We start from the raw sequence: 44,156 nt of genomic DNA on the forward strand, positions 1-44,156 counted from the left end.
AAAAGGCTCTTTGTTTAAACAAAGAGCCTTTTTATGATCCAAGTACGCACGTATTACTCAGACGAACCTTCCGATGCCGACTTCGGGGAATCTGCACGAGCACCATCAGCGGCACTATCTATGTCATACGTTTCTGCCGAGCCAGCATCCCCGGCGCCCGCATTCTTCTGCGACTTCTGCCCCTGCTCTCTGCGAACCTGAACCAGCGGAATCTGCCCGGTGCTGAGGTCCTCAACCAATTCGTCGGTCAGAGTCGGGCCGTTCACCACTTGAGGCTGCGAAGCTGCCGCGGACTCAGCCTCCGAGGCGTCACTCGCCGCATCGTCAGGATGCTCGGTATAGAGGGGCACCGCATCCGTCGCCGGTTCAGCTTGCATAAGCACCCGACCCTTCTTGCGCTTGCGCCCAAAACGCTTCTTTTTGCCCGGTTTGAGCTCATGAAGCTGCACGTCAAGCCCGGATGTCGCAGTTGCCCCCGCACCCTTCGGCGGTTTACGTTCCAGGGTGTAGATAACGCGTGCAGGCTTCGGTTCCATGCCGATCTTGGCACGCATCCAGTTAATAATGCGATCCAGCCAGTTGTAGTCTGCGGTCGCCTCAACCACCTGGTGGTTACGCGGAATCATGCCCACATCGCTGAGCACGCGCGGGTATTCATCAATCTCTTGAATGCCCGCCATGTACATGTTCTCGCGGAACTGCTGTGCGAACTCGTGCTGCCCAATAAAGAGCAGGTCAGAGTAGGTTTTTGCGGTCAGCCGCTCGGTGTATGACTGCACGGAATCGCGGCTGCCTCGCTTGGCGCCGTAGGTGTCCCAGAAATAGAAGTACACGTTATTGGCGATAATCGCCGAACGAATCTTGTTTTGCAGATACCAGAGCACACCAACGGCGAGAAGCCCGATAATGATGATGACGAGCGAGCCAACCGGAATTGAATAGTCCACATAGTTATCGGCGCTGCGGGTTATAAACATGCGGTACAAATACGCACCGAACGAGATCAGCACCGGAATACCCAGGAAAATGGTGGCTATCGGAATCCAAATAAATGCGAAAAGCCACAGAATAAGACGATAGTAAATAATGGAGTCGCCAAACCCGATGGGGGTAGGCTTTACGGGAGAATGCGCGCGCTTCATCAGAAGATTGAACAGGCGGTTATTCTCAATACCGACCTTACGCAGCTTCGATTCGAGTGACGCACGCTTGAGGAAAACCCGGTAATTTTCAAGGATCTCGCGCTGTTCGGCGGTAATTTCATCCTCGGGCGGCAGGTCGCCAATATCAATTCCCGATTCCGCAAGCAATTTGCTCCACAGCTCTAAGCGGGCAAGTTCCGAGGGTTTGGCCTGGGTTTGTGATTGGTAGTTTTTATAGGAGATGAAAATGGTACTGGCACCGATGGCGAGCGTGACCATAGGCGCCATCCAGTCTTTAATATCCACGTGGTTATCCTCCCGGCGCGCGGCGACTGTAGCGACTGCCCTTGTGCGCATCCTAGTAACCTGAATGCGCGTATGCGGCGGCAAAGAACGCGTAAGCTGACGCGGCACCTACTCGCTGAAGCTGGTACTTCTACCGTAACATCTGAGCTTCTTTCTGCCGCGCTCATTTGGTTTCCACGTAAAATTTTATTCCCTAGATTATGCGTCTTTTGCGGTCTTTCCGGCGCCTACTTCCGCGCTAAAAGAGCCTTGATGTGAATAAAGAGTGTTTTCGCCACTTTATTCACATCAGGGCTCTTTTTAGCAGTGAAACTGGAGTTCGGTCTAGTGCTCTGCTTTCTCCAGTTCGGCGGGTACCGAGCGGAGCATCCGGTAGGTGAAGACCGACAGCACCGCCAGAAGCACGGCGCTAAAGGTCGCGGTTACCAGCACGCCCGAATCGAACGCGGCATGCGCCGAATGCAGCAGCTCAGCGCTTAGGTCCGACGGAAGCTGCCCGGCAACTGCGGTCGCGCCGCCGAGGGTTTCGCCCGCCGCATGGGCCGCATCCGCATTAAGACCGGCGGGAACCGTCACCTGTGCACGGTAAATCGCGGTCAGCATACCGCCGATCACCACGGTACCCAGCACGGTGCCGAACTCGTAGGCGGTCTCAGAAATCGCCGATGCAGCACCCGCTTTATTCGCTGGAACGCTGGAAAGAATTAGGTCATTCGAGATGGTCTGCGCCGCACCCACGCTCAACCCTAAGAACATGAAGGAAAGCATGAGCAGAAGGTCGTTGCGCGAACCGAAGAACACCACAAACAGGTACCCGAGGGCACCCAAGGCAAGCCCTGAAGACACAATCACCGCCGGGTGGAACCGCGAAACGAGCTTAGCGGCGTACAGGCCCGCAACAATGGTGCACGCCAGCCCGGGAATCAGGAACAGTCCAGCCTGCATGGGAGAGTACCCCGAAACCAGCTGCAAATGCTGCGAGACGAAGAGCAGGAACCCAACATCTACGAACATGGCGAACAGGTTCGCCAAAATCCCACCGGTGAACACGGTGTTTTTGAAGAGCCGAACATCGAGCATGGGGGTGGTTCCCGCACGCCCGCGGCGCAGCTGACGGCGCACGAAGAAGAACCCGAACACGGCACCAATAAGGGCGGTACTGAGCGCGAGCGCATCCACACCCGCTTCGGAAATATGGGTGAGACCGAAGGTTATGCCGATCATGGCGATCATAATCAGCAGGATGCTCACCATATCGAGCGGGCCGGGGTTTGGGTCTTTCGATTCGGGCACGGTCATGGGTGCGAGCACGAGGAACGGTACGAGTACGGGTACCGCCATGAGGAACACCGATCCCCACCAGAAATGGCTCAGCAGGAATCCGCCCACGACGGGACCGAGTGCTGCACCGGCGGAGAAGCCGGCCGCCCACACGGCGATTGCGGTGCGGCGTTCTTTCGGGTCACGGAAGATGTTGCGAATGAGTGAGAGCGTGGCGGGCATGAGCATGGCGCCGAAGAACCCAAGTACAGCGCGGGCGATGACAAGCAGCAGAGCGGTGGGCGCGAATGCGGCGAGTGCTGAGATAACCGCGAACCCGACGGAGCCGATTAGCAGGATTTTACGCCGCCCGATGCGGTCCCCCAGGCTTCCCATAGGCACGAGCAGCCCTGCAAGCACGAGCGAGTATGCGTCTACGATCCAGAGTTGCTCGCTGGAGGATGGTTCGAGCGCCTGCGCGATTGAGGGTACGGCGAATGCGAGCACGGTGTTATCGACCGAGACAAGCAGCACCGGCAGCATGAGCACGGTCAGGGCAATCCACCGTTTGATTTTCTGATCGGGCGCGTGAATAGGCAGCGCCTCGGTGACGGGGTATGAGTTGTTCATCGTTGTGTTCACACGCATCTGGGAGTTTTCGGCACTTGCGGCAGATGCGCCGGGCGGCAAGTGCTCATAGCCCGCAGAGGGGTTGCTGCTAGAGGCTTTGCTTGGGGTAGTAAGGATGCGCCACGCTGGCAACCACGGACACACTAACTATACCAACTAGACGGTAAAGTTTCTAATCCGTAGAATGGTGATTATGACTACCCCAGCCAGCGCATCCGAACCCCGTGCGACCCGCGCCAACAACTCGCGCGAGCAGATCTTAGACGCTTATGAACATCTGCTGGTACAGGCCGGTGAACGTGCCGCCACCCTTGATGCGGTCGCCGCCCAAGCGAAAGTTTCTAAGGGCGGGCTGCTCTATCATTTCGGCTCGAAAAAGGCACTCTTTGAGGCGCTTTTAGACCGCACCCGCACCTACGCAGACGAAGACCTTGAGAAGATGCGCGCCGCACCCGAGGGGGCCAGCGCCTATTACATCAACACCTCAACCTTTCAGGGCACCCCATTCGATATATGCCTGGTTGCCCTTTCGCGGTTGGCGCAGGATAAGAACCCGGCGGCACGCGAACTCATGGACGAGATTCAGGGGCAGTGGTATGAGCTGATTCGCGCGGAGATTGGGGACGATAAGATGGCGCGCACCGTGCTTTTGCTGGGGGACGGCATGTATTACAGTGCGGCGTTTGCGGGAGGTATGGCGAACCCGGCGGCGCGCAAACGCATCAAGGCTGATCGGGATATTCTGCTGGATGTGCTCGACATTCTCAGGCGCGCAGCACGGTAGTGTTCGTATCGGCATAACACCGCGAGCAGATAATATTTCGACGAAAAGATAGCAATCCGTTATCTGCTCGTCGAAATATTATCTGCTCGCGGGTAAGAAGCAGGCAAGAAACAGCCTCTACCCCTCGAAGGTGCGATGCAGTTTCGCCAGCGACAGCGCAATATTACGGCGGTTACGCGCGAACGCACCAAACGTACGAAATACAGGCGCAGCGGGGATAAACCCAAAAATTTTCGCTTCGGAAGCATCCCAGGTTTCACGCACGGTCACGGTGCCGTCGTGGTTATCTGCGATCTCCCAGGTCCAGTAGTGGTCGGCAGGCATGCGCCAGGAGAGGATCTGGTTCTTCTCGGCGCGCACGACCGTGGGAGACATGCGGTACGGGATGCCCAGGAACATTTTTTCGGTGAAGGTATCGCCTTCGCGCAGTTCGGGGGTGTCGCCGGATATCAGCCCGCGCACCGAACCGCCGCCGTCAAGCTCGGTATGGCGGGCGGGGTCGGCAATTAGGGCGTACACATCACTTGCCGCCGCCCGCAGAGTAGTTTCGGCGGAGATCATGGCGGGGTCCGTCTCAAGGAACTTTATCTGTGCAGTAGTCATACCTTTAACCCTACGCCCGTGAACACCCCACGACTAGCCGCGAGCAGGTGGTTTTTGGTCCGAGGAGGTTGGAAAATCCTACCTTGTCGGCGGAATCTAACCTGCTCGTGACTCCGAAGCTCTGCCCGCGCGAGCGCATCCTGTGAAAGAATAGAAGTGTTCCGTATCTTGCGTATTAGGATTCGTTATGATTTTTATTGTTGTGAAATTTCCCGTCAAGCCCGAATACGCCGAAAAATGGCTGGATTTAACCCGCGACTTCACCGAGGCAACCCGTGCCGAACCCGGCAACAAGTGGTTTGAGTGGTCGCGCAGCGTTGAGGATCCGAACGAGTTCGTGCTGGTAGAGGCGTTCGAGGACGACGGCGCGGCGGCTCATGTGAACTCCGCGCATTTCGCCCAAGCCATAGCCGATATGCGCCCGGCTCTGCGCGAGACTCCGAAGATTATCTCCCGCCAGATCGACGGTGACGGTTGGGACGCTATGGGCGAGCTGAACATCGAGAATTAGCCGCTTTACCTCAAGAGTCCAACCATGCAGCGCGTGTATCCGTCGGATGCGCGCGCCGTAAGTCGTGTAACGCCGTTTTTACCCTTAAAATGGTTATAGGGCACACAAAAATAAGTACAGGAGTCATGGATGAACTCATCACCACATTACGCAGCTGAGGTCCCCGAAGAACACGAGGCCGACCACAGTTCGGTTTCGTTAGCGGTTTCTACCGTGATTCTTGCATTACGCCACAAAAAGAATAGTGCGCGCCCAAGTCTTTGGCTGCCGCTGGTGCGCCGCTTGCGCGAACCTTATAAGGGACAGTGGGCGCTTCCCGGCGGTCCCTTGCAGTCCCAGCAGTCTCTAGAGCAGGCGGCGGGGTACACGCTCAAGCGCGCGACCGGTCTTGAGCCTGGGTACCTTGAGCAGCTGTATGCGTTCGGTGATGTTTTGCGTGCCCCGGAGGCACGTGCGGCGCGCATCAACGGCACACCGGTTCCGGCGCCTGGGGCGGACCATGAGCGCGTGGTTTCGGTGGTTTATTGGGCTTCGATCCCGGCGACTGAGGTTTCGCAGACTCGCGTGCACGAAAATATTCGCTGGTTCCCGGTAGATGAGCTTCCCGAGCTGGCTTTCGACCACAACGAGATTGTGGAGTACGCCCTGTACCGCCTGCAGAATAAGGTCGAATATTCGCGTATTGCGCACTCCTTCTTGGGCGATGAGTTCACGTTGGCGCAGCTGCGTGAGGTGTACGAGGCGATTCTCGGTCGCCCGTTGGATCCCGCGAATTTCCGCCGCCAGATTGCAGCCTCAAAGTCGATTATTGATACCGGTCGGCGTATTGAAGGTACCCGCCACCGCCCGCCGCGCCTGTACCGCTACAACACGGCGCAGGCTTATGCGGATGCCGGCCCGCTGGGCATGTACCGCGAACGCCGCGAGTCTTAGAAGAGTTCCGGGAGCGGCAAGTTGCGTCGCTCAGGGGTCGTTATTTCGATCGCGTGGAGTACTGGTGCCACGTTCAAAAACTTGGAATACTCAGACACTCTAAATCCGGGGGTGTTTTCTTCATGCGAGAGCAGTAAAGTGCTATCGCATGAAGAAAACACTCCCGTTTTTGTACTCTCCCTTGTTGTGCGTGAAGGCGGCCAAGGAAACCGGAACACAACCTATCGCGTTGCGCAATAAACACCACGTGAGGAAACAATGACAGTCAGCAGCAGGTATGGGGTGCGGGCGGCGGAATATTGTGGGGCGCTGGGGTCGCTCGATCAGATGGAACCAACTGATATTGCCCTAATCAAGTCGTGGGGCGCATCCGTGCCAGGCAGTATTCTTGATTCCGGATGCGGCCCCGGGCATTGGGCGCGCCTGCTCGCCTCCGCAGACCGATCCGTCACCGGCATAGATGTAACCCCCGAATTTATTGCCCATGCCCGCGCTGCCTCAGACGGCCCAAATCTTAGCTTCGAGGTCATGGATATGGCACACACGCCCTATACTGAAGGGTCTTTCGCGGGAATTCTCGCCTGGTATTCGCTCATTCACACGCCACCAGCTCACCTTACCGGCACACTCACCGAGTTCTCTCGGCTGTTGATTCCGGGAGGAAGCCTTCTTCTGGGGATGTTTCTGGGCGACCACGGCTTGCCCTTCGCGCACGCAGTGACAACCGCCTATTATGTGAGCGTTCCAGAGTTTTCCGCACTGTGCGAGAAGGCCGGGTTTACGGTGGAAGAAGTTCACACCCGCAGCACCGGGCGGCACCGCGACCACCTGGCGATAGTGGCGCGCAAGCCGAAAGATTAATACGCCCCATGATTGACAGGCGCTATCGCCACTCCCTACACTAGAGGTTATCCGGGTCACATTCCGGATTGTTCCTATCTATTGCACCGAGGCGCACGGAAGCGCATCGGCACACGAGGAGGCACCAGCACATGAACGGCTCCCGAGCATAGCCCGGATCAAAATACCAGGTCAGCGTGCTTTTACGCGCTCATACCACCGCCCGGGCTTACGTGTATCTACACACCATGCTCGGGTTTTTTCATACCCTCACACCTAACGCGCGCTGCGATGGCGGGGATCCGAGCACCGACTCGAAGGAACTCGGCCCATGCCACACCACATTACACTCGACCATATTTCGTATGCGCATCCGGGTGAACCCCCGCTTTTCACCGACCTCTCCGCCGTATTTTCCGCGCCGCTCACTGGGCTTATCGGCGATAACGGCACCGGAAAAACTACCCTCTTCAGGCTTATTCTTGGCGAGATAAAGCCTAGTCACGGCACAATCAGCGCCCCGCCGCGCATAGCGTATCTGCCGCAAGATTTGGGGTTGAGCGAGCATCAGCATCTTGCCGATATTTTTGGAATTACAAAAATTCTGCGAGCGCTTGATGCGCTGGAATCGGGCGACTACTCCCCCAGCCTTTATGACACCATCGACGACGCCTGGGATATTGAAGAGCGCACTCTAGCGACCCTTGCCGAGTACGGTTTTAGTCCTGCGCTCACCACGGATGCCGCCGACCCGCACGCCATTCGCGACCTTCTGGTGCGCCCCCTTAGCACCTTTTCGGGCGGTCAGACGGTCACTGCCGCCCTCGCCGCGCTTCTGCGCTCGAACCCCGAGTTTATTCTGCTGGATGAGCCCACGAATAACCTGGATTCCGCCGCGAAGAATCGGCTTTTCGCGGCACTTGAGACCCTCACCTGCCCGGCGCTCATCATCAGCCACGACCGCGATCTGCTCGCGCATATGAACGCGATCGCCGAGCTGCACGCCGACCGTGAGGGGCGGGCGCATCTGCGCATATATGAGGGAAACTACGACACCTACCGGGCGGCGTGGAAGGCCGAGGAGAGCGCCGCGCATCGCCGCGTGAGTGATGCGAAAAATGAGGCGCGCAAGGCTGAGCGCGAGCGCATCGAGAACCAGATTAAGCTCGATCGCAACGCCCGCCGAGGCCGCGATTTTGAGCGGTCGAAGCGTAAACCTGGCCTGGCGATGGGCCTGGATAAGAACAGTTCAGAGCGCTCCGCAGGGAAACTTCGCGCGGCACACGAAAGTATGGTGGCGGATGCGCGTGCGGCAGTTAGTGAAGCCCAAGAGAACCTGCGCGTGCAGGAGCGTATCTACCTGGAACTTGCTCAGGATGCACTCCCGGCAGGGCGGAAGGTGCTGGAATTACAGCAGGTGGATAAGGGATTTTACGTGTCTGCGCAACAGAGTGCCGATTTTAAGAATGCACACACCCAAAATATTGTTTCACATGAAACACAACCTTATGAAGTTGATTATCCGTCCCGCGACCAAGACTTTCCCGAAGCTCTTATCCTGACCGGACCCGAACATATGCGCATCACGGGAGCAAACGGCAGCGGCAAGACCGTGCTTCTCAAAGCAATAGCGCACGCGAATGACCCCGACTACCGCTCCCCCGTGCCGCCCGCTTACCGGGTGCTCTACCGCCTGGGCAACGCCGCGTATCTGCCGCAGCGCATCACGCTTGACCCTGAACGCACCCTCCTTGAAACCGTGCAGCGGGCGAACCCGGGGGCGAGCGAACAGCATCTTCGCGACCAACTGGCGCGGCTGCTGTTCAGGCGAGAAAGCGTGCATCAGCGTATTGGGGAGCTTTCCGGGGGTGAACGTTTTCGTGCCGCGCTGGCGACGGTTCTGCTCACCGACCCGGTGCCGCAGCTTCTTCTGTTGGATGAGCCCACGAATAACCTAGATATTTCGTCGGTGGATTGGCTAGTACAGGCGCTCGATGCCTATACCGGCGCGCTGATCATCGTTAGCCACGACGAGGATTTTTGCGAGCGCATCCGCATCGACCGCACGCTCAGCCTTTCGGCGAAAACCCTTGGGGAAATGTCATGATAAACATTCTTCGTTCCATCCCGTGGGCATTCCGTATAACTCTTCACACGGCGCCTATTCCCTTCCTTGCTGCGGTTTGTACGACCCTGCTTCTCACGTTCATGCCGAGCGCGCAGGTGGTACTGGTGAATGCTGCGGTGGGTTCGGTGGCCTCTGGCGATACTGCAGCATCGCTCACCTGGGCCGCGGTAATCGGTGTCCTCGTGGCGGCGTACCTTCTGGTACAGCGGGCAAGCATGTCGCTCTTCACCATGACGAAGGCGCGCGTGAATGCCGCCGCGCATCAAAAACTCAATACCACCCTGGCGCGGATGAATCCCGAGGTGATGAGTGAACCCGAGATGCAGAAGCATCTTCGTGCAGCCCGTGAATCTCTTACGAAGCAGGAGATTCCCACGCAGGCAAATTCCGTGGTGACTCTCATCGCCGCCGTGGCGATGGTTCTGCTGCTGTGCGCAACAATTGCAGGTACGAGCCTTCCGGCTGCGTTCTTTGTGGCGGGGTGCATGGTTCCGCTGTCCGCCGCGATGGTGCTGCTGGCGAAACGTGACTACTGTATCTATGGGCAGGTTTATGAGGACCGCCGTGAAGAGGCATACTTTCTGGATGCGCTCACCCACCCCAGCACAGCCCGGGAGATCGCAACCCTAGGGGCCGGTGGTTTCTTCGCCAACAGTGTGGCGCGGGCACGAGATCGTGCCACCGGGCGGGAATACAATCTGGAGGCGGTACGCGGCATCGTGGTGGGGTTCGCCGGGCTCATCTGCTCGGTGTTGCTGATGGGTGCACTCTACTGCCTGATTAGCTCCGGGGCGAGCGCGGGCGAGATTGCCGGTGCGCTAGTGGGCACGCTCACCTGTATCGCGGCCACGCAGGATGTTGGCTACGCCTTCGGACAGGTCTCGAACGGGGCAATGTCAATTGCTCAGTACCGCGCGTTTGTGGATAATCCGCGCTACGTGCTTGCTTCAGAGACAACGCATCATAATCCGCCCGCAACCGGTGATTCTCCGCGTGAACTCACTGTACGCAATCTAAGCGTCACCTATCCCGGGGCGGATACACCGACGCTGCACCACGTGAACCTGCATATAAAACGCGGGCAGATGGTCGCTTTGGTCGGTGCCAGTGGCGCGGGGAAAACTACGCTGGTGCGCGGAATCCTTGGGCTGACTCCCACCACCGCAGGCAGCGTGCTCTTCGACGATACTCCGGTCGACTCGCTAAGCGTGCAACAGGTTTTTAGGCACGCCACCCTGCTCAGCCAGGACTACGGGCGTTATGAGCTGACCGTGCGGGAAAACCTGCTGTTGGGCACGCACGCTCAGGGGCAGGAACCGCCCACCGATCAGCGTCTCTGGGATGCGCTCGATAAATCCCGCGCCGCCGAGTTCGTTCGCGCCCTACCCGCCGGTTTAGACACTCAATTGGGTGAGCAGTGGGGCGGGGTCGGGCTATCGGGCGGGCAATGGCAGCGGCTCGCATTGGCGCGCCTGATCCTGCGTAATACCGCCCTATGGATTCTGGACGAACCCACCAGCGCTATTGATGCTCACGCCGAGGAGCAGATTTTCGCTACCCTGCGCAAAGTTGCGGCGGATCATATGACGATTCTGGTCTCACATCGCGCCTGGACTCTCAAACACGCGGATGTCATTCATGTGGTGGATCACGGAACCATCGTCGAATCGGGAACCTACGCCGAACTATTAGACGCTGGCGAGCGGTTTGCCGAAATTTTCGCCTCACAGATAGAGGATGCGCCGGAACACACGCCGTCGGACTTGTCAGTTGCTGACGGCGCCGGATCCACGGAAAACATCGGGTCTGCGGAAGAAGGGACACCATCGTGTTAAAAACGATTAGACAAACTCTCTGGGCCCTGCGGTATGCGCTGCGGGCGCATCCTATTCTTGTACTCAGCTCGTTCACCCTTCTCACAGTGCTCTCGTTTCTGCCCAGCGTACAGATGTTCCTCATAGCCGCAATCACCGACTCGCTCAGCGCCGGGGATGCGCACACTGCACTCATGTGGGCGGGCGTAACCGGGGGCGTGCTGGCGGGTAACCTTGCCCTGCAGCAGGTGTCTAATTCGCTGGATATGTCGCTGCGGGCGGGTATGGCGCAAACAGGTATCCGGGCGATCGCCTGCAGGCTCGCTTCCCTCACCCCCGAGCAGATTTCGCGCGGCTCATTTTCGCAGCGCTCGCGTGCCGCCCAGGATGCGGTCGCCAACGGCCACCTGCACACCCAAGTAACCAGCACCGGCGTACTTCTCTTCACGTTTCTTATGGTGGGTTCGCTCTGCGTCATGGTGGCTCGCGTCAGTTCTGCGGCAGCGGTATGCCTTCTGCTCTGCCTGATTCCGGTGGCGTTCGTAGCGGGGCTGTACACACGGCGCAACGAGCAGGCCTGGGATAGCATTTATGCGCATAACCACCGGGCCTGGTACGCTACCAACCAGATAGCCTACCCGAATACCGCCGAAGAACTTTCGACCCTGAAAGCAGGCTGGTTCTTTGCGGCACGGGCTAACCGGCAACGCGGGCTGGCCGCTGACGAAGAGGTGAAACTTACCGCATATGCCCTGCGTTTGCAGGTAATATCGGGGGTAATGTGCGCGGTATTCCTGGTGGGTGCGCTAGGTTTTCTGGTGTCCTCCGGGGCGAGCGCGGGTATCATCTCTGGTGCAATAGTGGGCGCACTTTCCGCCATGATGTCGCTGGCTGCAGCGAGTCACGATATGAGCTCGCTCGGCGCCGGGGCTAACGGAATTACACGGTATCGAGAGTTCCTGGAAGGCTCCGAAAACCCGTCTCGCAAAGTGGTCACCACTCTTGATGCACCGCTTAGCCGCGTGTGCATCGAGAACCTTTCCATCACCTACCCCAACGCTGAAAAACCCGTGGTGCGCGGGGTATCCTTCGAGATTGAGCGCGGTCAAACAATCGCACTCGTGGGGGCAAACGGTGCGGGCAAGACCACGCTAATACATGGGATTCTGGGCATGCTTGCCGCTCACGAGGGGCGTGTTCTTTTCAACAACACCCCGGTGGATACTCTCGATTCCGCCGAACGGCACCGGCTGGCAACTATTCTCACCCAAGATTTTGGACGCTACGAACTGACGGTTCGGCAGAACCTCCTCATGGGGATTTCCGGGCGCTCCGCAACTGACGAGCAGCTGTGGGATGCGCTCAACAAAGCCCGCGCCGCCGAGTTCGTGCGGGCTCTGCCTGCCGGTTTAGACACACAGCTGGGTGAGCAGTGGGGCGGCGTTGGGCTATCGGGCGGGCAATGGCAGCGGCTCGCGCTGGCACGTCTGATTCTGCGCAATACCGCCCTGTGGATTCTGGACGAACCCACCAGCGCGATTGATGCCGAAACGGAGGAAGATATTTTCGCCTCTCTGCGCGAGATTGCGGCGGATCACATGACGATTCTGGTCTCGCATCGCGCCTGGACCCTCCGCCACGCCGACCATATTTATGTGATGGATGCGGGCGCAATCGTCGAATCCGGCACTTACACCGAGTTGATGGCGCGCGACTCCTATTTCGCCCGGCTTTTCGCCTCACAGACGGGGTGATTACTCGGTCGCTTCAGCCACCCCCACCAATCCGGGAACAGTTTTTTATTCGGGAGCGATGAGAATATTCCCGTTTCTACGCCTCCCGCGCACAAGGTCAAGAATCGGGTCGTTTTCCGTCCGGAACATCCGTATTCTCTAGTGTTAAGACCTTGAACTAGGAGAATCTTTGAGCATCACAGACCCGATCGAGCAAACCGTCCAGTTCGGGCGCATAGCCGCCGCTATTGAGTACCTATATGACCACGCCGCAGATCAGCCCACGCTCGCGCAGGTATCCCAAGCGGTTCATGTGAGCCCCGAATACCTGCAGCGGCAGTTCCAGCAGTGGGCGGGGGTGAGCCCCAAGAAAATGCTGCAGCATATCAGCCTTGAACGGGCGAAGGCGGCGCTCGCTGGGCAGCAGAGCACGCTCGATGCGGCCTGGTCGAGCGGGTTCAGCGGCACGGGACGCCTGCACGATGCGTTCGTCACCATTGAGGGCATGACCCCCGGCGAGTATAAGAACGGCGGGGCGAACCTGCGCATCGTCTGGCGTTACGCCGCGTCTCCTTTCGGCACGGTGCTGATCGCCGCAACGGATAAAGGCATATGTCATATGGCCTTCGCCGATAACCCGGATGCGGCTCTTACGAACCTGCGCGCCGAATACCCGAACGCTCAGCTGCATGAGGGTGAGCATCCTTTTCACGAGCAGGCGTTGAGTATTTTCGGGGGCGGTGGGAAGCGCATCGCCCTGCATTTGAAGGGTACGCCGTTTCAGGTGCAGGTGTGGCGTGCGCTTTTGAATATTCCGCAGGGTGCCGTGCAAAGTTATGGGTCTGTGGCTGAGAGTATTGGTCGCCCGCGTGCCGCGCGTGCCGTGGGAACCGCTGTGGGGCACAATCCGGTTGCCATGATTATTCCTTGCCACCGAGTGATTCGTGAGAGCGGCGTGATCGGGGATTACCGTTGGGGTCGCGGCCGCAAAATGGCACTTCTCGCACAAGAACTAGGCGCGGCTTAGCGAACATCGGTCCACCCCAGTTTTACCCGCTCCCGCTTTTACACTTGCGAAAGCATCCCGCGAGTTGTGTGCTCTTCGGAAGTCCGCAAAGTTCAAAGGGGACCCGGTTGACTCCTCGGTGAAAGTTACACAATTGCCATCGAGAGTTACATCTTTGTCACGTTCTCTCGCGTTTTTCATGCCAAAGTGACAAAAACCCATCTGAAAGTTACATTTTGTCACCCAAAATCACCAGATTTGTAACTTTCAGCCCGGTCAGACACTCATATTGTCACTCTCAGAGTTACAATATTTACATGTATACGCCTGAAGAAGTGACACAAACTCTGAATGAGCTACGCCTCCTCGGTCGGGATAGCCTGACCGTTGAGGTGAAGTCGGCGCATAACGGTTACCCATCGTCCATTGCTGAGACTATCTGTAGCTTTGCCAACCTTCCTGACGGCGGCACCATCATATGCGGCGTGGACGAATCCCAAGATTTTGCCTCCGTGGGGGTTTACGATCTTGAAGATTTACGAGCAAAAATTATTGACGCCGCGCAGAATCTCAAACCAAAAATCGCGGTAGAAACCACCGATATGGTTCTGGGCGATCATCAGGTGCTCATCGTATCTGTTCCAGGGTTACCGGTACAGGAACGCCCCTGCTTTAAAGGTAATGTGGCGTATCAACGCCTCGGAGACGGTGACTACCCGATGGATAGTTACGCGCTAAGCCTTATGTATGCCCAACGCCATAAACCACAGAATGACCTACGAAATATTCCTGGAACGTCCATCAAAGATTTAGATGAGCCGTACACTGAGGACTTTTTGCGTCAGGTTCGCCTCTCCTCAGCACGTTTGCGGCATGACTCTGACCAGGGAATTCTGCACAAACGCAATGTTCTCGCCGCCGCGCAGAACAATTTAACCTTGGCCGGATTATGTGCTCTGGGGGATTATCCGCAGCAGTTTTATTCTGGGGCAAGTATTATCGGCGTAGTGTCTATGAGCGGTACAGCCCGTAATGATGACCGTTTTCGGGGCGAAGGCCCTATTCCTGCCATGCTTGAAGATGCGCTTGCCTGGCTTGTGCGTAATCTCAAAAACCGCACCGTAACAACCCCTGACGGGGCGGGTCTGGTGGATGAGCCCGAAATTCCTCTGGTGGCTCTGCGCGAATTCGTGGCGAATGCCCTTGTGCACCGCAGTTATGAGCAGGATGCTTCGGGCAAGTTCGTGCAGATTTTTATCAAGCGTGGCCGTGTTGAGATCATCAGCCCCGGTGGTTTTTGGGGTATCTTACCTAGTCAGGTCGGTCTTGTGCACCGCCCTGCGGCTGTGAATGAGGCACTGTACGCTATCTGCCAGAATATTCGTCTCAGCGACGGTCGCCGGCTCATTGAGGGAGAAGGCGGCGGTATTTTGGCGGCACAGCAGGCCTTACGCAATGCTGGTTTGCGCGAGGCGCGCATCCTTGATGAAGGTATTCAGGTACGCGTTATCATTTACCGCTCCACGGACGATGCACAGTCCACACGGGATCGACGGGCGGCACAGTCTTCCCAGCATGTTGACGTACCGCAGGAACTATCCGCCACAGAATCACAGGTGTATTCTGCCTTAGCGCAGAAGCCCGCTACGGTCGCCGATCTCGTAGAAGATACCCAGTTAACCGCACGGCAGGTTCGGTATGCACTGCCCAAATTGGTCAAACGAGGTATAGCGGAACAGCGAGCACACTCAGGGCATCGCGGTTCTGTATACCACCTCGTCACCGTGTAGCCACTAACCCGTGAGTTCTATAGCGCAAAGCGGGTGCCCGGCGCCTTCGTTAGAAGAGGCGCCGGGCACCCGCCCGTATACGATACGCCCTGAGTGCGAGCGCATCGTTAATTCTTAAGGACTACTCGGGAAGCACCAGACCCTTGGTCTGCGACACTGCGCGTGCGAAGCGCTCAGCGACGTCTGCCCAGTTCACGATGTTCCAGAATGCCTTCACGTAGTCGCCCTTCACGTTCTGGTAGTCCAGGTAGAAGGCGTGCTCCCACATATCCAGCTGCAGAACGGGAATCAGTGCAACCGAGATGTTGCCCTGCTGGTCGTACAGCTGCTCAATGATGAGGCGCTTGCCCACGGTGTCCCAGGCGAGAATTGCCCAGCCGGAGCCCTGAATGGTGAGGGCAACGTTGGTGAAGTGCTCACGGAACTTGTCGAAGGAGCCGAAGAACTCGTCGATAGCCGCTGCGAGCTCGCCGGTGGGCTTGTCGCCGCCCTCGGGGGAAAGGTTCTTCCAGAAGATCGAGTGGTTGGTGTGACCACCCAGGTTGAAGGCAAGATCCTTGGACAGCTTGGAAACGTTGCCGTAGGAGCCGTTTGCGCGTGCTTCCTCAAGCTGCTCTAGTGCAGCGTTCGCGCCTGCAACATAGGCTGCGTGGTGCTTATCGTGGTGCAGCTCCATGATCTTTGCGGAGATGTGGGGTTCGAGCGCCGCGTAGTCGTAGGGGAGCTCGGGAAGAGTGTACTTTTCAGCCATAGTGTATGCCCTTTCAATCAGAAGATGGCGTCGTTACAAGAGTACCAGCGTTTGCCTGCGAGTTCAGTGGGTTCTGGGCATTGTGCGGGGATGCTGTGCATAGGGTGGAGAAAGTTTTCCACAGGGGTGGATAAACCCGTGGATTTTATTTCAAATTCATCACGATTTCGGAGTATTTGCCGGATTTTTGCGGGGTCCAGACCCGCAAATAACAGGTATGTAAGTTATCCACGCTGTGGATAAACTTTGTGGATAACCCATAATGATATTCTCTATCGCGCATAGATAGGGACGATTTATGACGCCAAAAGCCGAAAATTAGTGTCGTTATGTTACGTGTAATTTTTACCGTGTTCGCTGTGTTTTAGCGTCTTTTCGCCCATAAAAACTCACGTGCTAGTACCGCATATAGTTTTCACAAGCAAAATTTAGTGTGTGCATAATGCACAACCTATTCTGTGGATAATGACCGGTGGAAATTGTTCACAAAGTTTTCCACAGGTGTGGAAAGTATCTGTTTAAAACTTGTCTCGATATCCTCAAATTTCTGGATGCGTCCACCGAAAATTTTCATCTCAGAGTTTTTTCGTGTATTTGCACGGATTAACGGGCGCGTTCTAAGACACAGTGGGCGTGATGCGTGTGTGAGCCAGATTCCCTAATAACAGTCATGTAAGTTCTCCACACTGTGGAAAAGTACTGTGGATAAAGCCCTGAGAAGAGTTCATGCGGGTCATATCAGCCGCTCCCCTCCCTTAGAACACACATACGTTGCCCCTGTCGTTCCGCGTCGTGAGAGAGGTGCCTTCACCCTGTGAACGTCAGAATGCGTAGGAACGCGACACGCCGGGCGCATCCTACTCTGCTGGGGTAATTAAGGTATGGGTCTAGCGTGCTGCCCACAATCCGTATAAGCCACCATGCACCACGCCGTGCAGAAAGGCATGAAAAATCCCCCTAGACCGTGACCGTCGGGGGAAAAAATTAATAGAAAACCCCCGAAATATCGGGGGATTAGAGAGGTAGACACCGCATAATCTTTTTGATGTGCGCTTGCCCACCTATGAGGCATTCTTGCTAGTGTGGGCGGGGTGCTTAGGGTATTCTTAAAAAGAACGGCGCGGGGACCGCCCAACCACGAACAGTACCCGCACCGCACAACCGCCGGTAGAAATGCAGGTTACCTGCACACCGACGACAATCACCGATAAATAGAGAGTCGAACCCTGTCGGTTTGAGCTTCCGGTCTCGCCCCGCGGGCTTCTTTTTCGACCCCGTTATGCATACCAGTGTACACGCTTATTTATCATGTGCAAACCCAAATGGTATTTTTTCCCAAATTTTTTTAATCATTTTGTAATATTCCTGGCGAGTACTACCTAAGTAGCCTCAAAATTTTACCTTCTTTACGTGTAAAACCTTGAATTATCAAGTATTTTTTACAGGTAATCATTACAATGATTTCATTCGGGAAGCGCTATTTCCCGGGCAAATTGTCGAAGACACGCCGACAATGGTGTGACGTATTTCGGACAAATTTGTGCCGTCAGTGTGTACTTTAAGGAAAGACATACCAAGTTTTGAGCAATATCTGAGGGTTTGCTGTCTTAACAAGTACAATGAACTTTACACACCTTATATATGCGCTCAGTTTAAAAGCTGGAGGTGCGAGGAGGAACACTCATGCCCAAACAAGCAACCACCGTCTCTGGCGATCTTCCAGAGAAGGCGGAGCCCAAATGGCTAAATGAAGAAGAACGTGAGGGATGGCTGTTTATCAGCTCGATCATCTTCAACCTCACACGGCAGCTCGATAATCAGCTTCAGCAGGATGCCGATTTGAGCTATGTCGAGTACATGGTACTTGTTGGACTCTCAGAGTCAGAGGATCACGAGTTGACAATGACGCAGCTGGCACTGGTCACAAACACTCTGCCGGCGCGTCTTTCGCGCGTGGTCGCCAGACTGGAGAAAGACGGGTACGTGTCCCGGTCACTCAGCGCCGAAGACCGCCGTGTCAGCATTTGCCATCTGCTTCCTCAGGGTTTGCAGAAGCTTCAGGATGCGGCACCCGGTCACGTAGCACAGGTACGTCACGAGATTTTCGACCACCTCACGGAAGATCAGGTGCGTGCTTTAGCTAATATCGGCGAAAGCATCTTGGGCGATAAGCCTTCTAAACTTATTTCATCGTCGAGTTTGCGGCGCGGAAGTTACCCCGCCTAAGCCTGCACGAACGAATACACCCGGATTTTCCGAGGCTTGCGAGCACATCATAACGGTTCTGTTGTGGTGTGATAGACCGAGCTCAGGAACCCCTAAATAAGCCTCCAGATTAGCCTTTTCTCTCTATACAGTGCTGATTTGGCCCTCTATGATGGGTTCGACAGCGTTGCACTGTACCCTACGCGAATAGAACACACACCCTAATTTCAAGGAGAGAAAAGTTATGTCTAAGTCCTTCTACGATCTGCTCAACGAACAGATCGGTCACGAGTTTGCCGCATCCCACCAATACCTTTCAATGGCGATTTGGCTTGATGGTGAGGACCTTCCCCAGTTGGCGCGTTACTTCTACCGCCAGTCTTTGGAGGAGCGTGGGCACGCCCTCATGATGGTTCAGTACAAGCTGGATCGCGGCCACAAGGTTGAGATTCCAGCAGTTCCGAGCGTCAAGAATGATTTTAAGGATGTTCAGGAGATCGTGGATCTTTCCCTGGCGCAGGAAAAGGAAGTCACCGGTCAGATCGAGGCTCTTTTCTCTGCAGCGCGCAACGAAAACTATGCTCTGGGTGAGCAGTTCATCCTCTGGTTCCTGAAGGAACAGGTTGAGGAAGTTGCATCGATGGAAACTCTCGTCACCATCGTGAAGCGTGCAAACGGAAATCTCTTCGACATCGAAAACTATGTGGCTCGTGAGCTCGATGAGTCGCATGGCGAAGACAGCTCCGCTCCTGCCGTTGCAGGTTCCTAAAGTATCTCACACCTCATAATTGCATAATTTTTATATTCTCGCTCCGAGTCGATATTACGGCAGGGGCGAGAATATTTATATTGACCCTGAAATTTCGCTTACGTTATAGAATATATGCCCAAAAGGGCATATATTGGTTAAGTATATTTATACCTTTAGAAGCAAAAAATACCATCTCCTAGGTAGGAGCGTTAGAATAGTAAGAATTATTCCTATCCGGAGGATAACTACAGAGAATATGACCCAATCACAGACACCGAATTCAGAAAATACAGTTTTCAGCCGCGGATCCTACAGCAACTCTAAGCGAGTTGCAGATATTTTGCGCACGGAGTCCGTGGGCGGCAGCATCCTGCTGGTGGCGACCGTTCTCGCGGTAGTTCTTGCCAATACCCCACTGGCAGATATTTATTTTGGGGTGCGCGATACCGTTATAGGTCCCGAAGTTCCAGGATTTCACCACCTTCACATGAAGATAGGCACCTGGGCGGCAGACGGTCTCTTGGCAATATTCTTCTTCCTGACCGGTCTTGAACTCAAAAAAGAGTTCGCGATCGGTGACCTCAAATCACCGGCAACCGCGATCGTTCCCATCGCAGCAGCCTTTGGCGGCGTGATTACCCCCGCCATCATCTACACCGCTATCAACTTCAGCAGCCCCACCGCTATACATGGCTGGGCTATTCCCACGGCAACCGATATTGCCTTCGCGGTTGCCGTACTTGCGGGCGTGGGAACGTTCCTGCCCTCGGCAATGCGCATCTTCCTTCTTACCCTGGCAGTGGTTGATGACCTGATCGCTATCTGCATTATTGCAATCTTCTACACCGGCACCTTCCACGGCGAATACCTGCTCCTTGCGATCATCCCTATCTCACTGTTCGCCTTTATCGCCTATCGTGGCGAAAAAATGCTGCACCTCAAGCCCGCCGCGGCGTGGATTCTGCTTCTGCCCCTGGGCTTTATCACGTGGGCGCTTTTCCTTGAATCCGGTATTCACGCAACCATTGCTGGCGTGGTGCTTGGTTTCTGCGTTCCGGTTAAATTCAATAAACGTACCGAAGCTGCGGGTGCGGATGCGGGTCTCGCCGAGGTTTTCGAGCATCGTTTCCGCCCGCTTTCCACGGGTATCTGCGTGCCAGTCTTCGCCTTCTTTAGCGCCGGTGTTGCTGTGGGCGGTTTTGAGGGTCTTGGGCGAGCCCTCACCGACTCAGTCTCCCTGGGTATTGTGTTCGCCCTAGTCTGCGGCAAGACCATCGGTATTACGGGAACCACCTGGCTGGTTACCAGGTTCAGGCACGCCAACCTAGACCCGGATGTGCAGTGGATTGACGTCATAGGCCTTGCGGTTACCGGCGGTATCGGCTTTACCGTGTCGCTTCTGGTGGCAGAGCTTTCCTTCTCCGGTGGATCACCGCACGGTGAAGATGCCAAGATCGCTATTCTCTGTGGTTCGGTAACCGCCGCAATTCTGGGTGCTCTGATTCTCTCCCGCCGCAATAAGCACTACCGTTTGCTGGCGGAAAAGGAGAGCGTAGATGCCGATATGGATGGTATTCCGGATGTGTTCCAGCAGCGTAAATCACAGTCTTAGCCAGACTGTGTTTTGCGGCGGAGTATTGGTAAGTACCTTGCCCAAGCGTTAAGAATCCGGTGGTGACACCCCTAAGAATCACCACCGGATTTTTATATTCTCATTCCAGAATATAGTTGATATTTCGCAGGTTTGAGAGCTTTTTTCTAAACATCCAACCCAACACCTCTAACCATGCTGCACCCTTTCAGATATATTCTATTTTTGGAATATATCGATATCGGCGAGTCTACCGCGTATGCCATATGGCATTCAAAGCACCCCTGCACGGCAACCCCTGGCAGCGCTTTCAACCTCCACCCCAAAGGTGCGCTGTCTTACGTCTTCAGGTTCTGCGCATACACACGGTATGTCCGTAGAATGAAAAGTACCGAGTGATTGGTGGAGAACGGTTTATGGCACATCAGAAACGGGGCGCAGAAGCCCATCACACGACATCACGCTATGCGGAAATCATCGCCCGCTGGGTTATCGGTATCTACTCAATCGCGACAATTCTGACGCTTTTCACCTGGATTATTTCCCCGCTTCGCAGGGGCCACGGGTTCACCTGGTGGGAAATCACCGCGAGCCTGCTTAACATCCCATCAAGTCATACGCTGGTGAGCGCAGTCATCATGGTGGTCATGACATCCGCGCTGATTACCCGTAAACGGGCCGCCCTCTACGCCGTCATCTTCTTTCAGGTCATCGGCATCCTCATCGGGACACGAAGCGCGCTTCTGCTCTTCTTCCCCGATAACGTGATGCCAAGCGAAGAATTTTTCTCCTCCACACTCGACACCGTGGCTATTATCGTGGCGGCTATCTTCATTCCGCTTCTCATCCTGGCACGCTCTGCCTTCCCGGCGCATATAGGCCGAATTTCATGGGTATTGGCGAGCATGGTCTTCCTCGGCGGGCTAACGGTGACAACCCTGCTGGCCTGGTATTTTGGGCATCACGTGCCGGGAGTTACGGTTCCCCACCTGCTCAAGCAGGGGTTAGGGCTCGATAGTTTTCCCGAACTCAAGGGTGCAAACCCGGGTGCCACGGTGGTGGGGGCAGCATCCGTGTTCTATGGAATTTTTGCACTGATCGCGGTGTATGTGGTGGTGCGGGGGTACCGTGTCCCTAATACCTGGACCCCCGATCGGGAATTGCGCCTGCGCGAACTTTTACAGGAATATGGCGGGAACGATTCACTCTCGTACTTTGCAACACGCCGCGATAAGCAGGTGATTTTCTCGGCGGATATGCGCGCCGCTGTCACCTACAGGCAAGTGGGTTCTGTATGTTTGGCCTCCAGCGACCCGGTGGGCGATCCGGCGTCCTGGGGTTCCGCAATCGACCGGTGGATGCACCAAGTGCGCCGCTACGGGTGGATTCCTGCCGCCATCAGCGTGAGCGAAGACGGCGCCAGAGCCTTCGCACGCCGGGGACTGGGCATAATCCGCATGGGGGACGAAGCCATTCTAGAGATCTCACGTTTTAGCCTGAACAATACCTCGCTTACAGAGGTACGCCACGCCCACCAGCGGGTGCGTAAGGCCGGTTACACACTGAAAATCTGCAGGCATCGTGAGCTTTCACCCGAGCAGCTGCACGAGGTGGAAAATAACGTGAACGCTTGGCGTCACGGCAAGGTTGAGCGCGGGTTCTCGATGGCGCTCAACAGGCTCTCAGACCCCGCAGATGGTCGCAATCTGCTTGTTTCAGCGCATGATTCTGCTGGCACAATGGTTGCCCTCCTCTCATTCGTGCCGTGGGGCCGCACCGGCATATCGCTGGATGTGATGCGCCGCTCCCCCGACAGCCCCAACGGCATCGTGGAATATATGGTTGCCCAGCTTATGGAGGATGCCCCCGACTACGGCATCACGCGTGTTTCACTGAACTTTGCTATGTTCCGCCATGTGTATGAGAACGCAGATCAGTTCGGTGCCAATGCTTGGAGCAGGTTCGCCTCCCGATCGCTGGGGGTTTTAGACAGGTTCCTTCAGTTGGAGAGACTGTACCGTTTCAACCTCAAGTTCGCCCCGGAGTGGATGCCGCGCTATATGGTTGCGGAACCGACGCTGGCTTTCCTGAACGTTGCGGCGGCGGCCGGGGTTGCCGAGGGCTTCCTGCCCGATTTTTCGGCACGTAAACAGCGCCATGAAGTGCACCGCCTGACCGAAGACCAGATCGCGCGAGTGCACGAGATTGAGCGCGTGCGTCCAAGCGAGGCGCAGGCCCCCGAACACCGCTTCAGTGATCAGACCAAGCACCGTATTCGTCACCTTCAGACACTTCGGGATGCCGGTATGAACCCGTACCCGCTGGGAGTCACGTGCGAGTATTCGACGGTGCAGGTGCACGATGGGCTGAGCGGCCATACGCTTCCAAGCGGGGAGTTTACTGTATCGGGCAGGGTGCGGTTTATCCGCAACCACGGCGGGGTTATCTTCCTGACCCTGTCTGAGGAAGGCAAACAGGTACAGATTATTGCCGAGCGCAGCCTCGTAAGTGAGCGCGAGTTTCGGCTTCTCAAGTCCGCTGTCGATACGGGTGATATTCTGCTCGTGACCGGCACGGCGGGGGCTAGCCGCACCGGTACTGCATCTGTCATTGTGCACGGCTGGCAGATGGCGGCGAAGTGTCTGCACCCCATTCCGTACGGAGCGTTGAATGATCCGGAGGCGCGCATCCGCAAACGCTCGACCGACCTGTTGGTGCATCCGCAGCAGCTTGAAAACCTTCGGATGCGCTCCTCACTGATCACTGCCATCCGCCGCACGCTCGATGATGCAGGGTTCACCGAGGTTGAGACCCCGATTCTGAATACTATTCATGGCGGTGCGAGAGCGCGCCCCTTCAAAACCTTTATTAACGCCTATGGCGCGGATCTGACGCTTCGCATAGCGCCCGAGCTGTATCTTAAACGCCTGGTAGTTGGCGGTTTGGGCGCTGTTTATGAATTAGGGCGGGATTTTCGCAACGAAGGCGCGGATGCCACCCATAACCCGGAGTTCACGGTGTTGGAGGCTTATAAGCCTTACGCAGATTACACGGTCATGCGCAAGCTTACTGAAACGCTCATCAAGAACGCTGCCCGGGCCGTCTATGGTTCTGAGGTACTTCCGCTGGGCGAGAAGGGCAGTACCGAGCGTACTCTCACCGATGTCTCGGGTGAGTGGCGGGCAGTTTCGGTATGCGAGGCCCTTTCGCGTGCGCTGCGGCGCGATATTTCGAGTGAAACAGATTTTGAGACTTTGCTTGAGCTGGCGCATGAGCATCAGATTCATGTGCGTGATGACATGGGCGCGGGCGCCATTCTTGAGGAGCTTTACGGCGAGCTGGTTGAGGCGAAGACCGTGTTCCCCACGTTTTATACGGATTTTCCGGTGGAGACCTCTCCCCTGGCGGGTGCGCATCGCACCAAGCCGCATCTGGTCGAACGCTGGGATCTGGTGATTAACGGTATGGAGATGGGAACCGCCTATTCCGAGATGACGGATGCTTTAGAACAGCGCCGCCGCCTGACCGAGCAGTCTCTCAAGGCTGCCGCGGGAGACCCGGAGGCCATGCAGATTGATGAGGATTTTCTGTATGCCCTTGAGACCGGGCTTGTCCCGACGGGCGGGTTGGGCATCGGCATTGATCGCTTGGCGATGCTCATGGCGCAGACCCAGATTCGCGGGGTGCTTTCTTTCCCGTTTGTTAAACCCGTGAAGTAGCATGTAGTCAAAGATTCATTTTCTCCACTGGAGAGTGTTTTTATGTCTATTAAACGATGTTTGATATGAATTGTGGTTCAGCCATAACTTTTTGATGTTGTTGCTTGTCAAACGGAGTATCACCCGTATTCCGGCTATATTAATTATTCGTTACAAATGTGGACAAGACCCCCAATGAGATTGCCGTAAACCCTTCATCAACGGAACAATAAGTACCTGTAATTTCTAAAGGGAATTTCTTTCCCTGGCGTGCGGTCTACCCGGTTTGCACCTTCGCGCCTTCATGCCCGCATAGTTGCTATCCCTATTACGCTTCTATGCCGTGACGAAAGAGAAAACCTGTGGACTCACTTGTAAATTTTATTCAGGACATTAACGCCTCCACCGCTGGCGCCACCAGCGTGGTTGACAGCATTCAAAGCTGGATATGGGAAAACTTTCTGTTCGTTGCCTTGATTGTCGTGGGCCTGTTCTTGACGATCCGCACCCGCGCCGTACAGTGGCGTTCCCTGCCCGAGATGCTGCGCGTGCTCACCGACCCGTCCGGACACGAGGCCGATGGGAGCAAGAGCATTTCCTCGTTCCGCGCGTTCACCGTTTCGGCGGCATCCCGCGTGGGCACCGGCAATATTGCTGGCGTAGCGATCGCTATTGCAATGGGTGGTCCCGGCGCGGTGTTTTGGATGTGGATCATTGCTGCCGTGGGCGGCGCATCCGCTTTTGCCGAATCCCTGCTGGGTCAGCTGTATAAAGAACGCGGCAAGGATTCCTATATTGGCGGTCCTGCCTACTATATGCAGCGTGGCCTGAATGCACGCTGGCTGGGCCTGATTTTCGTGGGCTTTATCGTGCTCACCTATAGTTTTGTGTTCTGCGCGGTACAAACCAATGCGATCGTGGAAGCTGGTGCGAACTCCCTGAATATCGGTATTTCCGGTACCGAGAATATGGGTTTCCGCATCGTGGTAGGCCTTTTCGTTGCCGCACTGACGGCTGCGATTATCTTCGGCGGTATCCGCACCATTTCTACGGTCACCGAGTTTATGGTGCCGTTCATGGCGGTTCTGTACATGCTGCTGGGACTGTTCGTGGTTGTGCTCAATGTGGGCGAAATCCCGAACGTTCTGCTCATGATTTTCCAGGGTGCTTTCGGTCTGCGCGAGTTCGTAGTGGGCGGCACGATGGGCGCCGTTATTTGGGGCATGAAGCGCGGTCTGCTCTCGAACGAGGCCGGTATGGGTACCGCCCCGAACGCGGGTGCAACCGCAACTATTTCGCACCCCGCAAAGCAGGGCTACGTACAGGCTTTGGGCGTGTATTTCGATACGATGCTGGTCTGCTCGGTCACCGCGTTTATCGTGCTTTTGTCAAACCCAACCTATGGCAATAAGACCCGCGGTGCTGGACTGACTCAGGATGCGCTTGCCCACCAGCTCGGCACCTGGGCCACCCACTTCCTAACCATCGCGATTTTCCTCTTCGCCTTCTCCTCGGTCATCGGCAACTACTATTACGGCGAATCGAATATTCGCTTCGTGACCGAGAAGCCCGGGGCGTTGACGGTGTTCCGTCTGGTGGTGCTGGGCTTCGTATTCTTCGGGGCAATCGCATCGCTGGAGCTGGTGTGGACCACGGCTGATATGCTCAACGCGGGCATGGTGATTGTGAACCTGATTGCGGTGGTGTGGCTTTCGCCGAAGGTCGTTGCGGTGCTCAAGAATTACGAGCGGCAGCGCAAATCCGGTGTGGAGCCTATTTTCAAGGCATCCGATATGCCTGAGATTAAGAATCTTGCGGCTTGGGACGGCACCGATGAGGTGACCACCCGCGAGTTCTGGGCTGAGCGTGATGCGGCGGCTGCGGCTAAACGAGCCACAAAGGCTGCGAATGTATAACGTTTCACCTAGATAACTCTCCCCGCACAGCGCCCGAGGACATAAATTTTATGTTCTCGGGCGCTTGGCGTATCCTCTGGCATACTAAAGACGTGCTGACTTTAGGTTTTTCGGTGTTTCCTCTTGTGCTTTTTCAGAATCCGACGGCGCAGGCAATCTACCAGTACACGGTGCTTGCCCTTATTTTTATCTGGATTGCTTCGGTGCTGTACTGCATTTTTACGGTGCATCGCAGCCCCTACTTCAACGAGATTCAGAAGCTCAAGTGGCTTCTGTTCATTCTGGTGCTCCCCTATTTTGGTGCGCTGGCGTGGTTTTTGCGCGTGCATCGTGAGAAAAAGGATGCGGCCGCCGCAGATCAGACCGATACCGCCTCGAACCCTCACGAGGAAGGAAAATAACATATCCTATGACAATTTCAACCTTCGGTGAGTAAGTTCACGAATACCGAAGTGGACGGTCTGTTACGGAGCCTGTATAGTTCTATATGTTGCCTGCGGCTCTTTGAGTCGTATGACACTTGCGCGAGTGGCGGAATAGGCAGACGCGCACGGTTCAGGTCCGTGTGCCCGTGAGGGCGTGGGGGTTCAACTCCCCCCTCGCGCACCAGCAATCCCCGGTTCTGATGAGCCGGGGATTTTTTGTTGTGTCGGCAACATTTGGGGTTTTCGAGTCTATATTTTACGAGTAAAAAGTATATTATCGGCATGGTGGTCACACTATCCCCTAGAATAGAGTTGGGTGTGTGCACTCACACCTAACACAGCAAATGCACAGCTACAAAAGCTAGACTGAACCCTTCGGGTTCCCAACCACGGGATGCCAGGGGTGACATCCGGCCCGAGCCATAAAGGAGGAGGCAATGAAGTTATTTGATAAGTTGGAACGACTGGAGCAAGGCATCGGTCGTACCGTCGGCTTTTCTAAAGGCTTTGGCACCTTCGCAAAGGCTGATGTAGCTAACCGTATTCGCACGTCGATGGATGATGCCTCATATGTGGACCAGGGCGGTCATACGATGGCACCAAATATCTTCAACGTTCGCTTTTCGAGCGCCGATTTTTCGCGCGTGAGGGAGTGGGGCAACCCATTCGCGGTTGAGTTGTGCAATCTTGCTATTTCGCATGCGCGTGCGCAGGGGTATTCACTGATTGGGGCTGTACGTATTACCTTCAGTCCTATTGCCGATCTCGAAGCCGACGAGTTCGAGGTTGTGCCCAGTTTTGAGGCGTTCCAGGCCCCTCCCTCGGGTGCGACGAACTATGTTCCTCCCGCCGGTGCCGCCCACGGCGCCTCCGACTACGCCCCCGTTGCCCCGGCTCGTGATACCGGTCTGCCGACCAGAATTACAAAACCGCGGGCTACTCCGCCGCGCCGCACGGAACAGCCTCAGCAGCAGCAACAGCAGGCACCCGCCGCGTCCGCGCCGAAACCGCGTTCCCCGCAGAATCCTCCGCAGCAGCAACGTGCCGCGGCGCATCATGCTTTTGTGGATATTAACGGGCAGCGGTATGAGCTTTCTGGGGCACCTCTCGTCATCGGTCGCGGTTCCGATGCATCCGTGCGTCTGGCTGACAAGGGTATTTCGCGCCGCCACCTACAGATTTCCCGCCAGGGAGGCAACTATGTTGCCACCGACTTGGGCTCAACCAATGGAACCCGGCTGAATGGTTTTCCGCTGAAAACCCCTACCGTTCTCCAAGATGGAGCGGTGTTACAGTTGGGCGGAGCCCGAGTTCTCTTCCGCTCAATTGCCTCTGGAGGTATACGTTAATGGCATCCGAGCTAACTGTAACCATACTGCGCTTTGCGTTTTTGGGGTTGCTCTGGTTCTTTGTGTTTTTCGTGGTGGCAGCCGCCCGCCGCGATTTGGGGCTGGGCAAGAACTTCCGCTCCGTACCCGTAGAATCTGCCGCAGACTCGCAGCCACAACCGCAGCATATTGCAGCTCCTCCTGCACGTCCTTCCCGCTTGGTGATCACCAAGGGAGTGCAGGCGGGAGCTATGATGCAGTTGGGTGACTCCCCGGTTACTATCGGTCGCGCCAATGATATTGAGGTTTCGTTGCAGGACGATTACGCCTCCGGTCGCCATGCCCGTCTGTTCCCACAGGGTTCTCGCTGGTTCTTGGAGGATTTGGGCTCAACCAACGGCACATTCGTAAACAACCAAAAGCTGACCCGCGCTACCGCTATTGAGCCGGGTGTCGATTTCCGTGTGGGCGGAACGACTATGCAGCTGAGGGGGTAATCGTTGAAGATAGCCTTTCGCTTTGAAGCCCGTTCCGATACGGGCGTGAAACGCAGCAAGAATGACGACTCCGGGTACGGTGGGCGTTATCTTGCTGTTGTTGCTGACGGCATGGGCGGGCACGTCGGTGGTGACGTCGCTTCCGCTACCGCCGTTTTGAACCTGACCCCTTTGGACCACCCTGACTTTGACGGTACCGGCGGTATATACCTCGCCGATGAAATCCAAAGTGCCAACGCCATTATCAATGATCTGGCAACCAGTGATCAGCGCCTTGCGGGTATGGGTACCACCTGTACCGCTCTGTTGGTGGACGGCGAAAAGATCGAGATGGCCCATATTGGCGACTCGCGAGCCTACCGTTTACGCGCCGATGAAGACGGCGGTTTCGAGCAGATTTCGACCGATCACACCTTCGTACAGCGTCTTCTCAACGAGGGCCGCATCACTCCCGAAGAGGCGGAGAATCACCCGCACCGCAACGTGATTATGCGCGTGCTTGGCGATGTCGATGCCTCCCCCGAGCTTGAGCTGCAGACTTTAGAAGCCATTCCCGGTGAGCGCTGGGTGCTTGCTTCCGATGGTTTAGAGGCGGTGGTCTCTGATGAAGAGATCGAAGCCGTCATGCGTTCCACCGATGATCTGGGTGAGATCGCGGACGTTCTTATCCAGATGACTCTCGACGGCGGCGCACCCGATAACGTGACGGTCGTGGTTGTACAGGTTATTGACCGCGAAGAACTTCCCGCCGACGAACCTGTAGGTCCTTCTGCCCTGCCAGAGACCGGCAAGATCGATACCTCACCGACGACCTCTGAGCTTGAGGAAATCACCGAGGAAGTAAACGCCGAAGAGGGTCTGTCCGATCACGATCGCGCGCTCAAAAAGTTCCGCCGCGCCCGTGACCTCACAGATTCCTTCCCCCACGACGGCGACGCAAGCGATCAGGATGCGGTGTACTTTGCCCGCACGAATGCCGCCATTTTGCGCCACGAGCTTGGTTCTCGCCCGCATCAGCTGGTGGGCAGCGCCGCCGTGGCAACAGAAACCGGGCGTATTCCGGCGGTGACGAGCCGCACTCTGGAGCATCGGGCCTCATTGGCGCAGCGTGTGCCGATGAGCACCGAGGAACCCGCAAAGCTGCCGGACGAGCTTGAAGAGCTTCTGGCGGACCCAATTCGACGCCGTCGGCGCCCGATTCTGCTGGTGAGTGCAGCAGTAATCCTTGTACTGGCGCTCATTGCTGGTTGGAGCGGGCTGAAATGGGTTGAGGGCCGCTACTACGTTGGCGAAAATAACGGTAAGGTCGCCGTCTATAACGGCGTTCCGCAGTCGTTGGGGCCAATCCATCTCTCCCATGTGGTCGAGGAAAGCGAAGTGGAAACTTCACAGCTGCCCGAACATACCCGCACGCTTTTGAAGAATACGATTCACGCGGATAATCTTGACGATGCACGGGTTATCGTAAACCGCATGCAGGCTCAGGTGAATCTGCAGGATGACCGGAATACACAGCCTTCCGGCGCGGCTTCGTCCGGCGCGCAGACAAGTCAAAAAACTTCAGCAACGGAAGGTGGTAATCGTGGCTAGGCTATTACGTGATGCACACATACCCCGTTCGCGTCGCCTGATTGAGCTTGTTCTGCTCGTGGTTGCGGTCGGCATCGGCTCATTTTCCATGTACCTGATTGACCCCGAAACGGCGTGGGACATGGGGAAAAACCCGTGGATTCAAGGTACCGTGGTGCTGGGCGTGTGCGCGCTCATCGCGCATCTGGTGCTTCAATTCCGGGCGCGTTACGCCGATCCGTTTATTCTGCCGCTCGTTGTGGCGCTCAACGGAATCGGGCTGGCGATGATTTTCCGCATCGACAAGGATCCCGCCATGCAGAAGGCCCCAGTGGGCGAGTCGCAGCTGTTCTGGACGGGCTTCTCAATGATCCTCTGCTCCGTTGTGCTGTACTTCCTGCGGGATCACCGAGTGCTGCGTAAGATCACCTATATTTCGCTGGTGCTCTCCTTCATCCTGCTTATCATGCCGCTTATCCCCGGCCTTGGTACCGAAATCAACGGCGCACGGATTTGGATCAGGCTCGGCGGGCGTACCTTCCAGCCCGGCGAAATTGCAAAGATTACCCTGGCAATCTTCTTTGCGGGCTACCTGTCCACACACCGCGATTTGATTCTCACCGCGGGTAAGCGTCTGGGGCCCATCAATCTGCCGCGTCTGCGCGATTTGACCCCAATTTTCTTGGCCTGGATGGTCAGCATCGGTGTGTTGGTTTTCCAGAAGGATCTGGGTTCTGCAATCCTGTTCTTTGGGCTGTTCATGGCGATGCTGTACCTCTCGACCGGCAAGATTTCCTGGCTTGTAGTCGGCGGTGTCGGCGTGGTGGTTGGCGGATACTTCGCCTATAACTCCATTTCTCACGTGCACGCCCGTATCTATGGCTGGATGCACGCCTTTGATCCCGAGGTCTATATGTCCTCCAGCGGTGGTTCCGGTCAGATCCTTCAGGGTATTTTCGGTCTGTCCTACGGCGGTCTCTTTGGCCGTGGATGGGGTCAGGGCCTTACCTCTTTGGTGCCGTTCGCTAACTCGGACATGATTATTACTTCTCTCGGTGAGGAACTCGGTCTGATCGGCCTAGGCGCTATTTTGATGATGTTCCTCATCCTCATCTCGCGTGGCTACCGCGCAGCATTGGGCACTCGTGACGGTTTCGGCAAGCTCTTAGCGGCAGGCCTTTCCACGGTTATGGTGCTTCAGCTCTTCGTGGTGGTTGGCGGTGTAACCCGGTTAATTCCGCTGACAGGTTTGACCACACCGTTTATGTCTGCCGGTGGTTCATCCCTGGTGGCTAACTGGATTATCGTGGCGTTGTGGCTTTCGATTTCGCATACCGCGCGAGCGCCTCACGTCGTGGTCGGGTTCGACGTTCCCGAAAGTATCGACCACGAAGACTACAGCTATGAATCTGAGGGCGCAACCAGCGTTCTCGCCCGTATTTCAACTCAACAAGCAGGAGGTGACCGCAATGGATAGGGCAATTCGCCGCATGTGGATGGCCGCAGGTTGCGTTTTTATCCTGCTCATGGGTACGTTGAGCTATATCCAATTCTTCGACACCGAATCTCTCAAAGATAACCCGTGGAACTCGCGTTCTCTGTACGATAACTACGGTGCCAACCGTGGCTCTATCGTGGTCGATGGAACCGAAATCGCCTCGTCGGTGAAATCGGATGATGAGTATAACTATCAACGCGTGTACTCTGAGCCGGAAAAGTATGCGGCGCTGACTGGTTATTTCTCGTCAGTGTACGGTTCTACCGGTGTCGAGTCTGCTATGGACAAGGAGCTTTCGGGTACTTCCGACAGCCAGTTCTACGATCGTGTTGCTCAGCTCTTCTCGGGTTCTTCGGCACGCGGTGCGAGCGTCGAGCTCACCGTGGATTCTAAGCTTCAGGAGCTTGCTAACAACCTGCTTCAGGGCCGTAAGGGTTCTATTGTGGCGATTAACCCCAAGACTGGCGAAATCTTGGCGATGGCCTCGTCTCCCTCATATGACCCGAATACGCTCGCATCCCACGATGGGTCCACGGTAGTCAGCAACTATGAGGAACTGAACTCGAATCCGAATAACCCGCTTTACAACCGTGCTATTGCGGGTAACACCTATTCACCCGGCTCAACCTTCAAAATTATTGATGCCGTCGCGGCTCTGGAGTCCGGCAAATATGATGCGAACTCCACGATCGATAACCCCGCACAGCTTCCCCTTCCGGGAACCAATGTGTCGCTTCCGAACTATGCGGGTGGTCAGTGTGGAGGACGCACCAAGGCTACGATTGAATGGGCTATGGCGCAGTCCTGCAACACTCCTTTTGCGCAGATCGCAATGGATTTGGGTGAAGATAGGATCTCTAGGACTGCCGAAAACTTTGGTTATGGTCAGGATTTGAAGATTCCGCTGGCGGTGGCTAAGTCGAGCTTCCCGAAGGGTATGTCGCAGAGCCAGCTGGCGCAGGCATCCGTGGGTCAGTACGATGTACGCACCACCCCGCTGCAGGTGGCGATGACTTCTGCTGCGATCGCTAACGGCGGTGTGCAGATGAAGCCCAACATGATTCGTTCTGTCAAAACCAGTAACTTGAGCGTGCTCTACGAGTTCTCACCCGAGAAGTTGCGCACCTCAACTTCTACTAAAGTCGCCGATCAGGTGAAACAATGGATGGTGAACTCTGTGGATAACGGTATTGCCCGTAACGCAGGCGTGCCCGGGTATAAGGTTGCTGGTAAGACCGGTACCGCAGAAACTACGGGTGGTTTGAATAACTCTTGGTTTACCGGGTTTGCACCCGCCGATGATCCTCAGATCGCCATTGCGGTGGTCTATGAGGATATGGATGCAACAACCGGTTCCCAGCTTTCGACAAATGCAGGTAAACAACTTTTTGAGGCGGTGTTGAACAAGTGAGGCCTTCGGCTGATATCACCTTGGGCGGGCGCTACACCCTAACCGAACGTATCGCTATCGGCGGTATGGGTGAGGTCTGGAAAGCTCGCGACAAGGTTCTCGGACGCACCGTCGCCGTTAAAATCCTGAAAGAGGAGTATACGGGTGACCCCGGGTTCTTGGAGCGTTTCCGTGCGGAGGCGCGCCATACTGCGCTCCTGAACCACCCCGGTGTTGCCAATATGTTCGATTACGGTGAAGAGGATAACTCTGCATACCTGGTGATGGAGCTGGTTCCGGGTGAGCCGCTGTCGAGCATCATCGAGCGCGACGGCACGCTGCCGCCGGATCGTATCCTGAACTTTATTGCGCAGACGGCTCGCGCGTTGGCTGCTGCACATGCTCAGGGCCTCGTGCACCGCGATGTGAAGCCCGGTAACCTAATGATCACCCCGGATGACCGGGTGAAGGTTACCGACTTCGGTATTGCTAGGCTTGCGAATCAGGTTCCGCTGACCGCTACTGGTCAGGTGATGGGTACAGCCCAGTACTTGGCGCCCGAACAGGCAACCGGTCAACCTGCAACCCCGTCCTCCGATATGTACTCGCTGGGTATTATCGGGTACGAGTGCCTGGTCGGTCACCGCCCGTTCACGGGTGAATCACAGATCGCGATTGCTCTAGCTCAGGTGAACGATCCGCCACCGCCGCTGCCGGAGAGCATCCCGGCGCCCGCCCGCGCCTTGATTATGTGCCTGCTTGCTAAGGATCCTGCGGAGCGTCCTAAGGATGCTACCGCGCTGGCGTCTGCTATTGATGCTATTCGCCGTCGCGATATTCCTGCGGCGATTAAGGCCGTGCCCACGCTGGAGGCGTTCTTGCCGGAGAATCTGGATACCGCCCAGACCTCCCTGATCGCCGAGCCTATTTCGGCATCCGCCGCTCCGAAGTTCGGATCTGGGTCGCACTTCACGCCCGGTCCTTCGACCGCTCCGATTCCTGAGCCCGGGTCAAAGGCTGCGGCCGCACGTACGGCACAACAGGGTCCGAAGAAACGCAACTGGGTATGGATCGTCGCTATTGTGGCGGCACTTGTGCTTATTCTCGGTATCCTCTGGGCTGTCTGGGCGGCCAACAGCCGTGCAACCCCTGATACGAATACCACCAGCTCGGCAGCACCCAGCTCTGCGGCAGGGACTGTCACGGTAGCCACCCCGAGCGAGGAGTCCTCGGCTGCAAGCAGTACTCAGAAGCAGAAAATTAACCTGCAGGCACGCAGCTACGAGGGTCGCCCCCTTCAGGATGTCGTCAATGACCTGAAGAACCTGGGTCTTTCGCCCAGGACTGAAAGTGTTGAGTCTGAAGAGCCAGCCAACACCGTTCTGTCGATTTCACCGGCTGGTTCGGTAGACGAGGGAACCACCATTACCGTGCGTTATTCAAGCGGTTCCAGGGGCGCGACCCTACCTAATGTTGATGGGAAGAACTACGAAGAGGCTTCTCGGACGATTACCTCGCTTGGTGTTGACGTGAACCTTCACTTCGAGCATTCGGACACCGCACAGCCCGGTACGGTGCTGCGCACCAGCCCTTCTTCTGGCACTAAAGTGTCAGTTCCTAGTAAGGTAGAGATGTATGTAGCTAATGAGTCTTCAGGTACGAGGACGGATTCTGACTCGTCGCCATCCGCAGCTACGCCTTCAGGCGCGTCGACTTCTTCTAGTCCTCGTACTGGGCGTTAGTGTCTGAGTCCACTCACATCAAAAACTATTTTTACCCCAGGAGAACGTATGGACCTGTTGGTTCCTGAAACGGTAGATGGCCGTTATAAGGTACTCGATGTTATCGGTACCGGTGCGATGGCTACCGTATACGCGGCGGAGGATACTCGTCTCGGTCGTAAGGTCGCGATGAAGATCCTGCGCCCGGAGCAGGCCCAAGACAAAACCTTCCGTTCACGGTTTAAACGTGAGGCGGAGGCTGTCGCATCCCTGAACAACCCCGGTATCGTTGCGGTGTACGACACGGGCGCTTATTCCCCGTCAGATCCCAACAGCGGATACGGTGTTGATGATGCCGTCGACGATGACGAGGCTAAGATCCCGTACATCGTTATGGAATACGTTGATGGCAGGACGCTGCGCAGTGTCCTTTCGTCGGGCGGGTACATTCCTGTGCGTGATGCGGTGGGGTACGCAGAGCAGCTTTTGAGCGCTCTAAAATACAGTCATTCGATGGGTATTATCCACCGCGATATTAAGCCCGCGAATATTATGGTGCTTCCCCGAACCGAGGAAGACGCCGCAAAGGGGCAGCCGGGTCAGATTAAGGTGATGGACTTCGGCATCGCCCGAGCTATTGAAGAGGCTGGCGAGGCTCTGACAAAGGCCAACGTGGTGATGGGTAGCGCACGTTACATGTCTCCCGAGCAGGTCAGTGGTAAAGAAGTCGACGCGAGAAGCGACCTTTATTCGGCAGCATGCGTGCTGTATGAAATGGTTGCTGGACGTTCCCCCTTCGATGCGGAAACTAACGTCGATTTGGCGGCAAAGCATCTTACCGAGACTCCCGCCGCACCGAGTACCTTTAGCCCGCTGAGCGTACCCCCTGAGCTTGATGAAGTTATTCTTCGAGGTCTTGCCAAGAACCCGGATGATCGTTACCAGACCGCCGATGAGTTTTCGCAGGCGATCCGTCAGGGAGCGGGTCTGCAGGTTGGCGGCGGTATGCCGCAACAGGTTCCCGATGACTCCATGACTACCGCTTTTGCGCCTCTTGAGGCTCCCGCGGCGGGTGCGGCAGGAACCGGTACGGGTGAGGTTGATTTCGATGCCTACACCACGACCATGCCGCAGGTTTCGACTCCTGTTGAAGATGCGAACCTCAACGGTTTCTTTGATGACGATGAGTACGGCGGAGAAGAATTTGTTGAAGAGGAAGAGTTCCTTCCCGCCGAGCAACCCCGTAAGCGAACCTGGGTTCGTTTCCTCGTTGGTCTTGCTATTGCAGCATCGCTTCTGCTGGGTATCGGCTCGTTCCTGTACTACCAGGGCAAGCTCAATGAAGTTCCGCAGGTCGCTATTCCTACCGTGATGAACCAGTCGAAGGACGATGCCGAGAACCAGCTGCGCAATGCTGGCTTTGCCGTGGAGAGCCGCGGGGCATACTCCGAGAACGTGAAGAAGGGCGATGTTATTAGTGTCAGCCCCGGCGAGGGTACGAAGGCGGCTAAGGGTTCTACCGTATCGCTAACTTACTCGAATGGTCCCGAGCGTGTAACCCTGCCCGATAACCTGCAGGGTCAGAGCGAAGCCTATGTGCGCAACGCTCTGAAGGAGCTCGGCCTTAAGGATGGTCGCGTCAGCACCGTTGAGAGCGCATCCGTTCCCGCCGGTATGGTGGTTTCTCTGGAGCCTGAGAAGGCTGAAACTGATGCCGACGGTAAGACCACGATCGAGGCTGGCAGCAACGTGAACCTGGTGCTGTCCTCCGGTAAGGTCAAGGTTCCTTCGCTCGTGGGTCTGACGAAGGATCAGGCTATTGAGGCTCTGACCGCGTCCGATGTTCTGCTCAACACCAATATTGAGACCGTTCAGACAAGCTCTGCGGCACCGAATACGGTGATTTCTCAGAGCTCCGCTGCGGGTACTCTGGTGGCCCAGAACAGCACGGTTACTATTCGTGTGGCAGCTGCCCCGGCGGCGACCGCATCTGCCTCACCGCGTGCGACTACCCCGTCGACGAATAATAACAACAACACCCAGCGCCAGCAGGGCAATCAGCAGCAGAATCAACAGCAGCAAGGCCAACAGGGCCAGCAAGGTAATCAGCAGCAGAATCAACAGCAGCAAGGCCAGCAGGGTCAGCAGGGCAACGCTCCTGTACCTTCTGCAACGCCAAGTGCCGCTGCTCCTTCATCCAAGGCCGTACAAAACGGCAAGGAAAATGAGGAGAAAGAAGAAAGGTAAGGCTGGTTTGCTCAGGTAAATCCTGGTCATATGTTGTGGGGCGTGCTTTAGATTTTGAATCTAAAGCACGCCCCACATATGTTTCTTCGGCTGTACCACACACATAGAGAAGGCGCCTGACAGACCTACTTGGGTCTGTCAGGCGCCTTTACCGCTAGCCACTAGGCAATTAGTGGGGACAACGATTTAGCACGCTCAGCGGCCCCCTCAAGCCCCGTTTCTTCCAGCCAATTACCCAGCATCAGATAACCGCTCTCGGTGAGCACGGATTCCGGGTGGAATTGCACACCGTGCATGGGCGCATCCCGGTGCCGCAGCCCCATAATAATGCCGCTCTCAGTCGTCGAAGTAGTTTCTAGGACCTCAGGCATAGTCTCTGGGACGACCGCCAGCGAATGGTAACGAGTCGCTGTGAAGGGGCTCGGTACGCCTTTGAACACCGAGTCGTTCTCGTGGACCAGGGTTGAAGTCTTGCCGTGCATCAGCTCGGGGGCGTGCGTGACGGTACCGCCAAACGCCTCCGCGATAGCTTGATGCCCCAGACACACGCCAAGCAGGGGTTTATGGGTCTGCGCAGCCCAGCGAATGGTATCGATAATGACCCCGGCTTCTGCAGGCGCACCCGGCCCCGGAGAGATCAGCAGGCCGTCGTACTCGGCAGCCATTGTGAGAACGGTATCAAGGTCGTACTCGTCATTGCGGATTACGGTTGTTTCGGCTCCGAGCTGCTGCAGATATCCGACGAGGGTGAACACGAAACTATCGTAATTATCGATAACCAGGATGCGGGTCATGGCTTCTCCTTTGGCAAGCGCCGCTAATGGTTGATGGTAACGTCAAAGTTGAACGGACCGTACTCGGCAAAATTCGGAAACACAAATTCCATGAGGGCGTATACGATCACGGCGATAAGCAGAATAGCAATGATGATGCGAACCCATAGAGGTCCGGGAAGATGACGAAAAATCCAACCGTACATGTTATATCCTCTCGGGTTAGGCAGGGTTCTGGACTGCTTGGGCGATTTCCGCAGGCGCGCCGGCAGAGTTAGGCTGCCAGGATTCAAAACGGGCGTGCACAATATAACGTTCTGTGTCACCGTAACGCGGGTGGCAGGTCGTGAGCGTCATAATGCGCTCCGTGGGCTCTTGCCCGGGTTTGCTCGGAACCGGCTCGATCACCTCAATATTGTCAGGCTGCACAATCACATGCTCATACACGGTGTAGGTGTAGTAGCCGTCTTTGGTACGCACATAAATGTGATCGCCCACCTGCAGCTTATCGATATAGTCGAGCACTGCACCGCGTGTCTGCCGGTGCCCTGCGAGCGCGAAATTGCCCACACCACCCGGCATGGCAGTTCCGTCGTAGTGTCCCAAACCGAGGGTATCGATCACGTCTGCGCTAGTACCCTGCGCGGTGGGGCGCTGGTAGTCTGCACCAAACCGGGGAATGTAGACAACCCCGAATCCTTTTCCGTGTTCGGGTTCGGCTTCAGGCTCCGGTGGATTTTGGGGATCCCACTGTTCGACTGGCGCGGCGGAGCTGAACTCGTGCGTCAGGGAATCGACGGCTTGGGACTGTGAACGGTTTGCGTCTATATTGGTCCACCAGAGCTGCCACACGACAAAGAGCAGCAGCACAAGACCAACGGTGATCAGAAGCTCACCCGTAATTTGGATGGTCCACCGCAGAATAGATTTATGAGGCTGAACTGCCTGATGCGCTTTCGCGGATGCATGCGCCATAGTTTTGGGTGTCCTCCATAGCGGGATGTTACCGTCCCAGTCATTACACTTTCTTTAATGACAACGCCGGTGAAAGGTGAAATCATCCCGCGAGTCTGCAAAGATAGTTTTTAACGTACTACATAAGGTTACCCATACATCTGAGGCGGAGGAAAATATGTCCCCTAAGTCGACTGCGAAAAAGTCGAAAAAGACTGCCAATACTAAGTCAAAGAAGTCACAAGACAAGAAATCGGCTAAGGCCGTTGAAGAAGATGCGAGCGAGCTCCGTCTGTTGGAGGTCGCTCGCGAGATGGAAACGAGCGGAACACAGAGAGAGGGTACTCCCCTGTGGTATCGAGTAGTGATGTTTTCGCTCGTTGCGCTGGGTATTCTCTGGATTATTGCGTATTACATTTTTGAGGGTCGACTTCCTGTGCCCGGTATTGGCATGTGGAATGTGACTATTGGCGTGGGTGCCATGATGGTGGGTATGGTCATGATGACTCGGTGGCGTTAGGTTAGGGCTATGTCCGAATCAGATGGGTCTCCTTCGCCTCAAGAATCTCAGGATGCCCCGCATAGCTCTACCTCCGATCCCATGCGGAGTACCGAGGATATTTCAAAACGTGCGGATATTCGTGCCGCCCGCGTGGAGACAAGGCTGCGCCGCTGGGCGTTGATCGGGTTTATCGTCGCTGCGGCGTTATTCTGGTTGGCATCTCTTTTCTTCCGTTAGATCACGATCGTCTCGCGTATGAGCGTGGCGGTGCCGTGTCCTGTATGGGATACGCCCGCCACGTTTTCTTTGCTTTTACTCGTTCTGGGGCTCCGCGACTAGCTCTTCGTGCAGGGGCCGCAGAATCCGCACGAGTATGATCATGACGATGAGCTCCACCATTGTCTGGGTCAGTACTGCGGGCTGCATGAGGTCGGCCTGTGGCACGCGTTGTTCTTTGAGCCGCTCCGAGAGCGCTAGTATGACTGGAAACATGACAAGAGCGTTGCGTGTGACGACCGAGAAGATAATCGCTTTGCGTCCTTTGAGTGTGAGCGGTTTTCGGTTTTTCACCGCGTACCGTGCCGTATACGGAAGTAAGAACCCGAGCATCCCCGCGCAGAGTGCGAAGATGAAGTAGAACGGCACCCAGTGAACAAGATGCTGGGGTGCTTCGCCGATGCGGCGTGCGTAGGCAGTGCACATGAGCATTAGGAGTACGCACATAATCCCCACCATATATGTCTCGCTGATATCTGAAATCGCCTTCGCGTATTTCGCAATCTTCGGCGTATGGTGAGCACGTTGTACAAGGTACGCCGCGAGCGCTGGAATCATAACCACCAGCAGGGCTGCGTATGCGCTGGCTGGGAGTGGAAAGATACTGCCAAGATCTTTATATGCAAATATTCCAATATAAGTATATATACTAGTCCAAATGGGAATTATGAGAATCTGAAGACCGAGTAGAAGCGGTGTTTTACGCAGCAGCAATGTGCTGTCGCCACCGGCGTAACGGGTAAAAACCACCACATAATCAATGCACGGTGCCAGCACCACGAGGGCTACCGCCAGGGCGATCACGGAACTGTCCCCTAAGAATGTGGGAAGCAAAATCATGACCAGCAGGGGTACCACAATAAAGTTGAGCGTTATCAGCCATAGGGTAAATCCGCGCGATGCGGCAGCGGGTACCCCGTTTCGTTCCCGTTCCTGGCCCCGACCGAAAGGAACTCCCATAAAGTTGGCAAAAAGCAGAACCGCCAGGGCATAAGGCACCAGAGCATCGCTCACCTCTGACACCTTAGGCGGGCACATCAGGGAGAGTACTACACCCACAGCCATTGAGGCGAGGTAGAGGGCGCTTTGATGCCGTTCGCCCCAGCTATCCGTCATGAATCCAAGAGCCCCTGATGAGCCGCATCAGCAACCCGACGGCTAACTTTTTCCAGAACGGGCGAGTTGATATTCCAGTGCTGCCAGTACAGTGGGAACTCCACGGGCTTCTGAGCAAGTTTCACAAGTGTTTGGGCGGCAAAATATTCGCTACACTGTGCCTCCGGCAGCAGACCCCACGCAATGCCCTCGTAGACCGCCTGCGCATAGTCCGGTGACGAAGGAATATAGAGCGTTGGGCTCTGCTCGAATTCGGCTCTGGGCAGTTTTAGGTCTTCCTCAATCAGAGCGCGGGCAGCATCCTGCACAAAGTCTTTACGATCGTATTCCACCACGGGTGCCCGGTTCAGGTCTTCACGGGTAGTCTTCGCTGGGAACCCCGGAAGGTAACGATCCACATACGCTGGCGATGCCACGCACCAGTAACGCGCCACGCCCAGGTAATCTACCGAGCATCCGGGGATTTTCCCGGGCTGTGAGGTTATGGCAGCCATAACTTCCCCGGTACGCAGAAGGGCTGAGGAATGAAATTCGCCTTCACGCCGCAGGTCGCAGAAAACTTCGTCCTCCTGAGCGAGCGTGCGTATGGCCTCCAAAAACCACGTTGCTAAAGAATCGGCGTTCAGGGCTATAGAGACTGTCTGGAATCCGCCCTCGCCCATGAGTTCTCGTTCCAGCTCAAGCTGCAGAAATTCACTTTGCCGGGCAATACGTAACACGCTCTGTCCAGAAGCCGTCGGAGTCACCGGGTTGGTGCGCTGCAGCAGGACTTTACCGGCCAGCTGTTCCATTGTTTTTACACGCTGTGATATTGCGGAGGGGCTAACCCCAAGAACGTCGGCAGCAGCATCGAAGGTGCCGTATTCGATGACCGTGACGAATGTTTTGAGGTGGTCGGTCGTAAAACGTGTCATAAGAACATCTTACGTACGTTGAAATAACTTAGCTAGGTTTAGGGGGTTTTCAGACCTTTGCGCCCTGCCCATGTTCTATTTGACGTACACCATTTTCACCTTGGATGCACACCTCTAAGATAAAAGCAATGGGACTATCCCCATCCAACGTGTCTACATTGTCATCTAACCACCCGAAGGATATCCTCCATGGTCAAGCCACCATTCATGGAAATTGCATGCCCCATTTGTTCCAAGCCCGTGAAGACTTTAGAACGTTATCCTCGCTCGCTCTGTCCCGAATGTTCTGCACGGGTGACTGACCGGTCTGGCCGCCCGGTTGTTTTCTACGATATACAGGTGCTGCCGACTCCCAATAGCTCGGGTGTAACGCTGCTTGGCGGATTTTACGGATATTACGCCAATACCGGGCTGCAAGAAACCTACTCCAGTTCAACCTGCTACGTTGATGGAATAACCTGCGAGGCAAAGAACGCCCGTTTTGGCGGCATTGTGATCGAGGCGCTATGAGCCTACCTTCACCTCTGGCTATGAGTCTGTACTCCCGGGTTCAGTGGCTTCTTCGCCTTCACCGTCTCCTTATCGGTAGAGGCAATGGGATCTGTACTATCTTCTTGCGCCGATGCGGACCACAGTTCATAGTTCTCCAGTGTCTCTTCGGCGCCCGTACCTGAAAATGGAGAGTATATATCTCGAATCATCAGGATTTTTCGCAGACGCAGCACCATCGGTTCTAAGAAGTCAAGCGTGTGCCGATCGTCGCTGCTGGTCATCGCCACAAAGCTCAGCCCAGAGAATACCGCAACGATCATCGTCACCTTAAGCATGACCGCGTTGTAGTTGACTTCAAGGTCTAAAATTTTCAGATGTTCGGGCTTGGTTCCTACTCACAGCTCGATGGTTTGGTCGGTAACCGCCACAGAAGCAAACCATGAGAAGAAACCGAACACCAGCAGAACGAAGAAAGCAGTTTGAATCAGCTGCCCCAAGATCGGGATTGCCAGCAGGTTCAGCCACTGCACAACCATCAGAGGGCGACGAACGATAATGTCGTGTTCGGCCTCTGTACTGTACTGTCTGCGGTGCCTCCATGCCTAGCGCTCATAGCTGTCAAGCATACCCGATACGAGAGACTCTGCTTGAAGTTCAGCGCCAAAGAATCGTGCGCACGCCTTCAAAATAAGTTCTGCGCCATAACGTTGGATCGTATAAACACCCAGCTCGTCGTACTCAGCCGCAAGTTCACGGGGTTTCGCTAAACCAGAGGTGATTTCTAGAAGCGAAGATTCTGCGCCGTCTTCGTCAAAAAGTAGGCTAAATCCGCTGTCATCACGCAGAAGCTGATGCAGTTTAGTGTCGGGCAGAGGCAAAAAGCCCAGCACGTCCTCGGGCTCATAGTAGATTACCTCAGCAAGGGTTGTTACATACCCCTGCGAGTCTTCTTCAGTAAGAACTGTATCTGTAAGTTCCAGATAGCTTTCTTCGTCCCGCAGAAGCTCCCGCGGCCACCACAGATGGATATACTCGGTGCACGCCAGCCATAGTTCCGCTAAAGGCAGCTTAACCTCGGCGGTGAGCGCCACCGTCCGGTATTTTGAGGTGTCCTCTCCCGTATACGGTTCCTGCTGTCGGTCTGAAAAAAGCGGGTACTCCATACATTCACTCTAACGCGAGAACAGGTATTCGTCGGTACTTGATACAGTAAACGTTCCAGAAACTCGTTCAGAAGAATGTGCAACGATTGGTATTAGTATTCCCGTCATGAAGCCTCAGGCACGCTATCACAGACCGGTAAAAAGGACTTCTCTGGCTTCCGAAATTCTACGTATGGGTATACGCTGCTTAGCGCGTGAAAACATAGCTGAAGAATCGAGCAGGAATATGTGCCCGTTGCCATTCGAGCTCTTCGGTCAGAGATTTTCCCGAAAGCACTTTGCGAGTATATCGCTCAATATTGCGTGCATGGGCACCCATATGGGCTATGGCAATCGCATGTCCGCAGGCTCTAGCTACGGCTTGTGCAGACGGGGTCTCACAGTCCCGGGCCGTAGCATGGCAGAGCAAAGCGTGCTGACGCATAGTTCCAACAGATAATGCACCGCGGTTGAACTCAGCGACCGCAGCAAGCCCCTGCCGAAGCCGAGGATCAGCAGGATATTGTTCCTCAAAAATGGGCAGTATCCGATACATACAATCTGCCGCCCAGACGATAAGTTCACGCCTCTCATCTATCGATAGCGTCAAATCCTTCGGGTCTGGGGCAGATTGTAAAGTCTCCATGCTCCTAAGATAACAAGAAAGCATATGCGCTCTCACAGATTTTCAACGCCCTGATGCGCCGATGATTATATTTCATAAGGTCTTCTTAGCCTTTAGAGTATTCACCAAAGCGCGCCATGAGAACACAGCAGAGCCGATAGCTCTCAAGGAGACAAATCAGTGGTTAAAACAAAAGAGACCCCTCACGGGGTCTCTTCCATACATATGGAATTAACTAACAAACCCTCAGGCTTGTTGTTTCAAAACTATACAGCGAACGCAAACACCACCAACA

Annotated in this window: 38 protein-coding genes and 1 tRNA gene; 26 read left to right on the top strand and 13 right to left on the bottom strand. The window is 55.7% G+C overall.

Annotation, left to right across the window (positions count from 1 at the left end; all coding sequences use genetic code 11):
• Window positions 1–53 precede the first annotated feature (53 nt).
• Complete coding sequence (locus tag HMPREF2958_RS04045; RefSeq protein ID WP_070696857.1) at window positions 54–1,499, bottom strand: ABC transporter permease; 1,446 nt, start codon at window positions 1,497–1,499, stop codon at window positions 54–56.
• A gap of 273 nt (window positions 1,500–1,772) precedes the next feature.
• On the bottom strand, window positions 1,773–3,338 hold the full coding sequence (locus HMPREF2958_RS04050) for an MFS transporter (protein WP_070696897.1): 1,566 nt from the start codon (window positions 3,336–3,338) through the stop codon (window positions 1,773–1,775).
• 193 nt (window positions 3,339–3,531) lie between these two features.
• On the opposite strand from HMPREF2958_RS04050, the gene HMPREF2958_RS04055 reads away from it, so the two are divergent.
• On the top strand, window positions 3,532–4,122 hold the full coding sequence (locus HMPREF2958_RS04055) for a TetR/AcrR family transcriptional regulator (protein WP_070696859.1): 591 nt from the start codon (window positions 3,532–3,534) through the stop codon (window positions 4,120–4,122).
• A gap of 117 nt (window positions 4,123–4,239) precedes the next feature.
• On the opposite strand, the gene HMPREF2958_RS04060 is transcribed toward HMPREF2958_RS04055, so the two are convergent.
• Window positions 4,240–4,725, bottom strand: coding sequence for an SRPBCC family protein (locus HMPREF2958_RS04060; protein WP_070696861.1), 486 nt, complete (start codon window positions 4,723–4,725; stop codon window positions 4,240–4,242).
• 187 nt (window positions 4,726–4,912) lie between these two features.
• Here HMPREF2958_RS04060 and HMPREF2958_RS04065 point away from each other — a divergent pair, with 187 nt between their 5' ends.
• The 8 genes from HMPREF2958_RS04065 (at window position 4,913) to HMPREF2958_RS04100 (ending at window position 15,480) form a co-directional block, all read left to right on the top strand.
• Window positions 4,913–5,236, top strand: a complete 324-nt coding sequence (locus HMPREF2958_RS04065) for a putative quinol monooxygenase (RefSeq protein ID WP_070520925.1) — start codon at window positions 4,913–4,915, stop codon at window positions 5,234–5,236.
• A 129-nt stretch (window positions 5,237–5,365) separates the two neighbouring features.
• On the top strand, window positions 5,366–6,169 hold the full coding sequence (locus HMPREF2958_RS04070; protein WP_004006338.1) for an NUDIX hydrolase: 804 nt from the start codon (window positions 5,366–5,368) through the stop codon (window positions 6,167–6,169).
• Between the two features lie 258 nt (window positions 6,170–6,427).
• Window positions 6,428–7,030, top strand: coding sequence for a class I SAM-dependent methyltransferase (locus HMPREF2958_RS04075; protein ID WP_070696862.1), 603 nt, complete (start codon window positions 6,428–6,430; stop codon window positions 7,028–7,030).
• A 310-nt stretch (window positions 7,031–7,340) separates the two neighbouring features.
• Complete coding sequence (locus HMPREF2958_RS04080; RefSeq protein ID WP_070696864.1) at window positions 7,341–9,116, top strand: ABC-F family ATP-binding cassette domain-containing protein; 1,776 nt, start codon at window positions 7,341–7,343, stop codon at window positions 9,114–9,116.
• Entirely contained in the window at window positions 9,113–10,972 is a 1,860-nt protein-coding gene (locus HMPREF2958_RS04085; RefSeq protein WP_070696866.1) for an ABC transporter ATP-binding protein, read from the top strand. Before HMPREF2958_RS04080 ends, HMPREF2958_RS04085 begins: the two co-directional genes overlap by 4 nt.
• Entirely contained in the window at window positions 10,966–12,705 is a 1,740-nt protein-coding gene (locus HMPREF2958_RS04090; RefSeq protein WP_070696868.1) for an ABC transporter ATP-binding protein, read from the top strand. Before HMPREF2958_RS04085 ends, HMPREF2958_RS04090 begins: the two co-directional genes overlap by 7 nt.
• 169 nt (window positions 12,706–12,874) lie before the next feature.
• On the top strand, window positions 12,875–13,711 hold the full coding sequence (locus HMPREF2958_RS04095) for a bifunctional transcriptional activator/DNA repair enzyme AdaA (RefSeq protein ID WP_083313695.1): 837 nt from the start codon (window positions 12,875–12,877) through the stop codon (window positions 13,709–13,711).
• 314 nt (window positions 13,712–14,025) lie between these two features.
• Window positions 14,026–15,480: an ATP-binding protein gene (locus tag HMPREF2958_RS04100; protein WP_246828023.1), complete on the top strand. Its 1,455-nt coding sequence runs from the start codon at window positions 14,026–14,028 to the stop codon at window positions 15,478–15,480.
• A 121-nt stretch (window positions 15,481–15,601) separates the two neighbouring features.
• Here HMPREF2958_RS04100 and HMPREF2958_RS04105 read toward each other — a convergent pair whose 3' ends face one another.
• The gene (locus tag HMPREF2958_RS04105; RefSeq protein ID WP_006886979.1) at window positions 15,602–16,231 is read right to left on the bottom strand and encodes a superoxide dismutase; all 630 of its coding nucleotides are present in this window, start codon (window positions 16,229–16,231) and stop codon (window positions 15,602–15,604) included.
• Window positions 16,232–17,914: 1,683 nt separating this feature from the next.
• Between HMPREF2958_RS04105 and HMPREF2958_RS04110 the strand changes: the two genes are divergently transcribed.
• From HMPREF2958_RS04110 to pknB, 14 genes are all read left to right on the top strand, one after another.
• Entirely contained in the window at window positions 17,915–18,457 is a 543-nt protein-coding gene (locus tag HMPREF2958_RS04110; RefSeq protein ID WP_004006328.1) for a MarR family winged helix-turn-helix transcriptional regulator, read from the top strand.
• A 223-nt stretch (window positions 18,458–18,680) separates the two neighbouring features.
• Window positions 18,681–19,205 (top strand): ferritin, encoded by a 525-nt coding sequence (locus HMPREF2958_RS04115; RefSeq protein ID WP_013398195.1) that lies wholly within the window; start codon window positions 18,681–18,683, stop codon window positions 19,203–19,205.
• 238 nt (window positions 19,206–19,443) lie between these two features.
• Window positions 19,444–20,799: a Na+/H+ antiporter NhaA gene (gene nhaA, locus HMPREF2958_RS04120; protein WP_070448448.1), complete on the top strand. Its 1,356-nt coding sequence runs from the start codon at window positions 19,444–19,446 to the stop codon at window positions 20,797–20,799.
• A gap of 395 nt (window positions 20,800–21,194) precedes the next feature.
• Window positions 21,195–24,497, top strand: coding sequence for a bifunctional lysylphosphatidylglycerol synthetase/lysine--tRNA ligase LysX (gene lysX, locus HMPREF2958_RS04125; protein WP_083313696.1), 3,303 nt, complete (start codon window positions 21,195–21,197; stop codon window positions 24,495–24,497).
• 341 nt (window positions 24,498–24,838) lie between these two features.
• A complete protein-coding gene (locus tag HMPREF2958_RS04130) occupies window positions 24,839–26,392 on the top strand; it encodes an alanine/glycine:cation symporter family protein (RefSeq protein WP_070696872.1) in 1,554 nt (517 codons plus the stop codon).
• A 50-nt stretch (window positions 26,393–26,442) separates the two neighbouring features.
• Window positions 26,443–26,793, top strand: a complete 351-nt coding sequence (locus HMPREF2958_RS04135; protein ID WP_070696875.1) for a PLD nuclease N-terminal domain-containing protein — start codon at window positions 26,443–26,445, stop codon at window positions 26,791–26,793.
• 121 nt (window positions 26,794–26,914) lie between these two features.
• A tRNA-Leu gene (locus tag HMPREF2958_RS04140) sits at window positions 26,915–27,001 on the top strand.
• Window positions 27,002–27,254: 253 nt separating this feature from the next.
• Complete coding sequence (locus HMPREF2958_RS04145; protein ID WP_048751104.1) at window positions 27,255–28,166, top strand: FhaA domain-containing protein; 912 nt, start codon at window positions 27,255–27,257, stop codon at window positions 28,164–28,166.
• Complete coding sequence (locus HMPREF2958_RS04150; protein ID WP_004006321.1) at window positions 28,166–28,642, top strand: FHA domain-containing protein FhaB/FipA; 477 nt, start codon at window positions 28,166–28,168, stop codon at window positions 28,640–28,642. The genes HMPREF2958_RS04145 and HMPREF2958_RS04150 overlap by 1 nt, the downstream gene beginning before the upstream one ends.
• 3 nt (window positions 28,643–28,645) lie before the next feature.
• Window positions 28,646–30,232, top strand: a complete 1,587-nt coding sequence (locus HMPREF2958_RS04155; RefSeq protein WP_070696877.1) for a PP2C family protein-serine/threonine phosphatase — start codon at window positions 28,646–28,648, stop codon at window positions 30,230–30,232.
• On the top strand, window positions 30,216–31,688 hold the full coding sequence (locus HMPREF2958_RS04160) for an FtsW/RodA/SpoVE family cell cycle protein (RefSeq protein ID WP_179291544.1): 1,473 nt from the start codon (window positions 30,216–30,218) through the stop codon (window positions 31,686–31,688). The genes HMPREF2958_RS04155 and HMPREF2958_RS04160 overlap by 17 nt, the downstream gene beginning before the upstream one ends.
• Complete coding sequence (locus HMPREF2958_RS04165; RefSeq protein WP_004006318.1) at window positions 31,681–33,120, top strand: peptidoglycan D,D-transpeptidase FtsI family protein; 1,440 nt, start codon at window positions 31,681–31,683, stop codon at window positions 33,118–33,120. The genes HMPREF2958_RS04160 and HMPREF2958_RS04165 overlap by 8 nt, the downstream gene beginning before the upstream one ends.
• Complete coding sequence (locus HMPREF2958_RS04170; RefSeq protein WP_070696879.1) at window positions 33,117–34,841, top strand: protein kinase domain-containing protein; 1,725 nt, start codon at window positions 33,117–33,119, stop codon at window positions 34,839–34,841. Before HMPREF2958_RS04165 ends, HMPREF2958_RS04170 begins: the two co-directional genes overlap by 4 nt.
• Before the next feature lie 48 nt (window positions 34,842–34,889).
• Window positions 34,890–37,067 (top strand): Stk1 family PASTA domain-containing Ser/Thr kinase, encoded by a 2,178-nt coding sequence (gene pknB, locus HMPREF2958_RS04175; RefSeq protein ID WP_070696881.1) that lies wholly within the window; start codon window positions 34,890–34,892, stop codon window positions 37,065–37,067.
• A 161-nt stretch (window positions 37,068–37,228) separates the two neighbouring features.
• Here the strand turns inward: pknB and HMPREF2958_RS04180 are convergent, their stop codons facing one another.
• From HMPREF2958_RS04180 to HMPREF2958_RS04185, 3 genes are read right to left on the bottom strand one after another with little or no spacing between them, the layout of a single operon-like run.
• Window positions 37,229–37,861: an aminodeoxychorismate/anthranilate synthase component II gene (locus HMPREF2958_RS04180; protein ID WP_048751101.1), complete on the bottom strand. Its 633-nt coding sequence runs from the start codon at window positions 37,859–37,861 to the stop codon at window positions 37,229–37,231.
• 23 nt (window positions 37,862–37,884) lie between these two features.
• Entirely contained in the window at window positions 37,885–38,046 is a 162-nt protein-coding gene (locus HMPREF2958_RS10990) for a hypothetical protein (protein ID WP_004006314.1), read from the bottom strand.
• A gap of 16 nt (window positions 38,047–38,062) precedes the next feature.
• On the bottom strand, window positions 38,063–38,815 hold the full coding sequence (locus tag HMPREF2958_RS04185) for a class E sortase (RefSeq protein ID WP_070696883.1): 753 nt from the start codon (window positions 38,813–38,815) through the stop codon (window positions 38,063–38,065).
• A 157-nt stretch (window positions 38,816–38,972) separates the two neighbouring features.
• Here HMPREF2958_RS04185 and HMPREF2958_RS04190 point away from each other — a divergent pair, with 157 nt between their 5' ends.
• Together HMPREF2958_RS04190 and HMPREF2958_RS04195 are read left to right on the top strand one after the other, a co-directional pair.
• Window positions 38,973–39,314: a cell division protein CrgA gene (locus HMPREF2958_RS04190; RefSeq protein ID WP_013398184.1), complete on the top strand. Its 342-nt coding sequence runs from the start codon at window positions 38,973–38,975 to the stop codon at window positions 39,312–39,314.
• Between the two features lie 9 nt (window positions 39,315–39,323).
• Window positions 39,324–39,533, top strand: coding sequence for a long-chain fatty acid--CoA ligase (locus tag HMPREF2958_RS04195; RefSeq protein ID WP_070696885.1), 210 nt, complete (start codon window positions 39,324–39,326; stop codon window positions 39,531–39,533).
• A 75-nt stretch (window positions 39,534–39,608) separates the two neighbouring features.
• Here the strand turns inward: HMPREF2958_RS04195 and HMPREF2958_RS04200 are convergent, their stop codons facing one another.
• Entirely contained in the window at window positions 39,609–40,688 is a 1,080-nt protein-coding gene (locus tag HMPREF2958_RS04200; RefSeq protein ID WP_070696886.1) for a hypothetical protein, read from the bottom strand.
• Complete coding sequence (locus HMPREF2958_RS04205; RefSeq protein WP_070696888.1) at window positions 40,685–41,602, bottom strand: LysR family transcriptional regulator ArgP; 918 nt, start codon at window positions 41,600–41,602, stop codon at window positions 40,685–40,687. The genes HMPREF2958_RS04200 and HMPREF2958_RS04205 overlap by 4 nt, the downstream gene beginning before the upstream one ends.
• 189 nt (window positions 41,603–41,791) lie before the next feature.
• Between HMPREF2958_RS04205 and HMPREF2958_RS04210 the strand changes: the two genes are divergently transcribed.
• Complete coding sequence (locus HMPREF2958_RS04210; RefSeq protein WP_070696891.1) at window positions 41,792–42,112, top strand: hypothetical protein; 321 nt, start codon at window positions 41,792–41,794, stop codon at window positions 42,110–42,112.
• Between the two features lie 8 nt (window positions 42,113–42,120).
• Here HMPREF2958_RS04210 and HMPREF2958_RS11055 read toward each other — a convergent pair whose 3' ends face one another.
• From HMPREF2958_RS11055 to HMPREF2958_RS04225, 4 genes are all read right to left on the bottom strand, one after another.
• Window positions 42,121–42,414, bottom strand: a complete 294-nt coding sequence (locus tag HMPREF2958_RS11055; protein ID WP_070696893.1) for a hypothetical protein — start codon at window positions 42,412–42,414, stop codon at window positions 42,121–42,123.
• 75 nt (window positions 42,415–42,489) lie between these two features.
• Window positions 42,490–42,624 (bottom strand): hypothetical protein, encoded by a 135-nt coding sequence (locus tag HMPREF2958_RS11210; protein WP_256370916.1) that lies wholly within the window; start codon window positions 42,622–42,624, stop codon window positions 42,490–42,492.
• 72 nt (window positions 42,625–42,696) lie between these two features.
• Window positions 42,697–43,257: a hypothetical protein gene (locus HMPREF2958_RS04220; protein WP_070696895.1), complete on the bottom strand. Its 561-nt coding sequence runs from the start codon at window positions 43,255–43,257 to the stop codon at window positions 42,697–42,699.
• Between the two features lie 187 nt (window positions 43,258–43,444).
• Window positions 43,445–43,882 carry a putative immunity protein gene (locus HMPREF2958_RS04225; RefSeq protein WP_070554989.1) on the bottom strand — a complete coding sequence of 146 codons (438 nt, stop codon included), beginning with the start codon at window positions 43,880–43,882 and terminating at the stop codon, window positions 43,445–43,447.
• Window positions 43,883–44,156: the final 274 nt, after the last annotated feature.

This window comes from Rothia sp. HMSC036D11 (assembly GCF_001814205.1).
GTDB classification, from domain to species: Bacteria; Actinomycetota; Actinomycetes; order Actinomycetales; family Micrococcaceae; genus Rothia; species Rothia dentocariosa.

Excerpts from the sequence above, each read along its gene's own strand:
- HMPREF2958_RS04045 (WP_070696857.1), bottom strand. The coding sequence starts at position 1,499 with ATGCGCACAAGGGCAGTCGCTACAGTCGCCGCGCGCCGGGAGGATAAC.
- HMPREF2958_RS04050 (WP_070696897.1), bottom strand. The coding sequence starts at position 3,338 with ATGAACAACTCATACCCCGTCACCGAGGCGCTGCCTATTCACGCGCCC.
- HMPREF2958_RS04055 (WP_070696859.1), top strand. The coding sequence starts at position 3,532 with ATGACTACCCCAGCCAGCGCATCCGAACCCCGTGCGACCCGCGCCAAC.
- HMPREF2958_RS04060 (WP_070696861.1), bottom strand. The coding sequence starts at position 4,725 with ATGACTACTGCACAGATAAAGTTCCTTGAGACGGACCCCGCCATGATC.
- HMPREF2958_RS04065 (WP_070520925.1), top strand. The coding sequence starts at position 4,913 with ATGATTTTTATTGTTGTGAAATTTCCCGTCAAGCCCGAATACGCCGAA.
- HMPREF2958_RS04070 (WP_004006338.1), top strand. The coding sequence starts at position 5,366 with ATGAACTCATCACCACATTACGCAGCTGAGGTCCCCGAAGAACACGAG.
- HMPREF2958_RS04075 (WP_070696862.1), top strand. The coding sequence starts at position 6,428 with ATGACAGTCAGCAGCAGGTATGGGGTGCGGGCGGCGGAATATTGTGGG.
- HMPREF2958_RS04080 (WP_070696864.1), top strand. The coding sequence starts at position 7,341 with ATGCCACACCACATTACACTCGACCATATTTCGTATGCGCATCCGGGT.
- HMPREF2958_RS04085 (WP_070696866.1), top strand. The coding sequence starts at position 9,113 with ATGATAAACATTCTTCGTTCCATCCCGTGGGCATTCCGTATAACTCTT.
- HMPREF2958_RS04105 (WP_006886979.1), bottom strand. The coding sequence starts at position 16,231 with ATGGCTGAAAAGTACACTCTTCCCGAGCTCCCCTACGACTACGCGGCG.
- HMPREF2958_RS04110 (WP_004006328.1), top strand. The coding sequence starts at position 17,915 with ATGCCCAAACAAGCAACCACCGTCTCTGGCGATCTTCCAGAGAAGGCG.
- HMPREF2958_RS04115 (WP_013398195.1), top strand. The coding sequence starts at position 18,681 with ATGTCTAAGTCCTTCTACGATCTGCTCAACGAACAGATCGGTCACGAG.
- nhaA (WP_070448448.1), top strand. The coding sequence starts at position 19,444 with ATGACCCAATCACAGACACCGAATTCAGAAAATACAGTTTTCAGCCGC.
- lysX (WP_083313696.1), top strand. The coding sequence starts at position 21,195 with ATGGCACATCAGAAACGGGGCGCAGAAGCCCATCACACGACATCACGC.
- HMPREF2958_RS04135 (WP_070696875.1), top strand. The coding sequence starts at position 26,443 with ATGTTCTCGGGCGCTTGGCGTATCCTCTGGCATACTAAAGACGTGCTG.
- HMPREF2958_RS04145 (WP_048751104.1), top strand. The coding sequence starts at position 27,255 with ATGAAGTTATTTGATAAGTTGGAACGACTGGAGCAAGGCATCGGTCGT.
- HMPREF2958_RS04150 (WP_004006321.1), top strand. The coding sequence starts at position 28,166 with ATGGCATCCGAGCTAACTGTAACCATACTGCGCTTTGCGTTTTTGGGG.
- HMPREF2958_RS04165 (WP_004006318.1), top strand. The coding sequence starts at position 31,681 with ATGGATAGGGCAATTCGCCGCATGTGGATGGCCGCAGGTTGCGTTTTT.
- pknB (WP_070696881.1), top strand. The coding sequence starts at position 34,890 with ATGGACCTGTTGGTTCCTGAAACGGTAGATGGCCGTTATAAGGTACTC.
- HMPREF2958_RS04180 (WP_048751101.1), bottom strand. The coding sequence starts at position 37,861 with ATGACCCGCATCCTGGTTATCGATAATTACGATAGTTTCGTGTTCACC.
- HMPREF2958_RS10990 (WP_004006314.1), bottom strand. The coding sequence starts at position 38,046 with ATGTACGGTTGGATTTTTCGTCATCTTCCCGGACCTCTATGGGTTCGC.
- HMPREF2958_RS04185 (WP_070696883.1), bottom strand. The coding sequence starts at position 38,815 with ATGGCGCATGCATCCGCGAAAGCGCATCAGGCAGTTCAGCCTCATAAA.
- HMPREF2958_RS04190 (WP_013398184.1), top strand. The coding sequence starts at position 38,973 with ATGTCCCCTAAGTCGACTGCGAAAAAGTCGAAAAAGACTGCCAATACT.
- HMPREF2958_RS04195 (WP_070696885.1), top strand. The coding sequence starts at position 39,324 with ATGTCCGAATCAGATGGGTCTCCTTCGCCTCAAGAATCTCAGGATGCC.
- HMPREF2958_RS04200 (WP_070696886.1), bottom strand. The coding sequence starts at position 40,688 with ATGACGGATAGCTGGGGCGAACGGCATCAAAGCGCCCTCTACCTCGCC.
- HMPREF2958_RS04205 (WP_070696888.1), bottom strand. The coding sequence starts at position 41,602 with ATGACACGTTTTACGACCGACCACCTCAAAACATTCGTCACGGTCATC.
- HMPREF2958_RS04210 (WP_070696891.1), top strand. The coding sequence starts at position 41,792 with ATGGTCAAGCCACCATTCATGGAAATTGCATGCCCCATTTGTTCCAAG.
- HMPREF2958_RS11055 (WP_070696893.1), bottom strand. The coding sequence starts at position 42,414 with ATGATCGTTGCGGTATTCTCTGGGCTGAGCTTTGTGGCGATGACCAGC.
- HMPREF2958_RS04220 (WP_070696895.1), bottom strand. The coding sequence starts at position 43,257 with ATGGAGTACCCGCTTTTTTCAGACCGACAGCAGGAACCGTATACGGGA.
- HMPREF2958_RS04225 (WP_070554989.1), bottom strand. The coding sequence starts at position 43,882 with ATGGAGACTTTACAATCTGCCCCAGACCCGAAGGATTTGACGCTATCG.